Source organism: Microbacterium sp. ARD32 (genome assembly GCF_031844385.1).
Taxonomy (GTDB): domain Bacteria; phylum Actinomycetota; class Actinomycetes; order Actinomycetales; family Microbacteriaceae; genus Microbacterium.
In genome coordinates this window covers 1-54072 of the sequence record NZ_JAUZVD010000003.1, presented here as the reverse complement: position 1 = coordinate 54072, position 54072 = coordinate 1, and the positions used below count along the sequence as shown (strand labels likewise).

The window sequence follows — 54072 nt, the reverse complement described above, 5'->3', positions numbered from 1 at the left end:
ACATCTCGGTCCGGATCCGCTCGCGGCGGACTGGGATGCCGCAGAAGCCGTCCGCCGGGTCAGCGGCGACACCCGCAGCATCCACGTCGCCCTGCTCGACCAGCGCAACGTGGCCGGCTTCGGCAACGAGTACGCGGCCGAGCTGCTGTTCCTGCGCGGCGTCCTGCCCGAGACCCCCGCCGCGGAGGTCGATGTGGAGGCCCTCATCGACCTCGGTGTGCGCACCATCCGCGCCAACCGCGACCGCGTCGACCGCACGTTCACCGGCGACGCGCGCCGCGGCTTCACGGACTGGGTCTACGGCCGCGCGAACCGCCCCTGCCGGCGCTGCGGAACGCTGATCCGCCGCGGCGAGCTCGGCGCGGATCCGACCCGCGAGCGGGTCACGTTCTGGTGCCCGAACTGCCAGCGGTGAGCCGGATCCATCGCTCGGCGGCCGGGCATCCCAGATGGGGAATGAATTCGCACCACCCGTGGTTGTAGCTATATCCGGAAGTCTCCGGACACGGGAGGAAAAGTGGGTAAGAACTACATCGACATCGAGGACGACCGAGGCGAGACGCTACGCTACCGCAAGCACGTCAACGGGCGCGGACTCGTCGCGCACGGCGCGAAGGTGAATCCCCAGGCGCTCATCGAAGCCGGGGCCTATGTCGAACCCGGGGCGAAGATCGGAGCCGGCGCGCGGATCGTGCGCGGCGCCTGGGTCGACTCGGATGCCGTGATCGGCGAGAACGCCTACATCGACGCGCACGCGCACATCGGCCAGGGCGCCGTGATCGGCGACGGCGCGCACGTCGGCGTCCGCACCGACATCGGCGCGGGAGCGCGGATCGCTCGCGGAGCGCGCATCGGCGACGACGAGACGGTCGCCGCCGGGTTGCGGATCGCCACCGACCCGAAGGGTCTCTGGCTGGCCGCCTGACGCACGCGAGGTCAGAGCAGGCGGCGCTCGGATGCCCAGACCGTCAGCTCGTGACGGGAGGACAGCTGCAGCTTGCGCAGCACGGCCGACACGTGCGTCTCGACGGTCTTGATCGAGATGAACAGCGAGCTGGCGACCTCTTTGTAGGCGTAGCCGCGCGCGATCAGGCGCATGACCTCCTGCTCGCGCGCCGAGAGCCGGTCGAGTTCGTCGTCCACGGCGGCGGTCTCGCCGGCCACCGCACCGAACGCGTCGAGCACGAAGCCCGCCAGGCGCGGCGAGAACACCGCATCCCCCTCCGCCACGGCGTGCACCGCCTGCGAGACCTCCCTGCCCGACGAGCCCTTCGTGATGTACCCGCGGGCGCCGGCGCGGATCACCCGCACCACGTCCTCTGCGGCATCCGAGACGCTCAGTGCGAGGAAGCGCGCGGTCGTCGGAGCAGAGCCGCGGATCACGGACTCGCCGCCCGTGGCCTCCGCGCCCGCGCCGCCCGGAAGATGCACATCCAGGAGTACGACGTCCGGCATCGTCTCGCGGATCACGGCGATCGCCGAGGGCACGTCCGCGGCCTCGCCCACGACCTCGACGGTCTCGTCGAGGTCGGCGCGCAGGCCGGAGCGGAAGATCGAGTGGTCGTCGACGATCACCACGCGGATGCTGCCACTCATGCGTCCTCCGATCGCAGTGGCGCCCCCGCGATCCGCAGGTGCACCTCGGTGCCGTTCTCATCACTCCGAACGGTGCCGGATCCTCCGGCCCGCCGCATCCGCCCGATGATCGACTGCCGCACTCCGAGGCGGTCACCCGGCACCTCGTCGAGGTCGAACCCGGCGCCGCGGTCGCGGATGAACACGTCGACACCGCTCGTCGACCCCTCGATGTACACCGAGACCTCACCGCCGGCGTGCCTGGCCGCGTTCAGCATGGCCTCGCGCGCCGCCGCGGCCAGCTCGCCACTCGCCCGCTCGGTCGAGAGCCCGGCGGAGACGACGTCGATGTGCACGGGATAGTCGAGCTCCAGCGCGCCCGCGTAGTCGCGCAGGTCGGTGGGCAGATCGCTGTCGGCGGGAGCATCCCCGTCATAGAGCCAGGCTCGCAGCTCGCGCTCCTGCGCCCGGGCGAGACGGGCGGCCTCGCTGGAAGCGCCCGCGCGGTTCTGGATGAGCGCGAGGGTCTGCAGCACCGAGTCGTGCAGGTGGGCGGCCATCTCGCTGCGCTGCTCCTCGCGGATGCGCCGCACCCGCTCGCCGGAGAGCTCGCGCCAGCGGTGCATCAGCGACGAGGCGAACATCGCCAGAAGGCCGGCGAAAGGCACGAGCAGGTACGCCGGAGCGACCGGGTTTGTCAGCATCCCGACCAGCAGGACCAACATCAGGATGATGGTGATCCCCCGTACTATCGCCGCCTGCCGCGGCCCGCGAGCCGGATCGTGCCTGTCGATCAGGTCGGCCCACAGTGACCCGGCGACCAGCAGCAGCACCAACCCGAACAACGCGCCCAGGTCTGCATACCTCGTGGAGTAGACCCCCATATTCGCCGGCGAAACACTGAACATGCCTCCGCCGCGCAGCGTCAACAGCACGATCAGTTCGAGGATCACCGCGACGACCAGCATCACCCACGCCACCGGCGCCCGCCGGGACGGCGCGGACTCCCCCGGCTCCCACGGCGTGAACACCCAGCACCAGAGATAGAGCAGGACTCCCGCGCCGCCCAGCAGGGTCAGCGCGATGAACATCGCCCGCACCAGCCATATCGACACACCCAGGTGGCGGGCCAGCCCTTCGGCGGTGCCCGAGATCAGGCATTCGCGCACGCGCGTCAGCTCCGGACGCGGCGGCGCGACGGCACGCGGCGGTCGCGCCAGAGGCGTCGACGGATGCTGCGCGGAAGAGGACATGACGCCATCCAACCACCCGGAAGTGGCGATCCCGGGGCTCCGGGGCCAGGATCAGGGGCGAGTCAGGGGATCACCCCATGGCGGCACTCGGTCCGGCATCGACAGGATCGGAGCATGACCTTCCCGACTGCGCCGCCTCCGGCTCCAGAGCGACCCCCGATGCCGCACCGATCCGATCGGTTCTTCGCCTGGGTGTCCGGCCTCGGCGTCGCCCGCTCGGACGGCTGGATCGGTGGCGTCGCGGCCGGTATCGCCTCCCGGCTGCGCATCGATCCGCTCATCGTCCGCGGCATCCTCGTGGTGGCGGCCCTGTTCGGACTGCCGATGATCCTGCTCTACGCCGTGGCCTGGGCGCTTCTCCCCGACCCGGAGGGCCGCATCCACCTGCGCGAGCTGCTGCGCGGACACTTCGAGCCCGCGCAGCTCGGCATCCTCGCCGGGTTCCTGCTCGGGATGCTCTCGGTCACACCCACCGTGGGGCTGTTCCTCGCCGAGAGGATCCTCAACCCGTACTCGTACCAGACGTACGGGGCGAGCCCCTTCGGCGTCTTCCTCTTCATCGTCGGGCTGCTGCTGGTCGGCATCCTGCTCGTCCTGATCGTGCGCGCCGCGCGCCGCACCCCGGGGGGTGACGCGTCTCGAACGGCTTCAGAGGCGCAGACTTCCCCGTTCCCCTCCGCTCCGGTCGGCTATTCGGGTGCCGCCGTCGATGCGGAGATCCGAGAGGAGGATGCCAGCTTCGACCCTGCTTCGGGTGCAGAGGTCGCGTCGCCGGCATCCTCCCTCATCCCTGAGCCCTCCGCCCCTCCTGCGGATGCCGGAGCGCTGGACGCTTGGCGCGCCCAGCACGCCGCCTGGCAGCAGCAGGACCAGGCGTGGCGTCAGCAGCAGCAGGATGCCGAGCGCGCCGCGCGCGATCAGGCCCGCGCCGAGCGACAGGCTGCTGCGGCCGCGTTCGCCGCCGAGGCCGCCGAACGTCGCCGTGTCCGCCGCGCCTCGAATCCGCGGGCCAGCTTCGCCTACGTCGCGACGGTGATCGGCGTGGCGCTGGTCGCGGCGGCGGTGGTCTGGCTGCTGGCCTCGAAACCGGATGCCGTGACCGCCGCACTCGCGCTGCTGAGCTCGGCGCTCGTGCTCGCGTTCGGCATGGTCGTCTCCGGGGTCGCGCGCCGGCGCAGCGGATTCCTGGCGCTCCTCACTGTCGTGGTGCTCGTCGCGGGGCTGATCACGGGCGGGGCGGCCAGCATGGGCGACGTGCGATTCGGGAACACCAACATCTGGAACTCCGATCAGGGTTCGATCCGGCAGCCGTTCGGGCGCACCGACATCTACCTGCAGAATGTGCCGGGCGAGCCGTCCCGCCCCGTCGTGCTTCGCAAGGGCTCCGGCTACACCGAGATCTACGTGAGCGACGGCGTGGAGCTGCGGCTGACGGCGACGCTGGGCGACGGCACCGTGCGGTGGCAGCGCAACGAACTGGATGCCGCCGGCAAGCTGCTCGGTGATGCGAGCGTCGACGGCGTGTTCTCCGGTTCACGTCAGGCGGACGGCAGCACGGTGTTCCGCGAGAGCGTGTCGTCGTCGCTGGATCCTCGCGCCCCGGACGGACAGGCCATGCTGACCGTGCCCGTCACGATCGACCAGGAGTCCGGCCTGATCCTCGTGGTCTACTCCACCCGCCCCGATCAGGAGACGTCCGAATGAGCACTGAATCCACGCTTCCCGTCGAGCAGCTCGACACCGCGGATGCCGCACCCGCGGCATCCGCTCCCCCGCCGCGCACCCGCTGGGCCGCGATCGTGTGGGGACTCTGCTTCGCCGCGATCGCCTGGTTCGGCATCTGGATGCTGAGCGGCGCCGATCGCCGCGACTGCGTGACGGACTGGTTCGCGACGCTGAACCCCGGCACGATCACGGCGTTCGTGCTGCTGGCCGTGGGTGCGCTGGTGCTGATCACCGGGCTCGTCGGACTGCTCCGGCGTGCGCAGCGAGCGCTGGTGCAGCGCGACTGAGGGCCCGCTTCTAAAAGCGTCAACCTTCGAAGATAGAAGTACGATGATGTCACCATGGACATCACCGCGCGGGCGTCGAGCATCGGCGCACTCGCCGACGACACCCGGCGCGCGTTGTACGAGCATGTGGCGTCGCAGCCGGAGCCGGTCAGCCGCGACGCGGCCGCCGAAGCCGTCGGCGTCCCTGCGCACATGGCCCGATTCCATCTCGACCGGCTCGTGGCGGCAGGTCTGCTGCAGACCGAGTTCCGTCGGCTGTCCGGGCGTTCCGGGCCCGGTGCCGGACGGCCGTCCAAGCTGTATCGCCGCGCCGACGGCACCGTCGCGGTCTCACTCCCCCAGCGGCGCTACGGCCTGGTGGGTCACCTGCTGGCCGGCGCCATCGAGCGCGCCGCTCAGGGCGCCGATCTGCAGGGCGCCGAGCGGCAGGGCGCCGATCTGCACCGGTCTGATCTGCAACGGTCCGACCTGTACCGGGCCGACCTGTACCGCGCCGTCGCGGAGGTCGCCCGCGACGAGGGGCGCAGGATCGCGGCATCCGCCCCACCCGACGTTGCGACCGGCGAGCTCGGAAGGCTCTCGGCCGTGCTGGATGCCCAGGGCTTCGAACCCCGCGAATCCGACGGCGCGCTCACACTGGCGAACTGTCCCTTCGACTCGCTGGCCCGCGAGCACACCCAGCTGGTCTGCTCGGCGAACCTGGCTCTGATCGGCGGCATCCTCGAGGGCATGGACTGCCCGCACCTGCGGGCCCACGGCGAGCCGCACGAGGGCCGGTGCTGCGTCGCGATCCGCCCGACCGCCTGAGCGGGGTCGTCCGCGGGGCCGGTCAGGGCCGACGGCATCCGGCTTCCGGCGCACCGGCCGCGGCGCGGTTACGCTGAAATCCATGAAGAACGACCGGCGCCGCCCCGCACGACCCCGCCCCGGCGGGCCGGCAGCGAAGAAGGCGCAGCAGAGATCGGCGCCGCGGAAGGCCACGCCGAAGAAGGCGACGCAGGTCGCGCGTCCGGCCCGCGAGGAGCCGCGCACTCTGCGCCTGGGACTCGTCCCCGGCGCGACGCCGGGCAGGTGGATCGACACCTGGAACGAGCGGATGCCGCACGTCGAGCTCGAACTGGTGCCACTGTCCTTCGCGGACCAGCGTGAGCGGCTGCACGACGTGGACCTCGCCCTGGTGCGGCTGCCGCTGCGACGTCCCGGCGACCTGCACGTGATCCCGCTGTACGACGAGGTGCCGGTCGTCGTGGCGGCGAAGGAGTCGCACCTGATGGCCGCGGACGAGCTCTCCGCCGACGACCTCGCCGGCCAGGTGCTGATCACCCCGGGCGATGACGTGCTCGGCCCACTGGACCTTCCCACCGTCACTCCGACCTTCCCCACGATCGAGACCACCGAGGACGCAGTGGCGACCGTGGCGTCGGGTGTCGGCATCCTGGTCGTGCCGATGTCGCTCGCACGAATGCACAAGCGCAAGGACGCCGACTACCGGCCGCTCACCGCCGGCCCCGTCTCCACGGTCGCGCTGGCGTGGCCGCGGGATGCGACCACGCCCGACGTCGAGACGTTCGTCGGCATCGTGCGCGGCCGCACCGCGAACTCCTCGCGCTGAGCGCCGACACAAGAGCCCGTCTATGTGGCGCAAACGGCCCCTCACCAGAGCGAGACGGGGCGTAACGCGCCACATAGACGGGCCGTGAGAGCGTGTCAGGCGGCATCCGCCAGGTGCGCGGCGGACGTCACCGTGAGGGTGCCTTCGCGGGCATCCACGACCACCCGACCGCCATCGGCGAGCGAACCCGAGACCAGGAGGTCGGCGATGCGGTCGTCCACCTCGTTCTGGATCAGCCGACGCAGCGGGCGCGCGCCGTACTCCGGCTCGTAGCCGTGCTCGCCCAGCCACACGACCGCGGCATCCGTCACCTCGAAGCCGATCTCCCGGCCGGCCAGCCGCCTGGCCGTCGCCTGCAGCATCAGCCGGACGATCTCGCCGAGCTCGGTCTGCGACAGCTTCTGGAAGATGACGATCTCGTCGATCCGGTTCAGCAGCTCAGGCCGCATGGCCTCGCGCAGCCTGCCCATCACGCGCGCCTTCAGGTCCTCCTGCGACGCGAAGCCCGAGGCATCCTGCGAGGCCACGAAACCGAGCGCACCCGACCGCGAGGCCAGGAACTCCGAGCCGATGTTCGAGGTCATCACGACCACCGTGTTGCGGAAGTCCACCGTGCGCCCCTGGCCGTCGGTGAGTCGCCCGTCGTCGAGCACCTGCAGCAGCAGGTTGAACACGTCGGGGTGCGCCTTCTCGATCTCGTCGAACAGCACGATGGAGTACGGGTTGCGCCGCACGCGCTCCGTGAGCTGCCCGGCCTCGTCGTAGCCGACGTATCCCGGAGGCGCGCCGACCAGCCGCGACACGGTGTGCCGCTCGCCGAACTCGCTCATGTCGAAGCGGATCACGGCGGTCTCGTCGTCCAGCAGGCGATCCGCCAGCGCCTTGGCCAGCTCGGTCTTGCCCACCCCGGTCGGGCCGAGGAACAGGAACGAGCCGACCGGCCGGTTCGCATCGCCCATGCCCGTGCGGCTGCGCCGCACAGCACGCGCCACGGCCGCCACTGCGTCGTCCTGACCGATCACCCGGGAGTGCAGGTCGGCCTCGAGTTCGGCGAGCCGCGAGCGCTCCGTCTCGGTGAGGCGGCTGACAGGGATGCCCGTAGCCCGGGAGATCACGTCGGCGATCTGCGCCTCGTCGACCACGGCGTCCGCCGGCTCGCCGGCATCGGCCTCGTCGATCCGCCGCTGCATCTCGGAGATCTCATCGCGCAGGCGCGAGGCCTCCTCGTAGCGCTCGGTCGAGACCGCCACGTTCTTGCGGGACTCCAGTTCGGCCAGCTCCGTCTTCAGAGCCGACGTGTCGGGGACCGGTCCGCGTCGCAGGCGCAGGCGTGCACCGGCCTGGTCGATCAGGTCGATGGCCTTGTCAGGCAGCACCCGATCGGGCAGGTAGCGGGCGCTCAGCTCCACCGCCGCGCGGATCGCGTCGTCGGTGTACGCCACGCTGTGGTGCTCCTGATAGGCGGGACGCAGCCCCTCGAGGATCCGCACGGCATCCTCGATGGCCGGCTCGCCGACCCGCACCGGCTGGAAGCGACGCTCGAGGGCGGCATCCTTCTCGATGCGACGGTACTCCGCGAGCGTGGTCGCACCGACCAGGTGCAGCTCGCCGCGGGCCAGGCGGGGCTTGAGGATGTTCCCGGCGTCCATGCCGCCGCTCTCGCCCGCGCCGCCGGCCCCGACGACCGTGTGCAACTCGTCGACGAACACGATGATCTCGCCCTTGTGCGCGGCGATCTCGTCCATGGCCTTGGTCAGCCGCTCCTCGAAGTCGCCGCGGTACCGGGTGCCCGAGAGCATGGCCGGCAGGTCCAGTGCCACAACGCGCCGGTCCTTCAGCTGCGTCGGCACGTCGCCGGCGACGATGGCGCTGGCCAGCCCCTCGACGATCGCGGTCTTGCCGACTCCGGCCTCGCCGACGAGCACCGGGTTGTTCTTGGTGCGGCGGCTGAGGATCTCGATGGTCTGCTCGATCTCGGGGGCTCGTCCGATCACCGGGTCCAGCACGCCCTCCCGCGCGCGAGCGGTGAGATCGAGGCCGTACCGGTCGAGCATCGGCGTGTCGGATGCCGGGTCGGCGCCGTCCTCGCCCTGCGGCGTCACGCCCGAGGGAACGGGCTCGCCGCGCAGGCTCTGGGTGAGCGCCTCGGCGGTCACCCCCGCTCGCGCGAGGATCTGCCCCGACGGGAAGTCCTGTCCGATCACGAGCGCGAAGAACACGTGCTCCGGCTCGATGTACGTCGAACCCGATGAGCGGGCCACCTGATATGCGTGGAACAGCGCCCGGCTGGCGCTCGAGGTCAGGCTGGCGGCATCCGTGTCGGCGGTCTCACGGGCCTCCGGAAGGCGCGCCTCGACCGCCTGAGCGATGTCCGCGGGATCGGCGCCGATGCGGTCGATCGCGCGCGCGACCCCCTCGTCGTCGACGATGACGCGCAGCACGTGCAGCGCATCCAGCTCGGTCTGACCGCGCTCGAGCGCGAAGCGGCCGGCGCGCTGCAGGATCTGCTGAGTGCGCGCTGTGAGGAACCGGCTGAGGTCGATCGACCGCGTCTGCCGGGCCTGCTCACCCGCGAGATAGCGGGCGAGGAACTCGTCGAACGATCCCGAACCCGCTCCGGTGAAGTCGTTGGGCATGTGCATTCCTCTCGAACTTGAGTGTGCCGTCATCAAGTTTCAAACTTGAGCGCATCACTGTCAAGTTCAACGTGTCGCCTCGTCACCTATTCCCGGCGCCGACGGAATGCGCGGAATAGACTCGTCCGCATGTCCTCGGTGCTGTACGTGTGCGTGCGTCCGGAGCGCAGCGCGGCGGATGCCGAGCACCGCTCCTTCGCGCGCGACCTCGGCCTCCCGCGGCTGCACCGGATCGATCTGCTGCACGCGTCTCTGGAGACCGTCGAGTGGGAGCAGTTCGACGGTTTCGTGATCGGCGGGTCCCCGTTCAACGTCACGGATGACGACAAGGGCGACACCCAGCTGATCGTCGAGCGCGACCTCGAGCGCATCGCCGCGCGCGCCTTGGACGGCCGCACCACCGCGCTGTTCACGTGCTACGGGATCGGCGTGGTGACGCGGATGCTGGGCGGACGGGTCGTGCTGGATCACCCGGAGCGCGTGCAGGCGGCTCGCATCCGGCTGACGGCCGCCGGCGAGACGGATGCCCTGTTCGGCCCGAACGCCCCCGAGATGTCGGTGTTCACGGCGCACAAGGAGTCCGCAGCCGAGACGCCGCCCGGCGCGACGCTGCTGGCCACCAAGGACGACTGCCCGGTGCAGGCGTACCGGGTCGGCGAGCGGCTGTACGCGACGCAGTTCCATCCGGAGGCGTCGCCGCAGGACTTCGCCGACCGCATGGCGGTTTACCGGGCATCCGGCTACTTCGACCCGAGCGAGTACGCCGCGACCGAGCGGATGGTGCTCTCGGCATCCGTCGACGGCGCCGACCTGCTGGCGCGCTTCCCGGCGCTCGTCAGCAGCTGATCAGGTCCCTTCACGCAGCAGCGCGACCTTCTCGTCGAGGTACCCGGCCAGCGGCATGAGCCCGCCCGCCGGTGACCAGCGCACCGCCGGCCGGCCGTCCAGCAGCGCCAGCGGGCCGGAGGCGCCACCGGCATCCACGGCATCCGGGTCCAGCGTCACCCAGCCGACGTGCACGATCTCGCCCTCCGCGAAGCCCCCGCGCCGCGCCATCGCACGACGCTCCGCCCGCGCCCGCGACGACTCCGCGGTGTACCCGCGGCGCACCTCCTCCGCCGCGCGCAGCACCTCGCCCGCCGCGAGCACGGCGTCGTCGGTGAGCAGCAGCACGCCCAGCCGCCAGGCGTCCCCCGCCCGCACGATGCGGTCCGCGCGCCACCTCGAGGTGCGCACCACGCCCAGCGCCTCGCGCGGAGCGCCGATCAGCCGCTCTCGTGCACGGGCCAGCAGCGCCGCGGTCGTGGTCACCCGCCCAGGCTAGCCGGTCGCACGTCGGGCGGCAGCGCTGTCAACCCCCTTCGGCTGCCGAGCGCCGACGGGCATGCTGAGGGCTCCATCGACATGTGAGGAGAGCATCATGCCCCGTGGACGCGGTTCGAACAGCCTGAAGGATCCGGATCTCTACGAGGAGCTTCGAGACGACGGAGCCTCCAAGGAGAAGGCGGCCCGCATCTCCAACGCGGCAGCCCGCGACGGGCGCAGCGAGGTCGGCGAGCGCGGCGGCGAGGCCGAGGACTACGAGGATCGCACGGTCGACGAGCTCAAGTCGCGTGCGAAGGAGCTCGGCATCACCGGCTATTCGGACAAGCGCAAGTCCGAGCTGATCTCGATGCTGCGCAACCACTGAGTCGAGAGGGAGAACAAGATGGCATCCACGAAGAAGCAGAGCACGGCGCAGGCCGGCAAGAAGAAGAACACGACGGAGCTCACCGGCGACCAGAACGCTGAGAGCGGTTTCCACGCCTCCGAGCGGCTCGGACAGAGTCTGCAGCGCGTGCTGGTCGACCTGGTGGAGCTGCAGATCCAGGGCAAGCAGGCGCATTGGAACGTCGTGGGCACCAACTTCCGAGACACGCATCTGCAGCTCGATGAGGTGGTCGAGGCCGCACGGCGGCTCGGCGACACGGTGGCGGAGCGGATGCGGGCCCTGCACGCAGTCCCCGACGGTCGCACCCCCACCGTGGCCAAGACCACGTCGCTGCCGCCCTACCCCGACGGCGAGGTGCTGACCACCGAGACCATCGATCTGGTCACCGAGCGGCTCGACGCCACGGTCGCCACGGTGCGCGACGTGCACGACGCCGTCGACGAGGAGGACCCGACCAGCGCCGACATCCTGCACGTGGTGCTGGAGACCCTGGAGCAGCTCGCGTGGATGGTGAGCGCGGAGAACCGCACGCCGGCGTGAGGCGGGACACGCCGTCACACGCGCCGGAGCATCCGGCGTGTGTGACGGCGCGTGTGACGGCGGGGATTCGCCCCGGCGCCCGCAGGGAAGGCAGAATCGAGGCACGCCTCTCAGGGTGAGAGGGCTCAGCCCAGGAGCATCCATGCCGCACACCGACACCGCGCGCCTTCTCATCGCCTGCGACGACCAGCCCGGCATCGTCGCGGCCGTCGCCGGGGTACTGGCGTCGCACGGAGCGAACATCATCTCGCTCGACCAGCACTCCACCGACGAGCAGGGCGGGCGATTCTTCCAGCGCACGGTCATCCACCTGGACGATCTCGCGGGGAAGCGGCCGGACCTGGAGGCGTCCCTCGCGGAGGTCGCCGGCCGCTTCGGCATGGAGTGGTCGCTGCACGACACCGCCGAGCGCAAGCGCGTGGCGATCTTCGTCTCGAAGTACGACCACTGCCTGCTGGAGCTGCTGTGGCGCACGCAGCGCGGCGAGCTGGACATCGACGTGACCGTGGTCGTCTCCAATCACCCCGATCTGGCCGAGTCCGTGCGCTCGTTCGGCGTGCCGTTCGTGCACATCCCCCGCGGTGACGGGCCGGACGCCAAGGCCGAGATGGAGCAGCGCCAGCTGGAGCTGCTGCAGGGCGAGGTCGACCTCGTGGTGCTGGCGCGCTACATGCAGATCCTCAGCGACGACTTCATCGAGCGCATCGGCGCGCCGGTGATCAACATCCACCACTCGTTCCTGCCCGCCTTCATCGGCGCGAACCCGTACGCCAGGGCGAAGGAGCGCGGCGTCAAGCTGATCGGCGCGACCGCGCACTACGCCACGGCCGACCTGGACGAGGGCCCGATCATCGAGCAGGACGTCACCCGCGTCACGCACGCCGAGTCGGCGGCGGAGCTGCAGCGCCGCGGCGCCGACGTCGAGCGCTACGTGCTGGCGCGGGCCGTGAAGTGGCACGCCGAGGATCGCGTGATCGTGCACGACCGCTCCACCGTCATCCTCTGACAGCCGTGATCCTCTGACAGCGGCGATACCGCTCGGCCGCGTCAGGCGGGAACGCCCGCCAGGAGCTCGGCGAAGACGTCGGATGCCGTGTCCCAGCGCGCGAGCGGCGCCGACTGCCCGAGCCACAGGGACTGCAGCTCGCCGAGTCCGCGCCGGCCGGCGATCGCGCGGAAGCGCCCGGTCAGCCAGTTCTGCACCGGGAACGGGGCGATGGCGCCGGATGCCTCGATCTCGCGCACCGCGCGGTTGGAGACGCCGCGCGACAGTCGCCCGCTCATGGCCCTGGTCAGCACCGAGTCGTCGGCGGCCGTCGACCGGATCGCCGCGCGATGGGCGTCGTTCGCGGCGGACTCCGCCGTGACGAGGAACGACGTGCCCGCCTGCACGCCCGACGCGCCCAGCGCGAACGCCGCCGCGACGCCGCGCCTGTCGCCGATGCCTCCGGCCGCGATGACGGGCACGTCCACGGCATCCACCACCTGCGGCAGCAGCGAGACCAGCCCCACCAGCGACTCCTCGGCGGGCTTGAGGAACGAGACGCGATGACCGGCGGCCTCGGCACCGGTCGCGACGATCGCATCCACGCCGCCATCGGCCAGTGCGACCGCCTCGGCTGTCGTGGTCGCGGTGCCGAGCACGCGGATGCCACGGCGATGCGCCTGCTCGATCAGCGCGGGCGACGGCACTCCGAACACCACGCTGAGCACGGCAGGGGCCGCGTCCCAGATCGCGGCGAGCTGCTCGTCCAGTGCGGGCAGGTAGCGCTCAGGCCGTGCGGGCGGCTCCAGTCCGACCTCGGCGAAGAGCGTCTCCAGTGCCGTCGCGTACGCGTCGTGCTCGGGCCCCGGCTTCACCTCGTCGCCGATGGGCAGCCAGATGTTCAGCGCGAACGGGGCGCTCGTCGCTGCGCGCAGCGCCGCGACCGTCGCACGGATGCGCTCGCCGTCGTAGCCGTACAGGCCGTACGAGCCGAGGCCGCCGGCGTCGCTGACGGCCGCCGTCAGCGCCACCGACGACAGTCCTCCGAAGGGCGCCAGCACGATCGGATGCCGGATGCCGAGCAGCGCGCGCAGATCAGTCATGACTCCGAGGCTACGCCCGACCGGTCACCCGGTCACCCGGCCACCCGGCCGCCCGGCCGCCCGGCCGCCCGGCCATCCGCCGCGCGCCGGCGTCACCCGACTGCCGGAATACTGGGGTAGGTTTCGCATGGAGGCACTTCGTCTCCACTGATCCCAGGTGGAGATCGTGACAGTACTGCAGTTCTCGACGTATGACGCGTCACGCGTGGAGGAGACCTGGAGGCAGTTCGTGCCATCGGCTGCGCTGCAGCAGGTGGATCCGGATGACTTCCGGTTCGACTGGTTCTCGGCCGAGGGCGCGGGTTTCAGTCTGGTGCGGTACGGGCTACGTGCACAGGTGCGTTCCGTGGTCGAGCCGGAGAACCAGCTGCTGGCCTGCAGCGTCGCCGGCCCCGGTGCCGAGGTCTGGTCGGGTCGCAGCCCGATGAAGTGCGGAGCGCCGTGGCTCACCGACGGGGCGCGGATGGAGGCGCGGTGGGATCAGGCACAGGTGTCGGGCCTGATCTTCGACCGGGGCACCGCCGAGGAGCTCGCGCGGCGCATGTGCGGTGACGACACGCTGCGGCTGCGCGTGCTCGGCGGCGCGCCCGATCACCAGGCGGCCCGCGAGCACTGGTCGCGCAGCATCGACTTCATTGCGGCGGCGATGATCGAGAGCGCCGACGACGAGCTGATCCTCGCCGGTGTGCAGCGCCAGGCGCTGTGGCTGCTGCTGACGATGTTCCCCACCACGTTCCGCACCGCGCTCGAGCAGGATCCGCAGTCCCGGGTCGCGCCGCGTCTGGTGCGGAAGGCCCTCGCCTACATCGACGAGAACGCCCACCTGCCGATCACCGTCGACGACATCGCGGCCGCCGTGCACATCTCGACCCGCGGTCTGCAGTACGCGTTCCGGCGCTCGCTGGACACCACGCCCGCTCAGCAGCTCCGCCGTGCCCGCCTCGAGGGCGCCCGGCGCGAACTGCTCGACGGCACTCAAGACACCATCGCCGCGATCGCCCGACGGTGGGGTTTCGCGCACCCGTCGCGCTTCTCGGCCGCCTATCGCGACCAGTACGGCGTGCTGCCCGCGGCGACGGCACGGCGGCGGGAATGATCCGTCTCGACGAAGGTCGATGACCGCCGGCGAACAGTCGTTTCGCGTCTCGCACCCTGCGCCGCGCCGCTGCCCTCACGGTCTCTCCGCGCGGGTTAGATTCCAGATGTCCCGCCTTGGGAAGAACATCGCCCATCGTCAGGAGAAGCCATGCGAATCGTGCATCACCCCCGCCCCTCATCCGGCCTCACGGCCGCTGCTCTGAGCTGAGGTCCGCATGGGAAGCCTGTACTACGGGGACGCCGCCGAGCCCATCCTCATCGAGGATCGCGCTCTCGCCCATCTGAAGGTGGTCGTGGCCACCAAGCTGCGACGCAACGAGAGCTTCACACTGTCGTGGACCCATCCGGACGGCGCCGCACCGGGGCGCAGCACCATCTGGCTGCATCCCTCCATCCCGCTCCGGTTCGTCTTCGAGGAGGCCGAGAGCCCTGCCCTGAGCCGCACCTGGATCGAGGAGCTGGCGCACTCGGCCAACTCGAGCGGCGGCATCGCGCTGATCGACGAGCACGTCGAGATCCCGCCGGAGCAATGACCGGCCGCGCGTTCAGCGCGGCGACAGGTGGGGAATGGGCGACGGCGCCTTGGAGCGATCGGATGCGGCGTTGACGGCCGCGTCGAGCGCGGCGAACAGCTGAGCGAAGTCCGCGAAGCGCGTGCGGCGCGGGCACGGCCGGCGCAGCCACAGCACATCGAGTGTGCCCGTGCTGCCGCGCTCGACATAGGCGATCAGGCAGTCCGCGTCGCCGTGACGCCGTGCGCGGTCGCAGATGCGCCAGCTCTCCCGGCCCAGCGGCGTCAACTCCCAGTCGCCGTGCGGGGCGGGGGCGCTCGGAGGGTCGCTGAGCACGGTGCTCATAGCGGCTTCCCTCCGGTGACCGCCAGCACCGAGCCGGAGGTGTACGACGACTCGTCGGAGGCGAGATAGACGTACGCCCCGGCGAGCTCGGCGGGCTCACCGGGACGCCCCAGCGGAGTGTCCTTCCCGAACCCGGCGATCCTCTCCTGGCTCCACCCGGTCGCCGGGATCAGCGGCGTCCAGATCGGGCCGGGGGCGACGGCGTTGACGCGGATGCCGCGCTCACCGGCCTCCTCGGCGAGCGCCTTGACGAAGGCGACCTGAGCGGCCTTCGTCATCGCGTAGTCGATCAGCCCCGGTGACGGGTGGTACGCCTGGATGGAGGCGGTCACGATGATGGCCGCGCCCGCCTCGAGGTCCGGGTACGCGGCGCGCGCCGTGAACAGCGTGCCGCACAGGTTGGTGTCGAACACGCGGCGCATGTCCTCGGTGCGCAGCTGATCGAAGCCGTCGAGGTCGTGCTGGTAGCCCGCGTTGAGCACCAGGATGTCGAGCCCGCCCAGCTCCTCGCGGGTGCGGCGCACGGCATCCGTCGCGAACTCCTCATCACGAAGGTCGCCGGGGATGCTGATCCCCTTGCGGTCCGCGTCCTCGATCAGCGCCACGACGCTGTCTGCGTCCTTCTGCTCCTCGGGCATGTGCACGATCGCCACGTCCGCGCCCTCGCGGGCGAAGGCGATCGCCACCGCCTTGCCGATGCCGGAGTCACCGCCGGTGATCAGGGCCCTGCGCCGGTCCAGACGGCCGTGGCCGACATAGCTCTCCTCGCCGTGGTCGGGCTCCGGCACCGTGTGCTCGGTCTTGCCGGGCTGATCCTGCTGCTGCGGCGGCATCGGCTCGTCCCTGTGCGCCTCGCGCGGGTCCTTCGTGCTGTCACTCATCGTCGATCCTCTCCGGTACGTGTCCCCCGACACTCGCACGGCGCGCGAGCGCACTCCAGGGGGTTGACACCCGGGCCGCTTCGCCTAGGCACGCGCGAGGGCGATGTCAACGGGGGTTCCACGTCCGCCCGAAGCCCCGCACAGTGGTGTCAGCAGGCGCGCAACGGAAGGAGACGCACCATGAGCGGCATCGACGAGGGCATGCTGCCCGAGCACGTTCAGCCGGGGCAGCAGGACGAGGAGCGCCCGGAGGACGAGCACGCCGAACCGGCGGAGCCCGACGGGCACGACCGACCGGAGGGCGAGGAGCGGCGATCCGGCCAGGCCCGCCGGGATCGCTCCACCGAGCCCGACCCGATCGACGTGGATCAGTCCTCGGAGTGAGCGGTCGTCGGCTCCTCGGGCGCGCTGCTGTCACCGGCATCCGGCGGCTCCGGCACGAGATACAGACCACCCGGGGAGTTCGCGGTGAAGGCGAGAGCCTCGGTCCATCCTCGGTTGATCCCTGGCTGCCGGCTGCCGTAGTACTTGAAGACGAGTGAGCTGCCCGGATGCATCCAGACCGTGGTGCGTCCACCCCCCACACTCACGTCCTCCCGCCAGCTGAACGGGAAGGGCTCCCCACGGCGCAGCTTGGCGGTGATGACGAGCTGCAGGTGCGTGAGCGCCCTGTCCTCGATCTCCGCCTTGACGCCGTTCTCGTAGATGAACTTTCCCATGGCAACCTCCGGTCCGCTGGATATCCGATGACGAATTCCAGGCACGAGGTCTAGGTTAGCGACATGGGACTTCTCTACTATGGCGGAGCGGCCGAGCCGATCGAGATCGAGGACCGTGCGCTCGCGCATCTCAAGGTCGTCATCGCGACCAAGCTCCGGCGCAACGAGAGCTTCACGCTCTCGTGGCGGCATCCCCAGGGAGACGACCCGGGACGCTCCACCATCTGGCTGCACCCCTCCATCCCGCTGCGCTTCGTCTTCGAGACCCCCGAGCCGCCCGAGCTGCGCGGGGACTGGATCAACGCGATGGCGCAGTCCGCGAACTCCAGCGGAGGCATCACGATGGTCGCCGAGGACATGACGCCGAGCGAGTGACGCGCCGGCCCGGCCGGGTGACGCGCCCGCCCGGCCGGGTGACGGGCGTCACTCCGATTCGACGGCGGACACGTTGTGCGGGGCGCCGACCGGCTTGGACTCCGCCGATCCGCGCTGACGCAGGTAGATCGAGAACGCGACCATCGTTCCCACTGCCAGGAACTCCGACTGCCAGTTCTGCAGCGTGCGATCCCAGAAATCGGCTGAGACGACATACTCGCCCCAGCTCGGCGCGGTCATGCCGTGCATCGCGGCCTCCTCGCCCGCGACGATCGTGCCGGCCATCGACTGGACCGTCCACGAGAGCACGAACACCGCGCCCATCACGATCAGCAGCGAGTTGCCGTACACCGCACGCCGCCAGCCCGACGCCTTCGCCCACGCGGGCGCGTCGTCAGGGGCGTGCTCGCCGACCAGCTGATCCGCATCGCTCTCGAGCCCCTCGCTGCCGGGCTTCTTCGACTCCGGCGACCCGCGCTGCACGAGCCACACCGTCGCGGCGATGAACAGGAAGAACTGCAGGAACTCGGACTGCCAGTTCTCGGCCACGTCCACGATGAAGTCGGACGAGAGCACGAAGGCGACGAACCCCGTCGCCGCCTGGCCGTGCTCGGCCAGCTCCTCCAGCTGGCGGAAGTAGCCCGCGACCGACTGGCCTGCGAGCGTGAGCAGGAACAGCAGCAGGAAGAACAGCCCGAGGCCGTTGTCACGCAGTAGCCGTCGCATGGTCATCGCCCTCCGATCACGATCGCCATCATGGCGGCGAGACCGCCGAACGTCACCGTCAGCCAGAGCCAGAACACGATCGTCGGCCCCCGTCCCGCCTGCTTGCCCTTGCGCACATCCTGCACCTGGTCCTCCTCACCGCTGATCCTGAGTGGATCGTGGCCGACGCATCATCGGCCGGCCACCCCCTTGACGACGCCGCCGCGGACTGTCAACCCCCTGCGCGGACGGATCCGACCGTCCGTATGGTCGGGCACCAGAGAACCAGGGAGAGGGAGAGACCAGATCATGGCAATCACGACACAGGTCCGGGTGAAGGACATCATGACGGCGGGTGCCCGCTGCATCGGCGAGAACGACTCGCTGGCGACCGCCGCGCGGCTGATGGCCGATCTCGACATCGGCTCACTGCCGATCTGCGGCGAGAACGGAAAGCTGAAGGGGATGCTGACCGACCGCGACATCGTGGTGAAGGCGATCGCCAACGGCCGGCCGGCCGAGACGACCACCGCCGGCGCACTCGCCGAGGGCACACCCCTGCTGGTCGATGCCGAGGAGGATGTCAGCCGGGTGCTCGAGCTGATGCAGCAGCATCAGGTGCGGCGCATCCCCGTGCTCGACGACCGCGTGCTCGTCGGGATCGTCGCCGAGGCCGACGTGGCGCGCAGCCTGGCCCCCAAGGACACCGGCGAGACCGTCGAGCAGATCACGCGCTGAGCGCGCTGCGAACGTCACGCCGAAACGAGCCAACCGGACACACCGGATCGCGCACACGAGAGGAGATCGACATGCACGGCGACAGGGAGGCCATGCAGAAGGACATGAGCCGGCGACCGGCGGATGCCATCACCACGCACGCCGCGTGGGGGTCGGGGGCCCCGCACCTGCTCGTCTCGAAGGAGGACGTGCGGGAGGTCTTCCCGCTCACCGCCGACGAGACGCGGATCGGGTCGGCGGCGGGCAGCGAGCTGGTGCTGGCGGGGGCCGACCCGCTGCACGCGACCGTCGTCCACGACGACCGCGACGAATACGTGCTCACGATGCACGGCGAGGGCGAGATGAACGCCTGGACTGAGGGCGAGGAACGCAGCGAGACGCTGCGCACCGGGGCGCGGTTCACCGTGGCCGGCTGGACGCTGGTCTTCATGCGCGAGGAGTACGCCGACCACGGCCGGCCGTACGGCGGGCGCGAGGGCGGCGAGCTGTCCGACCAGCCCCCGCAGCCGCAGCGTCCGGACTACACCGCGCAGCGTGAGGGCGAGCAGGACGACGAGCGCGGCTGGGAGGTGCGCAACGGCTGACCGGCCGACCGGTTCTGATCGGCCGACCGGTTCTGATCGGCCGACCGGCTCTGACGGTCAGTCGACCGCCTCGCGCTGCGTGCGGATGAAGTCGCGGTCGCGCACGGTGAGTCGTTCCTCGCGCAGCATGCGCGTGCCGGTGATGATCTCCACCTCCGCGCGGACGATGTCGGGCACGATCTCACCGCCCAGCGCGTCCAGCGCGTGCTTCGCGTCGGCTGACAGCAGCGGCCACCAGGTGTGGATCTCCGGATCGGTCATTTCGGACTCCTCTCGCCGATGCGTCGATGCTCGCATCCGGCCCTTTCCGAGCGCAGGGGGTTGACAGGACAGTCCGCGCGACCCGCGCCCGTGGCGCCCGGCGGGCGTAGCGTGAAGTCATGGCGGAGTTCATCGTGGTCGGCGGCACGGGGCAGATCGGAGCGAAGACGGTCAACCGGCTGCGCGCACGCGGACGGTCGGTGGCGATCGCATCCCCCAGCACCGGAGTCGACCTCGTCACGGGGTCCGGACTGGATGAGGCGCTGGCCGGTGCCGAGGTCGTGATCGACGCGTCCAAGCCGCGCTCCGGCGATCCGGCATCCGTGCGGGAGTTCTTCAGCACCGGCGTCGCCAACCTGCTCGACGCGGAGCGGGAGCATGGCATCCGCCACCATCTCGGTCTGACCATCGTCGGCTCCGAGCGGCCGCACGACGTGCCCTTCTACGCCGCGAAGGTGCACGGCGAGCGCCTGGTGCGGGAGTCGGAGGTGCCGTGGACCCTCGTGCACGCCACGCAGTTCTTCGAGTTCGCTCCGGCGATCGCGACGATGGCGGATGCCGAGGGCGCGGTCACCCTGCCGGAGGCGATGGTGCAGCCGGCCGCGGGCGCCGACGTGGCGGACGTGCTCGTGCAGCTGGCGCTGGCCGCACCGCTGAACGCCGATGCGGAGATCGCCGGGCCCGAGCGGATGCCGCTGGCCGGGTTCGTCACACGCGTGCTGCGAGCTCGGGGCGATCAGCGCGTCGTGCGCGCGGCTCCCGACGGGCGCTACTTCGGCGGCACGCTCGACGCCGAGGCGCTGCTGCCGGGCCCTGAGGCCGTGATCCTGCCGACGCGACTGGACGACTGGCTGCGGACGCAGAACGATCGCGAGCACGAGGGTACAGAAGCCTGATCAGATCGCGCCCGCGATCGCAGCGCTGGGGAACGCTTATCTGGGGACTTCCAATATATCGTCGCCGCCGAGCGCGGAACAGGCACCAACGGCGGCGCCCGGCTGAACTTTCGTCGGGTGCTCAGGCCATCGGCAGACGCGCCGAGACCTCCCAGGCTCCGTCGACAGGGCCCGCGCTGAACTCGCCGCTGGCACCGATCACGCGCTCGGCCATCCGGTTCAGACCCGTTCCGCTGGAAGGCAGATCCCGGCGCGGCGTCTCCGGAAGAGGGCTGCGGATCGTGAGGATCGCGTGGTCGTCGTCGATGCGCAGCCGAACGGCGACTTCCCCCGGCCCCGCGTGCTTGAGGATGTTCGTCACCGATTCGCGGACGATGCGCGCGAACACGATGTCGGCGATGCGGGGGATCCGCTCATCGAGGGGGTCGCCCTCGAGCGAGACGGCGTGGCCCGCGGCGGCGATCTCGGATCGGGCCTCATCGATGGCCTCGAGCAGGTCGCCGGTCGGCACCGACGAGACACGCGGGCCGTCGTCGGCCAGCTCGATCACGAAGCGCAGATCGGCCATGGCCTTGCGCGCGGCCACGCGGATGGCCTCCTGTGACTGCGCGCTCACGCCGGGGTCGTCCAGCATCTGGACGTGCAGTGCCACCACGGTGAGATGGTGGGCGATGCTGTCGTGCAGTTCGCCGGCGATCCACCGGCGCTCGGCCAGCACGGCCTGCCGTTCCTGCTCCGCGCTCTCGGCGAGCCGCAGCTCGAGGGTGCGCCCGCGGGTGGACGCGAGTCGGAGTGCGTAGCCGACGGCACCCGCCACGGCCGCGACGACGAGGTAAATGCCGACGTTGACAGGGATCGTGTGATCTCCGTATGCGACGACAGCCGTGGCGACGAAGAATCCACCCAGGTACGCGAGCACCAGTGTCGTGGATCCCAATCGCATGACCATCCCCACTGCCACAGCGGCAGCGAAGAGGACAGCAGTGTCCTGCCCGACGAATGCGGATGCGGCGAAAACGCCGCAGAGCAGGATGGTGGCGATGGGCGGCCACCAGAGGTAGAAGACGAATACAACGGTTGACGCGATGCTGATCGAAGTCTCGATCAGGTCTGCGCCCGGAGTGGTGATGAGACCGATGACATCCATGCCGGTGACCGCTGCCAGGAAGACAAGCATGGCCACGCGTTCGATGGCGGTCAGTTGCTCACCACGACTGAAGCGGAGAATGCCGGAGGCATCATGCGGAGATTGGCCCATAGGCATGGGTTCAGTATCTCCTATTTGCCCGGTATGATCAGCCGGTGGCACCGAAAAGGCGAGCGAGCTGGGCCCAGAAGGACATGGAATTCACCTCCGAAATGTTTTCTTTTGGCTAGGTACACATAGATCTTCTCGGTTACGGAGGGGAAGCACATCTGACTTAGGGCCAGACCTGCCTGGCCAAAGGTCTAGACCTTCGACCGGTGCTCCAGTACCCCTCACAACCGCTTCGAATGCCGCCGTTAGGCTGATCGCATGCCGCAGATTCGCGTCCTGATCGTCGATGACGACCCCCTCGTGCGCTCTGCGCTGTCGCACTTCGTCTCCCGCGGCGACGACGTCGAGGTGATCGGAGAGGCCGGCAACGGGCTGGAGGCCGTCGCATTCCTCGAGCGCGAACGCCCTGACGTCGTGATGATGGACGTGCAGATGCCGGAGATGAACGGCATCCAGGCCACCGACGCGATCACGCAGCGCTGGCCCGAGGTGCGCATCCTGGCCGTCACCACGCTCGACGGAAGCGACACGGTCCTGCCCATGCTGAGCGCAGGCGCCTCGGGCTACCTGCTCAAGGACTCCAGCGCCGAGAGCATCCTCAGCGGCGTGCGCGAGGTCTACCGCGGGGCGAGCTCGCTGTCGCCCAGGATCGCGTCGCTGCTGGTCAAGCACGTGCGCGAGACCGAACCCGAGACCGGCGCCGCCGCCGCGCTGGAGGCGCTCACCGATCGCGAGGCCGAGGTGCTCGAGCGGCTCGCCCAGGGCATGTCCAACGCCGAGATCGCGCAGTCGCTCATCGTCTCGGAGGGCACCGTGAAGGCGCACCTGGGCCGGATCATGGTGAAGTGGCACGTGCGCGACCGTGTGCAGATCCTGGTCACCGCCGCGCACGCGGGTCTGGTCGACTTCCGCTGATCGGCGCGGTCGCGCCGCGGGGAGGGCGCGCCGTCCGGAATATCATCGAAGGCATGACTGTCAGCGCAGCCGCCCTCGCCCACGCCTCCGATCTCGCCGACTTCGTCGCCGCCGCTCCGTCGAGCTATCACGCCGCCGAAGAGGTCGCCCGGCGTCTGGAGGCGGCCGGCTTCACCCGGCTCGAGGAGACCGAGGAGTGGCCCGCGCAGCCCGGCGGACGATACGTCGTGGTGCGCGACGGCGCCGTGATCGGCTGGGCGGTCCCGGCGGATGCCGCCTCCACCACACCCGTGCACGTACTGGGCGCGCACACCGACTCGCCCGGCTTCAAGCTCAAGCCCAGGCCCACCACCGGATCGCACGGCTGGCTGCAGGCGGCCGTCGAGGTGTACGGCGGCCCGCTGCTGACCTCCTGGCTCGACCGCGAACTGCGGCTGGCGGGCCGGCTCGCCCTGGCCGACGGCCGCGTGGCACTCGCCGCCACCGGTCCCCTGCTGCGTCTGCCGCAGCTGGCCATCCACCTCGACCGCACGGCGAACGAGAGTCTCTCCCTCGACAAGCAGACCGGCACCCAGCCGGTGTGGGGCGTCGGCGATGCGGCATCCGCCGACATCCTCGGCGAGCTCGCCTCGGCCGCCGACGTCGACGCCGCCGACATCCGGGGCTTCGACGTCGTGGTGGCCGATGCAGCTCGCGGCACGGTCTTCGGCAAGGACGACGCGTTCTTCGCCTCGGGACGGCTCGACGACCTCGCGTCGGTGCACGCCGGCGTGGTGGCGCTGATCGAGGCAGCCGCGGCCGCAGATGGCCCGCTGAGCTCTGCGAAGCGGATTCCGATGCTCGCCGCGTTCGATCACGAGGAACTGGGCTCGGGGTCGCGGTCGGGCGCCGCCGGTCCGTTCCTCGAGGACGTGCTGGCGCGGCTGTACGCGTCGCTGGGAGCGGATGCCGAGGACCGGCGCCGCGCATTCGCGGCATCCTGGCACCTGTCCAGCGACGTCGGGCACTCCGTGCACCCCAACTTCGCGCACAAGCACGACCCGGTCGTGCAGCCGCTGCTCGGCTCGGGGCCGATTCTGAAGATCAACGCCAACCAGCGCTATGCGACCGACGCCGTCGGCGCAGCCGCGTGGGCGGACTGGTGCGAGCGAGCCGGCGTCGGCCATCAGGAGTTCGTGTCCAACAACGCGGTGCCCTGCGGGTCGACCATCGGACCGATCACGGCGACACGCCTGGGCATCCGCACCGTGGACATCGGCATCCCGATCCTGTCGATGCACTCCGCGCGCGAGCTGGCCGGCGTCAGCGACCTGCACGAGCTCTCGCGCGTCGCGCGCGCCTTCTTCGCAGGCTGAGCGCTCGCGCGGGCGTTCGCGGGTCGCGCTCGCGCGGCGCGGGACCGGATGCCAGGATGATCACATCCAGAACATCCCGGAGGCACCCATGTCCGCGAGCATCGAAGCCGCAGGTCCCGCGCTGATCGAGCGCACCGGCATCGAGATCATCCCCGAGTCCGAGCGCACCGCCAAGCCGCGCGACCTGTTCTGGCCGTGGTTCGCGGCCAACGTGTCGGTGTTCGGCATGAGCTACGGCTCGTTCGTGCTGGGCTTCGGCATCTCGTTCTGGCAGGCCACCGTCGTCACGGTCATCGGCGTCGTCGTGTCGTTCTTCCTGTGCGGGCTGATCGCCATCGCCGGCAAGCGCGGCTCCACGCCGACCATGGTGCTCTCCCGCTCCGCCTTCGGCGTGCACGGGCAGAAGGTGCCGGGAATCGTCTCGTGGCTCACCTCGATCGGCTGGGAGACCTTCCTCGCGATCATGGCGGTGCTGGCCACGGCGACCGTGATCACGCAGCTCGGCGGCGACGGCGACAGCGTGGCGCTCAAGATCATCGCCATCGTGATCGTCGCGGCGCTGATCGTCGGCGCCTCGGTGCTCGGCTACCACACCATCATGAAGCTGCAGTCGGTGCTCACCTGGGTCACCGGCCTGGTGACGGTGCTGTACATCGCACTCGCGATCCCGCACATCGACTTCGCCGCCGCGCTCTCCCGGCCGGACGGCAGCATCGGCCAGGTGATCGGAGCCCTGGTGATGGTGATGACCGGGTTCGGGCTCGGCTGGATCAACATCGCCGCGGACTGGTCGCGCTACCAGAAGCGCACGGCGTCGGACGGCGCCATCATCTTCTGGAACACGTTCGGCGGCGCGGTCGCGCCGGTCATCCTGGTGATCTTCGGGTTGCTGCTGGCCGGCTCCGACGATGCGCTCTTCATCGCGGTGCAGGATGACCCGATCGGCGCCCTGGCCACCCTGCTGCCGATCTGGGTGCTGGTGCCGTTCCTGATCACGGCCGTGCTCGCCCTGGTCTCCGGCGCCGTGCTCGGCATCTACTCCTCGGGCCTCACGCTGCTGAGCCTGGGCATCCGCATCCCCCGCCCCGCCGCCGCCGGGATCGACGGCGTCATCCTCACGATCGTCACCATCCTGGTGGTGTTCGGCGACACCGGCTTCCTCGGCCCGTTCCAGTCGTTCCTGATCACGCTCGGCGTGCCCCTGGCATCCTGGGCCGGCATCCTGATCGCCGACATCCTGCGCCGCCGGCGCGACTACGACGAGGCCGCACTCTTCGATCCGAGGGGCCGGTACGGGGCATGGGACTGGACCTCCATCGTCACGATGGTGGTCGCCTCGGTGATCGGCTGGGGCTTCGTGGTGAACAACTTCGCAGACGCGGCACCGTGGAACAACTGGCAGGGCTACCTGCTCGGCATCATCGGCGGCAAGGACGGCGACTGGGCGTACGCGAACCTCGGAGTGTTCTTCGCACTGGTGCTGTCGTTCCTGGTCACCTGGTTCGCCCGGGCGGCCAAGATCCGCCGTCAGGAGCAGGGATGAGCCCTTCGACCGGCTCAGGGCCCCGGGAGAGCTGGCTGGTCGTCATCGACCCGCAGAACATCTTCGCCTCCCCCGACTCGGAGTGGGGCTCGCCGTTCTTCGCACACGCGATGACGAACATCCGGCGGCTCGCCGACGCGCACGGCGAGCGCGTGCTCGTCACGCGCTGGATGCCCACCGCCGACCGCTCGACGTCGTGGGGCGAGTACTTCCGGGCATGGCCGTTCGCCGACAGGCCGGCATCCGATCCCCTCTACGATCTGGTTCCGGACGCGGTGGGCCTCTCCCCGCATCCGACGCTGGATCTGCCCACGTTCGGCAAGTGGGGGCCGGAGTTGGAGGCGATCGTCGGACGTGGCGCACAGGTCGTGCTGAGCGGGGTCTCGACCGACTGCTGCGTGGTCTCGACAGCACTGGCGGGTGCGGATGCCGGTGCCAGGATCACCGTCGCCACCGACGCATGCGCCGGCTCGACCACCGAGAACCACGCCGCGGCACTGCACGTGATGGGGCTGTACCCACCGCAGCTCGCACTGCAGACGACCGCGGAGATCCTGGCCTGATTTCATCATTGTGACGCCCGACATGTTGGTGATATCGTCCCGGCATGGGCATTGAAGCGAACGAGCGCGCACTCGAGGACGGCATCGTCACCGACCTGAAGGACCGGATGACGTACGGCTCGTACCTCGAGCTCGACAAGCTGCTGGACGCCCAGCATCCGGTCTCGCAGCCCGAGCACCACGACGAGCTGCTGTTCATCATCCAGCACCAGACCACCGAACTCTGGCTCAAGCTGATCATCCATGAGCTCGGCACCGCCCGCGACCGCCTGGCCGAGGACGATCTGCGCTCCGCGCTCAAGCACGTCGCACGCATCAAGCACATCCAGGACGTCCTGACCCGCCAATGGTCGGTGCTGGCGACCCTCACGCCCACCGAGTACGCGGAGTTCCGCGGCGATCTGGGCAGCTCGTCCGGCTTCCAGTCGGTGCAGTACCGGTGCGTGGAGTTCGCGCTCGGCAACAAGAACGAGCGGATGCTCAGCGTGTTCCGCGACCATCCCGAGAACCTCGCGATGCTGACGCGCGAGTGGGAGCGACCGACGCTGTACGACGAGTTCCTGCGCCTTGCCGCACGCCGCGGCCTGCCGATCCCGGCCGAGGTGCTCGAGCGCGACGTGCGCCAGCCGTACCGCGAGAACGAGGAGCTGGTGCAGGCGATCCGGGAGATCTACGAGCACCCGCACGAGCATTGGGACCTGTACGAGGCCTGCGAGGAGCTGGTCGATGTGGAGGACAACTTCCAGTTCTGGCGCTTCCGCCACCTGCGCACCGTCACCCGCACGATCGGCATGAAGCGGGGCACCGGCGGCTCCACGGGCGTGGACTTCCTGCAGCGCGCACTGTCGCTGACGTTCTTCCCCGAGCTGTACAGCGTGCGCACGGAGATCGGCCGGGAATGACCGCCTTCCGTCGGGTCGACGACGGTGTCGTCACGGGCCGCTTCACCGACCATCACGTGCACCTGCAGCTGGTCGACCACACGCTGCTCGCGGATTCCCGGCTCGGTCGAGTGGTGGATCTCGGCGGGAATCCCTCGGTGCTGCGCGAGCTAGAGATTCACAACTCCGGAGATCTGCGTGATCTTCGGCGCTCCTGCGCGGATTCTGGTCCGGAAGCCGGAGTTTCTCCGGAGTTGCGAACGGTGGCCGTCGAGTACGCGGGGGCGTTCCTGACGGCGCCCGGCGGCTATCCGTCGGACCGTTCCTGGGCGCCGGCCGGCTCGGTGCGGGAGATCCCGGATGCTGCCGCCGCGACCGCCGCCGTGGCAGCGCTCGCCGCCCTCGGGGCATCCTGCATCAAGGTCGTCGCGCACAGCGACGCGGGTCCGGTCCTGGACGATGACAGCTTCCGCGCCACCGTGGCAGCCGCGAGATCCCGTGGCCTGCCCGTCGTGGCACACGCGGAGGGCCCCGGCCAGGCGCAGCGTGCCGTGCGCCTGGGCGCGAACCGCCTGGCGCACGCCCCGTTCACGGAGCGCCTCGCCGATGACGAGATCGTCGAGCAGGCGGCATCCGCCGAATGGATCTCGACGCTCGCGATCCACGACCGGCAGCACCGCGGCATCGCGATCGACAATGTGCGCCGCTTCGCCGATGCGGGCGGCACGGTGCTGTACGGCACCGACATGGGCAACGGCCCGACGCCGGTCGATCTGAACCCCGCGGAGGTCGACGCCCTGCGCGAGGCCGGGATCGACGGCATCCGACTGCTGCACGCGCTCACACCCACCGGCGACGACGACCTCTTCCTGCCCGGCGGCGACCCCGCCGACGCCCGCCCGCTCACCCACCTGGAGCCATGACATGACCGAAGCCACCGCCACCGAGTCGATCGACGACGAGCACCGCCGCATCGCCGGCATCAGCTCGCCCGACCTGCTCAGCGAGGCACGCCGACTCGACGACGCCGACCCGCTGGCGCACCACCTGGCCGCGTTCGCCGACGCCCCCGGCGTGACCGCGTACCTGGACGGGAACTCCCTCGGCCGGCCGCTGCGCGACCTGCCCGAGAAGGTGTCCGCGTTCATCCGCGAGGACTGGGGAACCCGGCTGATCCGCTCCTGGGACGAGCAGTGGATGCAGCTGCCGATGCAGCTGGGCGATCGCATCGCCGAGGTCGCGCTCGGCGCCGCGGCCGGCCAGACGGTGGTGGCGGACTCCACCAGCGTGCTGCTGTACAAGCTCATGCGCGCGGCCGTCGCCGGGCAGCCGGGGCGCGACGAGATCGTGATCGAGGCGGGCAACTTCCCCACCGACCGGTTCATCGCCGCCGGTGTCGCGCAGGAGACCGGCGCGACGCTGCGCTGGATCGAGCCGGATGCCGTGGCAGGCGTCGCCGTGGCGGATGTCGCCGCGGTGGTGTCCGAGCGCACGGCGCTGGTGGTGCTCAGCCATGTGGACTACCGGTCGGGAGCGCTGGCGGACATGCCGGCGATCACGTCGGTGGTGCACGACGCGGGCGCGCTGATGCTGTGGGATCTGTGCCACTCGGTGGGCGTGGTGCCGATGCAGCTGGACGCGTGGGGTGTCGACCTGGCCGTCGGCTGCACCTACAAGTATCTGAACGGGGGCCCTGGCTCCCCCGCGTTCGCATATCTGCGCACCGAGCATCAGGGCACGCTCACGCAGCCGATCCACGGCTGGTGGGGTGCGGCGGACATCTTCGCGATGGGTCCGGAGTACGCCCCGGTCGGCGGCATCCGTCAGCTGCTCAGCGGCACCCCGCCGGTGATGTCGATGCTGGCCATGCAGGGGATGCTCGACCTGATCGCCGCGGAGGGGATCACGGCCGTGCGCGCCAAGTCGGTGTCCCTGACAGATTTCGCCGTGCGCGCGTACGACGAACTGCTCGCGCCGCTGGGCGTGCGGCTGCTGTCGACCCGGGATGCCGCGCATCGCGGCGGCCACATCACGATCGGGCACGACTCGTTCCAGGAGGTCACGAAGAAGCTGTGGGGCGACGGCGTCATCCCCGACTTCCGCTTCCCCGACGGCATCCGTCTGGGCCTGTCGCCGCTCAGCACCTCTCACCAGGAGACTCTGCGCGGCATCGTCGCGGTGCGCGACGCCCTGACATGACCGCCCCCGCCCCCGCGAACCTCCCGCCGAAACCCCTCTCTGCTGCCGAGACCCCTCCTGAATTGCGCAAATCTGGAGGGGTTTCGACGAACAGGAGGGGTCTCGACGAAGGCGGTCCGGTACTCGACGATGTCGAGGCGCGGCCGGGCAGCACCATGTCGCTGCTGCGGACCGTGATCGGACTGTATCTGCGCCCGGTCGGAGGCACGATCAGCTCCAGCGCACTGGTGGGGCTGGCCGAGGATCTCGGCATCCCCGCGGCACGAGCGCGCACGGCGATCACGCGGCTGAAGAAGCACGGGCTGCTGCTGCCGGGGGCCGGTGGCGCGCTGGCGCTCAATCCCGCCGCCGTGCCGATGCTGGAGCGCGGCGACCGCCGCATCTTCGCCGTGCGCACGATGCGGGCGGGAGAGGAATGGATGCTGGTGTCGGCGACCATCCCCGAGACCCGGCGCGACCTGCGCCACCAGCTGCGGCGCCGGCTGCAGTTCCTGGGCGCGGGCGCGGTGTCAGCGGGGCTGTGGATCCTGCCCGGCCACCTCGATGCCGAGGTGGAGGAACTGCTCGACGAGCTCGGCGCACGCCGCTTCGCCACCCTGTTCCGCACCTCCGACCCCAGGCCCGCCGTGCCGCTCGCCGAAGCGGCGGAGACATGGTGGGACCTGGCGGCGCTGCGCGCCGAGCACGAACGATTTCTGGCATCGGTCGATGCGCTCGACCTCTCCGCGCCGTTCGCCGCCTATGTGCGGCTGCTGGACAGCTGGCGCGTGCTGCCGTACGTCGATCCGGGTCTGCCGGCCGCGCTGCTGCCGGACGACTGGCCGGGCGCCCGCAGTGTGCAGACGTTCGAGCGCCTGTCCATGGCGCTGGCGTCCGACGCGATGGCGCACGTACGCGCCGCGGTCGGCTGAGCCGCCCCGGCCCCGCCCGGGTCGTCAGCCGAGTTCGCCCACGAAGGATGCCACGTGCTCGCGCAGACGCAGCATCCGCAGGTCACGCGCGAGTTCGCGGTCGTAGCCCTCGTAGGCCAGCGGCGGCAGCTTGCGCACGTTGGCGGAGCAGCCGAAGTTCGCGCAGATCAGCGTGCCGATCGTGTCGCCGTTGCGGCCGGCAGCCCCTGCCTTGCGGGCCGAGAAGAACTGCACGTCATTGCGGAGCGTGACGTCGTCGCACCACGCGCACTGCGCCCGGCGCACCGTGCGCTGCTCGGTGCGCTGCAGCAGGATGCCGACGTTGCCGTCGTCGATCTCGGCGATGACATATGCCCGCTTGGGCATCTTCGGGTCGAACCAGCCGAGATAGTCGAGCTTCTCGAAGTCGATCTCGTCGAAGTCGGGCGGCAGGTTCAGGGAGGAGACCTCCTTGCGGGAGGCGTTGCGGAAGGAGGCGCGGATGGCGCGCTCGTCGATGGGACGCATGAGGAAGTGCTTTCTGGTTCAGGACCGCCGGTGTCGGCGGGAGATGAGAGTGGGGCTCGGATGCCGGGTACGACGCTTCTCCGGTGACGGGAGTTCCGCCGCCGGATCGCTCTCAGCCTCTGCCGTCGGCGCGTGACGCGCCGACGATCACCTCTCGCGCCACGAAGGCGCCCTCTGCTGATACAGAACATGCGAACAGCACGTCAGCAAGTGTACGCCGCCTGCGCTCCCGCTACTCTGGACGCAAAGAGGGGGACTCCATGGCGACGAGGCCGGGCGCAGGGATGCCGCTGCGCGACTACCGCATCCACCGGTATGTGAATGCGTTCTGTCCGCGCTGCCATGAGGAGCAGCCGGACCAGCCGCTCAGCGAGGTGCGCCGCCTGTCGGGCTGGCTCGCCGACCGCGACGGCACGGTGTGGCTGGAGCGCGGATGCCCCGAGCACGGCCTCATCTCGACGATGTACGACGAGAGCGCCGAGATCCTGCGGTATCTGGAGCAGTGGACCGCGCCGACGAAGGTGCACACGCCCGACACGGCGGGCAACTTCAAGCCGGTGCCGCAGGCGTACGAGGACGGCCTGCCCGAGATGCAGACCCAGCACACCTGCATCCTGCTGGAGGACATCACCGACCACTGCAACCTGCGCTGCCCCACCTGCTTCGCGGAGTCGAGCCCCGCGGCATCCGCCGTCGCACCGCTGGCCGAGGTGCTCGCCTCCGTCGACGCCAAGCTGGCCCGCGAGAACGACCGCATCGACGTGCTGATGCTCTCCGGCGGCGAGCCGACGCTGTACCCGTGGCTGGAGCAGCTGATCGAGCATCTCGTGGCCCGTCCCATCGTGCGCATCCTGCTGAACTCGAACGGGCTGCGCATCGCCAACGACGACGAGTTCGTCGCCTTCCTGAGCAAGCACCGCGAGCGCGTCGAGATCTACCTGCAGTACGACGGCGAGGAGGCGTCGTCGGTCGCGTTCCACCGCGGCGCCGACATCCGCCGGTTCAAGGAGCGCGCGCTGGAGCGGCTGTCGGATGCCGGGGTCTTCACCACCCTGACCATGACCGCCGCACTCGGCGTGAACGACCACGAGATCGGCAACGTCATCCGGCGAGCGCAGGCGACGCCGTACGTGGGCGGCGTGACGATCCAGCCGGTGTTCGGATCGGGCCGCAACTCGGGGATCGACCCGAACGAGCGCCTCACGCACACCGGGGTGCTCGCCCGGATCGGCCCGCAGACCGACGACGAGATCACCTGGCGCGATCTGACCGCGCTGCCCTGCAGCCACCCGCACTGCTGCTCGGTGGGCTACTTCCTGAAGGACGACTCCGGCGACTGGAAGTCGCTGGTGGGGCTGATCGGGCACGAGCGGCTGAAGGAGTTCCTCGACCTCAACCCCGACCTGATCGCCAATCGCATCGCCGACTCGAACATGAACAAGGCGATCCGCGAGGTGGTGAAGAACTCGCTGCTGGATCTGCTCAGCGAGCAGTCGTCGCTGTCGCATCCCTCGATGGGCGACATCTGGCGCGACATCTGCGTGAACTGCGATCTGGGCGTCGGCACGCTGGCGACGCTCGCCGCGTCGAAGCTGCCGGGTCAGCACAAGCGGATGCGGGCGATGCTGGCCGACCGGGTGCTGCGCATCACGGTCAAGCCGTTCATGGACATCAACACCATGATCGAGGAGCGGCTGACGCAGTGCTGCGTGCACGTGGCGACCGTGAACGAGCAGACGAACGCGCATCAGTGCGCACCGTTCTGCGCTCTGCAGGCGTGGGCGCCGCTGAGCCGCACCCGCATCTCCACGGCGCTGGGCCGACCGGAATCGACGACGACCGAGGTGCGCGAGACCGGCGCGCGCACTCGACTGCCGGTCCTCTCCCCCGGTCATTGAGCGAGCGACGGGAGACGAGATGGCCACACCACCGCTCAACCAGTACGACGCCTCGGTCGGCGATCCGGCCCCGTCGTTCGATCCGCTGCGGCTGTGCGTGTTCACCACGATCGCGCTGATCTCGTGCATCCTGGGGCCCATCGCAGTGCTCGCTTTCACCCTGATCGCGATCGCCGGCTACGCGAAGGCGCGGCGCGGCGGCCTGCTGCGCTCGCGCTGCAAGCTCGGCGACACCCGCGTGGTGCTCGCGTATCTGACGGTGATCGCCGTGGCCGCCGCCGTCGGCATCCCGTTCTGGGTGATGCTCTGGATGCGGATGCTGGGCGGCTGACGTGTTCCCGACGCTGAGCGACCTGCTCCCGTGGCTTCCGCCACTGGACACCCACTCGACGTTCGTCGCGCTGGGACTGCTGGCCGCCGGGGGCGTCTTCCTGATCGAGAAGCGCCGTCGCGGCGTGACCGACCATCGCATCGCCTACCTGGTGCTGGGCGCGCTGATCGGCGCGGCCGTGCTGTCGCGGCTGGGAACGTGGGCGCAGCATCTGGATCCCTCGCAGAACCTCAGCCTGCTCGAGCAGTTCACGCGCGGCAACGCCTCGATGCTGTCGGCGCTGGTCGGCGCGTGGCTGGGCGTGCACATCGCCAAGCTGATCTGCCGTTACCCGGCCCGCAGCGGCGACCTGTTCGCCCCGGCGGTGGCGCTCGCGATGGCGATCGGGCGGATCGGATGCCTGCTCACCGAGCAGCCGGGCACGCCGACCGGCGCGTCGTGGGGAGTCGTGCTGGATGCGGATGCCGCGGCCCGCACCGGCTCGCCGGCGGGCGTGCCCCTGCATCCCAGCTTCGCCTACGAGATCGTCTTCCACCTGGCGGCGTTCGCCGTGCTGTGGTTCTGGCTGCGGCACCGCCCGATCGCGGCCGGCGAGACGCTCACGCTGTACATCGCGGCGTACGCCGTGTTCCGCTTCGCTGTCGAGTTCGTGCGCGGCAACGAGGTGGCGTGGATGGGGCTCACCCGTCCGCAGCTGTTCCTGCTGGTGACGATCCCGCTGCTGGCGGGCAGGATGGTCTGGATGCTGAGAACCGGACGCTTCCGCGCCGACGGCGGCGCGGTGACCGAGAGGAGTGTGCGAGATGAGCAGCACGCCTGATGACCCCGTGGACCCGAGCGAGCCGACCGGAGCGCCTGCTCCGCAGCCGGCGGATCCGCCGGTGAACCCGTACGCGAACCCGTACGCAGCGGCGCCCGGCCAGCCGCAGCCTGGTTGGCAGCAGCCGGGCCAGAGCCAGCCCTACCCCGGCCAGGGGCAGCCCTACCCCAGCCAAGGCCAGCCGTATCCCGGAAGCCATCCCGCACCGGGCTGGCAGCAGCATCCGGGCTTCCCCGCGCGCAAAGGGCTGAGCTTCGGCGCCCGCCTGGGTCTGGGCGTCGCGATCGGCGTCGTAGCGCATGTGGTCTGCCTGGTGCTGCTGTTCGCCATCGCCGCGCAGTTCGGGCTCTTCGCCGGGCTGACACCGTTCATCCTCCTCGCCGTGGCGTCGGTCGTCGGGATGTTCTTCCGCGTCACCCGCCCCTGGGCCACCGGCGTGCTCATCATCGCCGCGGCTGCGTGGCTGATCGTGCTGGGGCCCTGCATCGCCCTGATCTACTCGATCGGCTGAGGTCCACTCGGCCGGAGTGTGTCGGCGCGTGTCGGCGCCGATCGACCTGCGCGGCATGCGGTCGTAGCCTCGGAGCATCCGATCCTGAGGAGACCGCCGTGACCAGCCCGCAGACCCGTCTTTCGCCCGTCCAGGTGCGTGAGCGTGCGGCGTGCATGTGCGGCCACGGGTACGCGTGCTCGTCGTTCGCGCCGGGTCACGCCCTGCACCTGATCCAGGCGCGTCTCGCCTCGGCGACGCCGCGCGGCTGGGTGGATGCCCTGGTCGACTCGGCGGATGCCGGCACCGGCGAGCTCACGCTGCGCACGCTGGACGGCGAGATCATCACGGTCTGGAACGCGGGCGGAGCTGCGTTGGAGGCCGCCGCCGGATCACCCGTGGCGCTGCATCGCGACTACGCCGTGCTCGCGATCGGCACCACGCAGTACAACGTCGCGCTCTAGCCCTTCGACAGGCTCAGGAGCCCCTCGACGGGCTCAGGAACCCACGTGGACGCCGGTCAGCTCGCCATCTTCATCATCGAATCCCGCATCGTGGTGCACGCGTCCATGCAGGCCCTGCACGCCTGAGCGCACATCCGGCACACGTCACTGTGCTCGGCGTGCGCCATGCACTCCTCCATGCAGTACTGGCACATGGCGATGCAGGCGTCGAGCATCGACATCATCACGGCCGGGGTCATCCCCTGCATCCGCATCATCGAGCGCATCATGGTGCCGCACATGTCGGCGCAGTTCATGCACGCCGGTGCGCAGTCCATCAGCTGCGTCGAACAGACCGTGCACGCCTGCTCGCAGGCCGAGCAGGCGTCCATGCAGGCCTGCATGGCAGCCATGTCCATCATCTCCATGCCGGGCATCTTCATCTCGTCGGACATCATGTCCATCATCATCGAGTCCATCTCGCCGCACCTCTCCTCTGCCGTCGGGCGGGCATACCGTCCGCCTGACGCCACGCTACGCCCAGGTCCGCGCGCTGAACAGAGCACGTGCGCGCCCCTTCTTGATACGCTCAGTCACCGACGATCGAGAGGACGCCGTGGAGCTGCGCGACATCGAGCTGTTCCTCACCCTGGCCGAGGAGCTGCACTTCGGACGCACCGCCGAGCGTCTTCATGTGTCGGTGTCGCGCGTCAGCCAGGCGATCCGCTCGCAGGAGATCGAGATCGGAGCGCCGCTGTTCCGCCGCACCAGCCGCAAGGTCGAGCTGACACCCGTCGGTGAGCTGCTGCGGGCGGGCCTGCGGCCGGCGTACGACGGCATCCGCCGCTCCATCTCCGATGCGAGAGACCTGGCCGGGCACTCGGCGGACATCCTGACCATCGGGACCATGGGCGCGCAGCGCGTGGAGCTCGACCCGATCCTGGAGGCGTACCGCTCGGCGCATCCGTTCAGCGAGCTGCGGTTCCGCGAGGTGTTCTTCAGCGATCCGTTCGGCGGCCTGCGCCGGCACGAGGTCGATCTGGTGACGGCCTGGCTGCCCATCGCGGAACCCGACCTCGCCGTGGGATGCGTGCTGCGTGAGGAGCCGCTCAGGCTGCTGGTCTCCGACCAGCATCCGCTGGCCTCCCGCAGCTCGGTGTCGCTCGAGGACCTCGCCGACTGGGCTCTGCCCGCCACGGCCACCACCGCGCCGGAGTCGTGGCTCAGCGCGGTCGCGCCGTTGCGCACGCCATCCGGTCGCCCGGTTCCGCGGCGGCACGAGGTCGCCACGTACCCCGAGATCCTCGCCGTGGTCGCCTCCGGCGACGTGGTCTCCACGGTGCCCGACGAGGGCAGACGGTACTACTCGTGGCCGGGCGTGACCTACCTGCCGATCCACGATGCCGAGCCGGTGCGATGGGCGCTGATCCGGCGGCGCGAGCGCATGACCCCGGTGATGCGCGCCTTCCTGGACCTCGCCGCCCGCGCCCGCACGTGAGGAGGCGGCGCCCGGTCGCCCCCGGCGCCCGCCGAGCGCTGTAGGGTCGGGCTGTGCCGCCGTTCACCGCGTTGCAGCGACGGGTCGTCGTCGCGGCGATCCTCGCCTCTTTCGTGACCTTCCTCGACGGGACCGTCGTCACCGTCGCGCTTCCCGCGATCAGCCGCGAGCTGGGCGGCGGCATCGTGACGCAGCAGTGGGTGGTGGATGCCTATCTGATCACGCTCAGCGCGCTGATCCTGCTCGCCGGCTCCGTCTCGGACGCGTACGGCCGCGTGACCGTGATGCGGATCGGCCTGATCGCGTTCGGTGCGGCATCCGTCGCCGTCGCCGCCGCGCCGGACCCGCTGATCCTGATCATCGCCCGCGCGGCGCAGGGCGCCGCCGGCGCACTGCTCGTGCCCAGCTCACTGGCGATGATCACCGCGACGATGCGGGGCGAGCTGCAGTCGCGCGCGATCGGGGTGTGGACGGCGTTCACGACCGGCGCGCAGCTGGTCGGCCCGCTCATGGGCGGTCTGTTCGTCGATCTGATCTCGTGGCGGTTCGTGTTCCTGATCAACGTGCTTCCCATCACCGCGAATCTGATCCTCCTCGGCCGGCTGCGCCTGCCCGACCGGCACCGCAGCGTCCGCGTCGACTGGGCCAGCGGCATCATCTGCGCGATCGGGCTGGGGGCACTGGTGTTCGCGCTGATCGAGCAGGAGCGGCTGGGATGGGGTGCGCCCGCGATCTGGATGCCCGGCGCGGCCGGCATCGCGCTGCTGGTCGTCTTCCTGCTGCGCCAGCGGGGATCGGATGCCGCGCTCATGCCGCTGGCGCTGTTCCGCGTGCGCAACTTCGGCTGGGGGAACCTCGCCACGCTGTTCGTCTACGCGGCGCTGTCACTGAACGGCTTCGTCATCGGGGTCTACCTGCAGCAGGGCCCCGGCCTCAGCGCCACCGCAGCGGGGCTGGCGAGCCTGCCGATCACGGTGCTGATGATCATGCTGTCTTCGCGCGCGGGGGCCTGGGCGGGACGGTTCGGTCCCCGGCCGTTCATGACGTTCGGTCCGCTGCTGATGGCGCTCGGCGCACTGCTGCTGCTGACCGTGGACGCCGAGTTCGACTACTGGTGGCAGGTGCTGCCAGCCATGCTCGTGCTGGGCCTCGGGCTGTCGCTGACCGTCGCTCCGCTCACCGCCGCGATCCTCGGTGCCATCGACGAGGAGCGCAGCGGCATCGCCTCAGCCGTCAACAACGCGGTCTCGCGTGTGGCCGGGCTGCTCGTGGTCGCGCTGCTGTCCACGATCGTCGGGGGCGCGCTCGACCTGGACGGCTTCCACAGCGCCGCGTTCGCCACGGCCGCGCTCTTCGCGATCGGCGGGGCGGTGTCGTGGATCGGCATCCGCCGGAATCCGTCCGAACACCCGGCCGAAGAGCCGGCCGAAGCCTGACCAGGGTCAGGTCCAGGCGTCGATTGCCGCCCGCACCTGCGGGAACGCCGACTCATCGAACGCGATGATCCGGGCATCCGACACCTTCGTCGGGGTATCGAGGATCGTGTCCACGGCGACCCGGATCGCATCCTCCCGCGGCCAGCCGTACACGCCGGCGCTGATCAGCGGGAAGGCGATGCTGCGCGCGCCCAGCGCATCGGCGACCTCGAGCGAGCACCGATAGCAGGAGACCAGCAGCTCCCTGTCGCGCTGCCCGGCGTTCCAATTCGGTCCGACCGTGTGCACCACCCACCGGGCGGGCAGATCGCCACCGGTCGTCCAGCCGGCGTCACCGGTGACGAGTCCGTGCGGAAAGCGGGCGATGCAGTCCTGCAGGATCTTCGGCCCGCCGGCGCGGTGAATCGCCCCGTCGACGCCGCCGCCACCGCGCATCGCGTTGTTGGCGGCGTTCACGATCGCGTCGACCTGCTGCGTGGTGATGTCGCCGAGGACGGCGGTGAGGGTGGGCATGCGACCAGTCTGCTCCGGCCGGCTGGCCGGCGGAACCCGCGCTCGCGTGGCGCTCCCGGCTCAGCGGATGCTGTGGTCGTGCACGGCCGTGCTGAGGTGCGTGCCGTTCAGCTCGAGGTACAGCTGCCGTTCGGTGACCGACACGGTCATGGTGTTCCGGCGCGCCAGTGCCGACGCGGCATCGTCGAGGAAGCCGGCGTCGAAGCTGTGCAGCACGATGGCATCCGCCTCGTGGATCGTCTTGCCCGCCCAGTTCGCGATCACCTTCACGGGGTCGCGGTAGGTGTAGATCGCGGTGCGGTCGGCCAGCTTGCTGCCGTAGTGCAGACGGGCGGCATCCGGCGCTCCGACCTCGACCCAGGCCGTCACACGGTCCGTGAGGTCGCGCACCAGCACCGCCGGCTCGTCGGTCGCCGCGACGCCCTCGGTGAAGGCGATGCCCTCCTCGTACTCCAGGCAGTACGCCAGCAGCCGGGTGAGCATGTAGGCGTCGGTCTCGGACGGATGCCGCGCGACGCGCAGCGTGAACTCGTCGTAGACGCCACGGTCCACATCCGCCAGGTGGACATCGAAGATGTGGATCGTGGAACCGGTCGCCATGAGATCCGAGCTTACGCGCGCCGGCGATCACCGGGACGGGCGGCGCCCCACGTCCTCGGAGATCGCGCCCGAGGCAGCCGCGACCGCCAGCCCCAGCTATCGAAGCGCCACCCGCTCTCGGCGATCGCGTCGATGTGCGGCGTCGCGTTGACGACGGATCCGTACGCGCCGATCGCCTGCGCACCGTGATCATCGGTGAGGATCATCACGATGTTGGGGCGGCGGCATCCATCAGACGCTCTCCGTCACCGACGAGTCGTACGTCGTCTCGTCGAGGCCGCTCTGCGTGGGGTCGTAATCGACCTCCCCGACGTCGTACATCGTCGTCATCCAGTGGTAGAAGTTGTCACCCCGCTCCCGCAGGGCACCGTACAGACGCCGCATCATGCGATCCCGGATGCCGCGCATCTCCGGGTGATCGCAGACGTTGAGCAACTCGTCGGGGTCGTTCCACAGGTCGTACAGCTCGTTGACCGAGTCCGGGTTCACGACGAGCTTGTAGCGCTCGTCACGGAGCATCCGCTGCGGATACGGGAAGTGATGCCCGTGGAACTCGCAGATGATGTCGTCTTCCCACTCGGGCTGCTCACCCTCGACGAGCGGCACGAGGCTGCGCGAGTCGACCGCGGGCGACGGGTCGACGCCGGCGAGATCCAGGATCGTCGCGGTGCAGTCCAGCAGGCTGACGAACTCGGTGCGCACCTGGCCGGCCACACCCCCGGGGATCCGCAGCAGGCCCGGAGTGCGGTAGATGTCCTCGTACATCGCCGGCCCCTTGTCGTGCAGCCGGTGCGCGCCGGTGAACTCGCCGTGATCGCAGGTGAAGAACACCGCGGTCTCGTCCACCAGCCCGAGACGCTCGAGCGCCTCCATGACCCGACCGATCTGCTGGTCGATGAGGGCGACGTACCCCCAGTAGACGGCGATGAGCTTGCGCGTCACCTCGATCGGCATGGTGTCGAACGTCCAGTGTGCGCTGTAGTTGCGCTGCACGGGCGGCTTGCCCTCGAAGGTCTCGGCGATCGACTTGGGGAGCTCGATCGTGTCGGGATCGAACATGTCGAAGTACTCGTCGGGAACGATGTACGGCAGATGCGGGCCGAAGAAGTTCAGCTCCAGGAAGAACGGCGTGCCGTCGTGCTCGACCTCGGCGGCGTACCGCTCGAGCAGCTCGATCGTGCGCGTGGCGAGGTAGTGCTCGAAGGTCGCCTCGACCGGCTGGTGGAGCCGGGCAGCCAGCAGGTTGCCCGGCCCACCGTTGGGCAGCGTGCCGCGTATGCGATCGCTGATCGCATACGGCGGCAAGCCGTGTTCGCTCAGGTAGCCGAGATAGTCCTCGTTCTCGATCGGGTTGTGCCACCCGGGAAGGTCCGGACCGTCGAACCCGAAGTCCGCGGCCTTCTTCTCGGTTCCGGCGTGCCACTTTCCGACCAGTCCGGTGTTGTACCCCTTCTCGCGGAGCGCCTGAACGAAGGTGAACGCACCGTCTTCGAGGTCCTCCAGGTAGCCGACGTTGCGCTCGTGGTTGGCGAGCACGCGGTGCCGGAACGGCGCCTGGCCGGTCAGCAGGCTCGCACGAGCGGGGGTGCAGATCGCCGTCGGCGTGTACCAGCGGTCGAATCGCGTACCGGTACGGGCCAGCTCATCGAGCACCGGCGTCACCGCGAGGGCGTTGCCGTACGCCCCGAGTGTGTCCACCCGGTGCTGGTCCGTCATGAGGAAGAGGATGTTTCTCGGTGCCATGGTGCTTACTCGCCTGCCTGCAGGAAGAGGTCTCCGGTGTAGAACTCGCTGGGCTCCACGGCATCCTCGAGCTTGCCCGCCTCGACGAAGTAGTCGACCATCCCCGCGAACCAGGTGTCGACCGTGCCGTCCTCGGTGAGCTTGTCGAGCTCGTCGAGCGAGAGGATCTGCACGTTGCCGGCATCCGCCTCGACCTGCGCCGGGTCGAGCGCCGAGAATTCGGCGGTCAGCTGGATGGCCTCGTCGGGGTCCTCAGCGCGAAGATCGATCGCCTCGCGCAGCGCCTTCAGGACGCGGTCCACCTTCTCCGGCTCATCCGCCACGACGTCGTTGCCCGCGACGAACGCGGTCGGGAACGCGACGGTGTCCTCGAAGTCGCTGTTCTCGGCGAGCTCGACGAGGTTCGGAACCTGCTTCTTGACCGTCGCGAGCGCCGGGTACCAGAAGCCGGCGCCGTCGACCTGCTTCGACGAGAGCGCGGCGACGATCGCAGCGGGCTCCATCGGCACGGCGTCGATGTCGTCCTTCGTCATGCCGGCTTCCTTGAGTGCCAGCGTGAGGATCATGTCGCCGGACGTGCCCTCGGGGAATGCGACGGTCTTGCCGCGGAGGTCCTCGACGGAGTCGATCCCCTCCTGCCCGACGACGCGGTCGGCCTGGCCGAGCGTGTTGAGCGCGACGATCTTCGCCTGCCCGGATGCCGGCAGCCACACGGCGCCAGGGCCGATGTAGCCGAAGTCGAGATCGCCGGTGCCGAGCGCCTGGATCTGCAGCGGTCCGTTCGTGAAGTTCTGCGGGGTCACGTTCAGGCCGTACTTCTCCCAGAGCCCGTGCTCCTCGGCGATGGCCAGCAGGCTGGTGCCGTTGAAGTCCGGGATGTAGCCGAAGTTCACGTCGATGACGTCGTCGTACTGGCTGTCGGCGGGCTGGCCCGACGACTCCTCACCGCCTCCGGCGCAGCCGGTGAGCACGAGCGCGACGGCGGCGCCGACCGCGGCGGCTCCGAGCAGCTTGCGTGAGATGTGCATATGGGGGTTTCCCTTCTTCGGGTCGAGCGTCTCAGTGCGACGCGGGTCCGGCGGCATTGCCGGAGGCCTGGTGGTAGACGGAGTGCCAGACCCGGTTGCGCAACTGCGCGAACTCCGGGCTCAGGCGCGCATCCTCGGTGCGCGGGTAGGGCAGGTCGACGTCGATGACGTCGTAGATGCGCCCGGGACGGGCGGCCATCACGATGACGCGATTAGCGAGGAATACTGCCTCGTCGACGTCGTGCGTGATGAACATGACGGTCCTCTTCTCACGGCTCCACGCGTCGAGCAGCTGCTCCTGGAGCTTGACGCGGGTGAGGGCGTCGAGTGCTCCGAAGGGCTCGTCCATGAGCAGGATGGAGGGGTTCACCGCGTAGGCGCGTGCGATCGCGCATCGCTGCTTCATGCCTCCGGAGAGCATCTTGGGGAGCGCATCGGCGAACTGCTCGAGCCCGACCATGCGGATGAAGTGCTCGGCGCGCGCGCGCCGCTCCGCCTTCGGGACGCCGGCGACCTTCAGCCCGAACTCCACGTTCCTGCGGACGGTGAGCCAGGGGAACAGCGCGTACTGCTGGAAGATCACGCCCCGCTCGGGTCCCGGCCCCGACACCTCGCGGCCGTCGACCAGCGCCTCGCCGGCGGTCGGCTCCTCGAGGCCGGCGAGGATGTTCATGAGCGTGGACTTGCCGCATCCGGACGGTCCGACGACCGTGACGAACTCGTTGTCGGAGATGTCGAGGTTCACGTGCTCGAGGGCGACGAACTCCTCGTCCTTCAGCTGGAACGTCTTGCGGATGCCGCGGACCGAGATCTTCGCGGCGGTCATGGTGTCGGTCATCGTCGTTCCTGCCATCCGGTGAGCTTGGCCTCGGCCAACAGGAGGAGTCGGTCCATCACCAGGCCGAGGATTCCGATGATGACGATGCTGACGAAGATGGTGGCCAGGTCGTAGTAGATCTGCGCCTGCTGCATCCGGTAGCCGAGTCCCGCCTGCGCGGCGAGCAGCTCGGCGGCGACCAGGGTCGCCCAGGCCGATCCGAGGCCGACCCGCATGCCGACGAGGATGAACGGAGTGGATGCCGGCACGACGACGCGCGCGAAGATCGTGCCGTCCTTCGCGCCGAGCACGCGCGCGGCGTTGATCAGCGTCCTGTCGACGCTGACCACGCCCTGGTAGGTGGAGATGACGCAGGCCAGGAACGCGGCGAGGAAGATGACGAAGACCTTCGGCAGCTCTCCGATGCCCATCAGCACGAGCACGAGCGGCAGGAGCGCCAGCGGCGGGATGGTGCGGAAGAACTGGATCCACGGCTCGGCGATCCCTCGCGCGATGGTGTACCAGCCCATCAGGAATCCGACCGGCACGGCGACTGCGGTGCCCAGCAGGAACCCGCTCAGCACGCGCGCCAGGCTGGCCAGGACATCCTCCTGCAGGATGCCGGCCTCCCACATCATGATCGCCTTCTGCACGACCTCGGGCGGGGTGGGCAGCTGCAGCCCGCTCAGGGCGAGCACCCACCAGATCGCGATGCCGCCGACGATCGACACGGCGTTCAGGATCATCAGCCAGGTGCGCTTCGACATTCGGCGCCGGCGGACCTTGCCCGCGGGGCGCGGGTTCTCGGCTGGGGTCTCCTCGGCGAGCGCGGCGCCGCTCGCCGACGACGGCAGGGCCTTCTCACGCGAGGGAGTGGACGGGGTCTCGACGCCGTTCATGATCGGGCTCCTTCGCTGACATCGGTTCCGGGCAGGGTCACAGGACGCTCCTTTGCGGCGGGGTGGCGCGGACGGATGCCGTCGGGTCGGGGTAGCCCGCCAGCAGGGGTGATTGATGGAAGATCGCGGCGATCGCGCCGAGCGCGCCGTCGCTGTCGCGCAGCTGGGCGGCGCGGACGATCTGGGGCTGGTCGGAGGGGATCGAGTACAGCTCGTACCGCAGCGTGGCAGCGGCCTGCTCGACGATGACCGGGGCGACATGCACGATCTCGCCGCCGATCACGACCTCACGGGGGTTCAGGGTCATCGCCGCGGCGCCGAGGACGCGGCCGATCGTGGATCCGACCTCGCGCAGCACGGCGTCGACCGCCGGATCGCCCTTCGCCACTGCGAGCGCGAGGTCGTCGAGCGATTCCGTCTCGGCGCCGGCATCGCGGCACGCCTGCAGGATCGCGGGTGCCGAGGCGACCGTCTCGAGGCATCCGCGCTTGCCGCACCGGCAGGCCAGACCGCGGGGGTGGGCCGTGACGTGCCCGAGCTCCCCGGCGAAGCCGAGGGATCCTGTGACGAGGCGTCCCGACACGACCAGGCCGCCGCCGACGCCGTCCGAGAGACGCAGGTAGATCAGGTTGTCCACGGCGTCTGGGCGTGCGATCGCCTCCGCCAGTGCCGCCAGCCGCGTGTTGTTGTCGACCATCACGGGAGCGCCGAAGCGATCCGCGAAGGCGCGGTCGACTCCGTCGGGTGCCAGCTGCCTTTTCCAGCTGATCGCGGGCACGCCGGCGAGCGCGGCCGTGTAGGGCCCCGGCACGCCGATGCCCACGGCCTGGAGGGCGCCGAAGTGCACCCCGGTCTCCGCGCTGAGCCGGTCGATGAGGTCGAAGGCTGCGGCGATCCGGTCCGGCCACGGCGTGTCATTCTCGTAGCGCTGCGCTCCCTGCGCGATGACCTCGTGCGAGGCATCCGCCACGGCGACGTGCACCCGGCGGTGGCCGAAGTCGACACCGAGGAACTGGCCCGAATCGGGGTCGAGCGCCAGCCGCTCAGCGGGACGTCCGCTGCCGGCGCGGATCGCCGCGTCGGTGTCGGCGACGATGATCGCACCGCGGTTGAGCAGCTGCGCCGTGATCTCGGAGAGGGTGGTGCGCGAGAGTCCGACGCGCTTCGCGAGCTCGCCTCTGCTGAGAGCTCCGTGCGCGCGCAGCGCGGTGAGAACGCGCTCCTCGTGAGTGCGTCGCACCAGTGCGTGGACCCCGGTCGTCGATGACATGCGTGCAACTCTCGCAACCCCGAATTTTTCCGTCAACAGTCCGGCAGAAAGATTCGAGGATTTCCCCGGGCTGTGACCAGAACGTTGTCTTCCGTCACGCAGGAGGGGTGCCCGCCTCACGGCGGACGCCCCATGCGGGATGCTCCGGGCTAGTCCTCGGTCGACGCTCAGCCCTCGGCATAGCCCCAGCGCAGGCCGAGCACGCCCGGCCCGAAGCCGTGTCGCGACGTGTGCGCGATCCCGCCGATCAGCCGCACCGGCGACGACGACACCTCGGCGCCGCCGTCCGACTCGGTGTACTCCTCGCACCAGTCGGGCTCGCAGTCCCGGGGGAACCGCACGAAGATCATCGTCTCCTTGGCGGGACGCGCCGTCGCGTGCCAGGCGGTGCGCCGGCGCGGATAGCCCGGCGGCGGCGCCTCGCTGAACTCGAACAGCACCGTCTCCCCCGCCTCCACGGGGCGGTCGAAGGTGAACACGATCCCGGAGACGCGACCGTCGGGATGGCGATACTGCCTGTCCAGGCGCGCGCCGATGACATCGGTGATCAGCAGCATCGCGTCGGTGGGCTCTTCATCCACGTCGATCAGAGACAGGTCCGACAGCGTGCCGCTGGTGACCTGCACCAGGCACCGGTAGGTGGTCCGCTCGACGGTGCCGTCCGCGCCGACGACGACATCCATGTGCGTGGAGATGTCGCGAAGGCTGTTCTGTTGGGCGGCGCGCAGCGCTGCGAACGTCTCCCCGATCTCGCGCCGTTCCCGCTCATCGTCGAACGGCATGCGCGGCATGGGCAGTGCACCCATCCGCACCATGCGCGGAACCAGCCGCGACAGCTCGCCGGCGGGCACCTCGAGCAGGCGCTCGAGCGCATCCACGGCGCTCAGCGACGCGGCGCCCTCCGGATGCCGTTCACCCGATCGCCAGTAGCTGAGCATCGCGATCGAGACCGGGTTCCCGCTGTCGCGCAGGCGAAGGTGCAGCTGAGACAGCGATACCCCCCGCCGAGCGATCGCGCTGCGCAGCGCGTCCGCGAAATCCGGTCGCCGAACACTGTCATCCCCAGTCATCACAGTCTCCCCCGAGTCGTGTGAAACCCCATCCCGTACGCTTCAGCATACGTCGGGTCGAACCCCCTCACGCGTCCCGGCACAAGGCCGCCGTGCTGGGGCACGTCGGTTCCTCCCCTCGCGGAGGGCGGCTCTGGAGACGCCGCCCTCCGCGTCAGGAGGGGCGGGCGCCGGGCCGCTGTGCAGCACACACGAGGCGACGTGCCACAGGCGAGACGGTGCGCGCAACCCGCTGCCGGGCGGCGACGCAGGGAGCTACGTTCGAAGCGACCGGATCCGTGCAGGATCCGGACTCACCGACGGTGAGGATCCGTGACGACAAGAGGGGACGACACGATGTCCCGCAATGTGAGGCTGGTGCGCTGCGCACCCGAGGACGTCTTCGAGGTGCTGGCCGACGGCTGGCTGTACCCGTCGTGGGTGGTCGGCGCGTCGCGCATGCGCGCAGTCGACGCGGACTGGCCACGGGCAGGGGCGCGACTGCATCACTCGTTCGGAGTGTGGCCGATGCTCCTCGACGACAGGACAGTGATCGAGGAGCACCATCCGCCGCACGCCATGGTGATGCGGGCACGGGGCTGGCCGGTCGGCGAGGCCCGCGTGACGCTGCAGGTCAGGCGCCATGGCCAGGACGCGCTCGTGCGGATCCAGGAGGAGGCCATCGCCGGCCCGGCGCGATGGGTGCCGCGACCGGTGATGGACGCGCTGCTGCACTGGCGCAACGCCGAGACGCTGCACCGCCTCGCCTACCTCGCGGAGGGGCGTGCAGCTCGTCGCGCGGCCGCAGCGGCATCCGCTCCCGCCGACGCGGAGGTGCCCGGACCGTGAACGGAATCCGTGGCGACGCCGGGCTGGATGCGATCGTCGTCGGCGCCGGACCGAACGGTCTCGCCGCCGCCGTGACGCTCGCACGCTCGGGCCTGCGCGTGCGGGTCTACGAGCGTGCCGATCAGCCGGGCGGCGGGGTCAGCACCCGCGAGCTCACGCTGCCCGGCTTCCAGCACGACGTCTGCTCCGCGGTGCATCCGATGGCGTTCGAGTCCCGGTTCTTCCGCGAGTTCATGCTGCGCGAACGTGTGGAGTTCGTCACCCCGGAGGTCTCGTTCGCGCAGCCGCTCGAACACGGGCGGGCGGCAGTCGCCCATCGGGATCTCGCGCGCACGCGCGACAACCTGGGCGTGGACGGCCCGGCCTACGAGCGGCTGATGCGTCCGCTCGTGGAGCACTCGACCCGGATCGCCGACTTCACCGGCTCGACGCTGCTGCGCATCCCCCGGCATCCGCTCACCGCCGCCGCGTTCGGGCTGCGCGCGCTCGAGCAGGGCACGCCGGCCTGGAATCTGCGCTTCCGGGAGGATGCCGCGCCCGCACTGCTCACCGGCGTCGCAGCGCACAGCATCCTCGCTCAGCCGAGCATCGCCGGCGCCGGCGCCGCCCTCGCGCTGATCACGTACGCGCACGCGGGTGGCTGGCCGATCCCGGTGGGCGGCAGTCAGTCGATCACGGATGCCCTGCTCGCCGACCTGCGCGCTCACGGCGGCGAGGTCGTGCTCGACCACGAGGTGGCCTCGCTGGCCGAACTGCCGTCATCGACGGTCACTCTGCTGGATGTCACGCCGAAGGCGCTGATCCGGATGACGGGCGACGCCATGCCCGGCCGCTATCGACGTGCGCTGGAGGCGTTCCGGTACGGCGACGGCGTGGCCAAGGTCGACTTCGCGCTGAACGCTCCGGTGCCGTGGACGAATCCCGACCTGCGCCGGGCCGGCACCGTGCACGTCGGCGGGACGCGTGCCGAGATGGCGGATGCCGAGAACCAGGTGCATCGCGGTCGGCATCCCGAGCGCCCCTACGTGCTGGTGTCTCAGCCGTCGCTGTTCGACGCGAGCCGTGCGCCGGCCGGGATGCACGCCCTCTGGACCTACACGCACGTGCCGGCCGGGAGCTCCCTCGACCGGCAGGAGGCGATCGTCAGGCAGATCGAGCGCTTCGCGCCCGGATTCCGCGACACGATCGTCGCCGCCTCTTCGCGCAGCGCTCTCGAGGTCGAGGCGCACAACCCGAACTATCCCGGCGGGGACATCGCCGCCGGGTCGCCCGACCTGTGGCAGCTGCTGCGGCGCCCCGTGCTCAGCCCCGACCCATGGCGCACCCCGATGCGCGGTGTGTACCTCGCCTCGGCATCCGCCTCTCCGGGGCCGGGCGTGACCGGGATGCCCGGCTGGCTCGCCGCGCTCAGCGCGCTGCGGCACGAGTTCGGGACGCGGATGCTGCCGGACCTGTCACCGCGCGGCTAACGGCGTGGGCGGAAGGGCCCGCGCTGACGGCGGAGGCGCCGGACGCCCGCGTGCGCGCACATCATACGCGCGGGCGGGCCGCGCGTCACCGCTCTGTCGGTGCGCGCCGCCGCGATGTGTACTCGTCGCATGACACGCAGAGATGAACACCGGCAGCAGGACAGCCCCGAACCCGGCGACGGTCGCGTCGACGGGGATCCGGAACCGGCGAACGAGGCGCTCCCCGACGGCCAGTTCCACGACCAGGACATGCCCACAGCCGACGGCGAGGTCGTCGACGGTGGCGATCCGCCCGACGAGGGCGGGTCTGCCGGCGAGGGTGGTGCCTGATCCCGAGCCGGCTCAGGGGTTCGCGGATGCGGTGGATCAGGCCGTCATCGCTGCTTGAATGCGCCGGTCGAGATCATCGAGCTCGGCGAGCAGCTCGGACGCGACCCAGACACGATCGCGCTTGCGCCCGGTGATCTCCTCGATGAACCCGGCTTCGGCGAGCTGATCGATCGCCAGGTACGCCGCGGGCGTCGACGATCCGGATCGCCGTTCGATCTCGGCGGCGGTCATGACCGGGTGGTCGTAGAACAACGGAATCAGCGCTGATGCCGCAGAGCCCTTCCGGGGCTTCAGCTCATCCGTCCACTCGTCCGGGAGAGCCTTGATGCGGGCGATGGAATGGCGCGAACAGATCGCTGCGGACCGCGCCGACCGCGCGAACAGGTCGATCAGCGGCGCAGGCTCGCCCTTCCGGTACTCGCCGAGGGCGGCGAAGTAGTCGTCGCGCTTTGCGAGCAGGCCACTGGCAAGGGGGACGACAGCGTTGCGGGTCACGCCTCGCCGACGGAACACGGCCGACACCAAGGCGCGACCGATGCGACCGTTGCCGTCGGTGAACGCGTGGATCGACTCGAACTGAGCATGACCGATCGCAGCCTGCGTCATCACGGGCACGTCATCGCGATTGAGATAGATGATCAGGTCGTCGATCAGCGCTGTCACTCTCTCCGGAGCCGGCGGGATGTGCAGGGCGTCTCGGGGGGAGTAGTCGCTGCCACCGATCCAGTTCTGCATGTCGCGCAGCCGACCGGCGTAGGCCGCTTCCATCGGATCGTCATGCATCAGTGCGCGGTGCGCCACCAGCAGATCGTCGAGCTCGAAGCGTCCCCGCTCTCCGACGACGGTGACCAGGCTGTGCAGCGCGGTGCTCGCCGCCACCATGCTCGTCGCGGAGGTATTCGAGCGGTTGCCGACCAGGGCCTTGGCGTAGTCCACCGCGTCAGCGGTGATGCGCTCGATCTTCGATGACGCGACAGACTCGGTGCGCATCATGAAGCGGCTTATCGCCGCCGAGTGCCCTTCGGCATCGGTGTCCGCCTGTGTCACGGCGAGCAGAGCCTCCTCCGAGGCGACTGTCGTCGTGATGGGCGGCAGATAGTCCCGCTCCGCGATCATCGGAGGGACCGTCGCCTCGACGGAACTGAGCGTCCGATCCGCCCGGGTCCCCCCGCGCACCTGCTGACGCCATGGCAGCAGCTCGACATCGTGGACGGGCCACGGGATGCCGATCTGCTCGGGGGAAGCCATAGCTTGATTGTCTCACAAGTTATTATAGTTTGCGACGCTAACCTTAATTAGTGACAGCACTATTCCAGGCGGGGCTGCTAGCCGTGAAGCAGGAGCTGCATCCGGTGACCGACACCTCCGATCAGTGGCCGACCATTGCTCTGGGGACTTTGCACCAGCGCCGGGTAGATCTGATCCAGCACCGTCGCCGACTGAATCAGGTCGAGCTTCGACTGCGCGGCAGTGTCCCCGAAGATGAGTTACAGCTCCCTCAGCTGCGTCGCTCGGTCAGGCACGCGCTCAGTGAAGCGTTAGCACGGTGTTATCACGGGATGGTTCTCAGACATGAAGAAACCCCCGCGATCCCAGTGTTTCCAAGGGATTGCGGGGGTTTCAGTCTGGCGGTGACGGTGGGATTTTGTAATCCTAAGAGAAAAGCGCGAAAACACGCGACTTTCCGAGCTATCGGCCAAACCGCATCAACACAATCATCAACACAAATCGCCACATGGCAAAACAGCGGGCCTCGTCGCTCGCTAACGTTCGTAGGCTACATCAATGCTGTTCATGCCGCCAGCGGTCACAGGATCGAGTCTGCGCGAGTTTCACGACGGGTTCGCATCGTTGCGTCACCCCTGAAGTCAACGGTCCAGATCGCGAGCCAGCGTCGTTGTCCATCGAGAAGTCTCATCGCCCATCGTCAGGTATTTGCTCAACGGCTTTGCGAGGTAGAACGCCAGCGCTCCAGTAAGCACCTTGTCAGCCACGGAGACAGCAAGGTTGGTCAGCCCGACCACTACCCACAGGTTCGCACCCGTTGTGCTGAGCGACTGAAAGAAGCCGTCGAAACCTCTACCCGGCTCGCCACCGAAATACAGAACAGTAATCGGCACGGCTAGGGCAGAAGTCATTAACGCCACGAGCACGCTGAGTCCTAAGAAGCGCGGCAGTGTGTCAGCAAGACTCCAACGCCGTGCGCCATAACCCCATAGGATTCCTGCGCTTATCATCGTGGTTGCGAACAGGGCATCACCGACATTGCCCTTAGTCAGTTCAATGATCGCGAAGATAGCTCCGACCAGAGCGGCCCACCGCGGGCCGAGCAAGATAGCTACGGCGGCGGTCCCGATCATGTCGAAGAAGAAAATGTCTCCGAACAAGGGGTTCAGGAACTTACCGGTGGCATTGAGCAAGACTCCCCCACCGACAACGGCCAGGAGGACCGCTAGTGCTGGTCGATGAGCAACAGGGCTGACTTGCGGGGTCACAGAGGCGTGCTCGACTGAAGGTGTTCTGTTGGCTACTTGCTCAGTCCGCAACGCCATTGCGGCCACGCAACGCTCGCGCCATCGTTTGCTCTCGTCGGCGTCCAACCCGAGCGCTTGAACGATCTCACCAACGAGGACCGGATTGACCCGTTGGCGGCCAAGACGGAACGCATCAGAGACCGTCGTGTGAGCGATCTGTGAAGTTCCGGGCCTCGCTCCTGCTGCTTCACGCTGCTGGCTGATGATGAGGGCTATCGACCTGTAGGACAGTCCCGACAGTTCGCGGAGTTCACGAAGGTCACGGACGAACTCGTCCAGAGACTCCGTGCGCGCCTTGGCGAGTTCCGCTTCCTTCACTGTCCCGATGATAGCGAGGATGCGGGCGTTCACTGGGATCGGGCCGTGTAGCCCAGCCGTGTACGGAACTATACGGATTGCCGTTCAGGGCCGTTGCCCGTTCGTCAGCCACCGGTAGTAGGGCTGGCGGGAGAGCTTGAGCACCCGACACGTCACCGTCACAGGGATCCCTGCGTCGGCGAGCTCGCTCACGAGCGGGTAGAGCCTTTTCCCGGCAGGTTCGCCTGCGACAGATACGCCGCCGCGCGGCGGAGGACCTCGTTCTCCTGCTCGAGCAGACGGTTCCGCTTCTTCAGCTCACGGATCTCCGCCGCCTCGGTCCGCGACTGGCCGGGCTTCGAACCTTCATCGATGTCAGCGCGACGCATCCACTTCTGCAGCGTCATCGGGTGAACACCGAAGTCTTTCGCGATCTGCTCGATCGTCACTCCGGGCTCACGGTTCCGCGCGACGCGCACAACGTCGTCACGGAACTCGGACGGGTAGGGCTTGGGCACAGCAACATCCTTCCAGGCCCACCCCACGGGCAAGCCAGATCAGATGTCACCTACCCGTGCAGCAGTCCCTTGACACCCGAGAAAGCTGTGGTCTGGCCGTACTTGTATCGTCAGTATCGGGTAGATCGACGGATCCTTGCTCCCCTTACTGGTATGTGTATGTAAAGAGGCGTTATAGCTATAACCATTCCCCACGGGAATCTCCTTTCTATGATCTACCCGATACTGACGATACAAATATGGATCTACCGTACTTTTTTGGGATTAGACGGCGATACTAGCCCCGATACAGCCCCGATACAGCCCCGATACAGTACCTGCTTTTCGTGTCTGAAGTCAGTCTTTGTCAACAGAATTACCTATCGGGAATCACAAGCGATCTACTCAAGTGAGTCAGTGACTGCTTTTATGTCACCAGCGGTCACCAGAGCGATTCTGAGCGAGCTTCCGACCGTGGACGGGTGAACGTGTCACTGCGCGAGGCTTGAGCGGAGAACGGCACTGGCAGCCGCGTCGTGTACGGATCTGTACGGACTGCTAGCGTCGGCCAGGATCAGGCACTCCTGTGTATTGTCGCTGCCGTAGCCTGACCGCATGGGCAAAGGCAGTAGGAGCAAGAAGCAACGGCAGGCTGGAGTCAGTGGCAATCCGGCTAAGAGGGCGCTGGCGGCTAGCTCTGCCTCGCTCTCTGGCACTGGGTCACGTAGCGAGTCGATGCCGTTCTACCTGATGGACGCTGTGCCCAACTACGACAGCCCTCGGAAGTCCGCACTCGCGGAATCTGAACGCCTCCATGCTTTGGCACCCATCTTGGAGGCGCGATCCGCTGAACCTCGACTTGATCACTGCTGAAGGACTTCTCCAAGCCGCAAGCGTGAAGAACGGTTGGTAACAGATCCCACCGCGAGTGGTCACCACAACTTGGGGTTATCGAACGGTCATTACACGCAATCTAACTGAAGGACCGGTAGGAGCATTGACCAATAGAGAACAGCGTCGTCAAGAACGTCAACGCCTTAAGGAGAAACGCCTCAATCACCGAGACAGCAACAGGCAGCTTAAACGCGCGAGGCGAATTGAGCTTAGGGATATAACGAGGAGTACGTACGAACAACGCTGGCCCTACGTTGTCAGTGGCATCTTCTTCGCTCTTGGCTTTGTTCCCCTCCTGGGTTGGATAACCGTAGCTGGTTTTGTGCTCTTTCCCCTGCCCTGGATGGCGCTCATGGCGATCACTGACTACCGCATCCGCCCCTACGTCCTTGCCCTATTGTTCACCGTTGTCAACGCGGTCGTGGCGTTGGTTGCTCAGATCTATTACCTCCTGCATGTGTAGGAAGACCGAAGGGTGCGTCGGGGAAGTTTTCTTCGCCCGTCTGCTGGTGACCGCGGCTCAACGAAGGAGGTTTAGCCATGTGGCATAGCCGTAGGCAGAGTAAAGCCGCCCTAGCTCGGGCGAAGGAAAGGTGGAGGGAGGAGGAGACTGAGCAGAGACGAGTAATGGCCGAGGAGGCGCACCAAGCGCACCTGCAGAGGAAGCTGAGGCGCATCGACGCAGAAGATGTACTACTTGGGGAGTGGTGTCACTTGATCACCAACCGCTTGTTTGAGGGCCGGTCAGCTATCAACGGTCACTGTTCACGAGGGGGTAAGAGGTGATGAGGGGTCGCTCCAAGAAGCACGGGCAGGAGTCGCCAACCCCGATGACTCCTGAGGAGAAGTTGAATCAGCGATGGCTCAAGATGTCGGATGCCGAGCGTGCTGCGTATCGGCGCGAGCAGCATGAAGCGGAACTCAGGAGGATCAATCGCGCGGTCGATGCCTACCTTCGCGAGCATGATGCTCGCAAGCAAGCCGCATTCGAGGCGGCGAGGGAACGCGAGGCTTGGGCCGATGATTCCAACCCTGAGGTGAACCTTGAAGCAATCCTGGCGCGGGGGCGAGAGTTCGACCGGGATGAAGCGCCCCCGCTACACGGCACCTTGCGCCGCGATCCCCATCGAGAAGCGAAGGAGATGGCGCGCATCGAGGCGCGACAAGCTGCACAAAAGGCCTCCTGGGCAGAGCGTGCTGACCGCAATGCTGCGGAGCACGATGCAGCCCGGTTAGCTCGCGAGGCACAGAAGACAGAGCGACTTGCCGCGCAGGAAGCAAAGCGCGGTCAGATGAAGCAAGCCCGCAGGCAGGCGGCATCAGTGTTCGCATACGCCTTGTGGTACGCGGAGTCCCTGAAGGACCCCGACACGGAAGCGACCCTCGGACAACTTCTGTCACGACAGTCCGACACGTTCTAAAGCGAAGAGCCCCCCGACGAGTCGGGGGCTCAAGCGAGAGGGAGTCCTAGTATTTCGTCCCGTTCGCTTCGTTGTAAGCGGCGATGGCCGCCTTCGGAACCGCGCCGCGCTCGCTCTTCACGAGGTCACGGATCTTCGCCGGCTGTTCCTTAGCCCAAGCCCGAATCTCCTTGGCCGGCACGGCCTCCCGCTTCACGGTGCTAGTCGGGTTGTTCCCGGACACCGCAACCTTGATGAAGGGATCGAGAGCGTTATAGAACTTCTCGCGGTTGT

At 69.1% G+C, this 54072-nt stretch carries 63 protein-coding genes (1 of these 63 only partly in view); 36 read left to right on the top strand and 27 right to left on the bottom strand.

Going from position 1 to position 54072, the window contains the following annotated elements; genetic code table 11:
• Together Q9R19_RS11825 and Q9R19_RS11820 are read left to right on the top strand one after the other, a co-directional pair.
• Window positions 1-415, top strand: partial view of a DNA-formamidopyrimidine glycosylase family protein gene (locus tag Q9R19_RS11825; RefSeq protein ID WP_311256607.1) — the 3' portion only. The gene continues 359 nt to the left of window position 1, outside the view; only the last 415 of its 774 coding nucleotides appear in the window; its start codon lies beyond the left edge, outside the window; its stop codon occupies window positions 413-415.
• 102 nt (window positions 416-517) lie between these two features.
• Window positions 518-925: a transferase gene (locus Q9R19_RS11820; RefSeq protein ID WP_311256606.1), complete on the top strand. Its 408-nt coding sequence runs from the start codon at window positions 518-520 to the stop codon at window positions 923-925.
• An 11-nt stretch (window positions 926-936) separates the two neighbouring features.
• On the opposite strand, the gene Q9R19_RS11815 is transcribed toward Q9R19_RS11820, so the two are convergent.
• Together Q9R19_RS11815 and Q9R19_RS11810 are read right to left on the bottom strand one after the other, a co-directional pair.
• Window positions 937-1596 carry a response regulator transcription factor gene (locus tag Q9R19_RS11815; protein ID WP_311256605.1) on the bottom strand — a complete coding sequence of 220 codons (660 nt, stop codon included), beginning with the start codon at window positions 1594-1596 and terminating at the stop codon, window positions 937-939.
• Window positions 1593-2828, bottom strand: a complete 1236-nt coding sequence (locus tag Q9R19_RS11810) for a PspC domain-containing protein (protein ID WP_311256604.1) — start codon at window positions 2826-2828, stop codon at window positions 1593-1595. Before Q9R19_RS11810 ends, Q9R19_RS11815 begins: the two co-directional genes overlap by 4 nt.
• A gap of 159 nt (window positions 2829-2987) precedes the next feature.
• Between Q9R19_RS11810 and Q9R19_RS11805 the strand changes: the two genes are divergently transcribed.
• The 4 genes from Q9R19_RS11805 to Q9R19_RS11790 all read left to right on the top strand — a co-directional run bounded on the left by Q9R19_RS11805 (window position 2988) and on the right by Q9R19_RS11790 (window position 6452).
• Window positions 2988-4532 (top strand): PspC domain-containing protein, encoded by a 1545-nt coding sequence (locus Q9R19_RS11805; RefSeq protein ID WP_311256603.1) that lies wholly within the window; start codon window positions 2988-2990, stop codon window positions 4530-4532.
• On the top strand, window positions 4529-4840 hold the full coding sequence (locus tag Q9R19_RS11800) for a hypothetical protein (RefSeq protein WP_311256602.1): 312 nt from the start codon (window positions 4529-4531) through the stop codon (window positions 4838-4840). Before Q9R19_RS11805 ends, Q9R19_RS11800 begins: the two co-directional genes overlap by 4 nt.
• A gap of 54 nt (window positions 4841-4894) precedes the next feature.
• On the top strand, window positions 4895-5647 hold the full coding sequence (locus Q9R19_RS11795; RefSeq protein WP_311256601.1) for a helix-turn-helix domain-containing protein: 753 nt from the start codon (window positions 4895-4897) through the stop codon (window positions 5645-5647).
• 82 nt (window positions 5648-5729) lie between these two features.
• Entirely contained in the window at window positions 5730-6452 is a 723-nt protein-coding gene (locus Q9R19_RS11790; protein WP_311256600.1) for a LysR family substrate-binding domain-containing protein, read from the top strand.
• Window positions 6453-6547: 95 nt separating this feature from the next.
• On the opposite strand, the gene Q9R19_RS11785 is transcribed toward Q9R19_RS11790, so the two are convergent.
• On the bottom strand, window positions 6548-9088 hold the full coding sequence (locus tag Q9R19_RS11785) for an ATP-dependent Clp protease ATP-binding subunit (protein WP_311256599.1): 2541 nt from the start codon (window positions 9086-9088) through the stop codon (window positions 6548-6550).
• A 129-nt stretch (window positions 9089-9217) separates the two neighbouring features.
• Here Q9R19_RS11785 and Q9R19_RS11780 point away from each other — a divergent pair, with 129 nt between their 5' ends.
• Window positions 9218-9934, top strand: coding sequence for a glutamine amidotransferase-related protein (locus tag Q9R19_RS11780; RefSeq protein WP_311256598.1), 717 nt, complete (start codon window positions 9218-9220; stop codon window positions 9932-9934).
• Here the strand turns inward: Q9R19_RS11780 and Q9R19_RS11775 are convergent, their stop codons facing one another.
• Window positions 9935-10399, bottom strand: a complete 465-nt coding sequence (locus Q9R19_RS11775) for a glutaminase (protein WP_311256597.1) — start codon at window positions 10397-10399, stop codon at window positions 9935-9937.
• Window positions 10400-10508: 109 nt separating this feature from the next.
• On the opposite strand from Q9R19_RS11775, the gene Q9R19_RS11770 reads away from it, so the two are divergent.
• The 3 genes from Q9R19_RS11770 to purU all read left to right on the top strand — a co-directional run bounded on the left by Q9R19_RS11770 (window position 10509) and on the right by purU (window position 12345).
• The gene (locus Q9R19_RS11770; RefSeq protein WP_311256596.1) at window positions 10509-10778 is read left to right on the top strand and encodes a Rho termination factor N-terminal domain-containing protein; all 270 of its coding nucleotides are present in this window, start codon (window positions 10509-10511) and stop codon (window positions 10776-10778) included.
• 18 nt (window positions 10779-10796) lie between these two features.
• A complete protein-coding gene (locus tag Q9R19_RS11765; RefSeq protein ID WP_311256595.1) occupies window positions 10797-11339 on the top strand; it encodes a DNA starvation/stationary phase protection protein in 543 nt (180 codons plus the stop codon).
• A gap of 142 nt (window positions 11340-11481) precedes the next feature.
• A complete protein-coding gene (gene purU, locus Q9R19_RS11760; RefSeq protein ID WP_311256594.1) occupies window positions 11482-12345 on the top strand; it encodes a formyltetrahydrofolate deformylase in 864 nt (287 codons plus the stop codon).
• Between the two features lie 41 nt (window positions 12346-12386).
• Here purU and Q9R19_RS11755 read toward each other — a convergent pair whose 3' ends face one another.
• Window positions 12387-13427: a nitronate monooxygenase gene (locus Q9R19_RS11755; RefSeq protein WP_311256593.1), complete on the bottom strand. Its 1041-nt coding sequence runs from the start codon at window positions 13425-13427 to the stop codon at window positions 12387-12389.
• Window positions 13428-13593: 166 nt separating this feature from the next.
• Here Q9R19_RS11755 and Q9R19_RS11750 point away from each other — a divergent pair, with 166 nt between their 5' ends.
• Both Q9R19_RS11750 and Q9R19_RS11745 read left to right on the top strand, forming a co-directional pair.
• A complete protein-coding gene (locus tag Q9R19_RS11750) occupies window positions 13594-14523 on the top strand; it encodes an AraC family transcriptional regulator (protein WP_311256592.1) in 930 nt (309 codons plus the stop codon).
• 217 nt (window positions 14524-14740) lie between these two features.
• Window positions 14741-15058: a hypothetical protein gene (locus tag Q9R19_RS11745; RefSeq protein ID WP_311256591.1), complete on the top strand. Its 318-nt coding sequence runs from the start codon at window positions 14741-14743 to the stop codon at window positions 15056-15058.
• Between the two features lie 12 nt (window positions 15059-15070).
• Here Q9R19_RS11745 and Q9R19_RS11740 read toward each other — a convergent pair whose 3' ends face one another.
• Window positions 15071-15382, bottom strand: a complete 312-nt coding sequence (locus tag Q9R19_RS11740; protein WP_311256590.1) for a hypothetical protein — start codon at window positions 15380-15382, stop codon at window positions 15071-15073.
• Window positions 15379-16263, bottom strand: a complete 885-nt coding sequence (locus tag Q9R19_RS11735) for an SDR family oxidoreductase (RefSeq protein ID WP_311256589.1) — start codon at window positions 16261-16263, stop codon at window positions 15379-15381. The genes Q9R19_RS11740 and Q9R19_RS11735 overlap by 4 nt, the downstream gene beginning before the upstream one ends.
• A 180-nt stretch (window positions 16264-16443) precedes the next feature.
• Here Q9R19_RS11735 and Q9R19_RS11730 point away from each other — a divergent pair, with 180 nt between their 5' ends.
• Complete coding sequence (locus Q9R19_RS11730; protein ID WP_311256588.1) at window positions 16444-16647, top strand: hypothetical protein; 204 nt, start codon at window positions 16444-16446, stop codon at window positions 16645-16647.
• On the opposite strand, the gene Q9R19_RS11725 is transcribed toward Q9R19_RS11730, so the two are convergent.
• Window positions 16632-16982 (bottom strand): ATP-dependent DNA ligase, encoded by a 351-nt coding sequence (locus Q9R19_RS11725; protein ID WP_311256587.1) that lies wholly within the window; start codon window positions 16980-16982, stop codon window positions 16632-16634. The genes Q9R19_RS11730 and Q9R19_RS11725 overlap by 16 nt on opposite strands.
• Window positions 16983-17045: 63 nt before the next feature.
• Between Q9R19_RS11725 and Q9R19_RS11720 the strand changes: the two genes are divergently transcribed.
• Window positions 17046-17357 (top strand): hypothetical protein, encoded by a 312-nt coding sequence (locus Q9R19_RS11720; protein ID WP_311256586.1) that lies wholly within the window; start codon window positions 17046-17048, stop codon window positions 17355-17357.
• A 48-nt stretch (window positions 17358-17405) separates the two neighbouring features.
• Here the strand turns inward: Q9R19_RS11720 and Q9R19_RS11715 are convergent, their stop codons facing one another.
• Together Q9R19_RS11715 and Q9R19_RS11710 are read right to left on the bottom strand one after the other, a co-directional pair.
• The gene (locus Q9R19_RS11715) at window positions 17406-18089 is read right to left on the bottom strand and encodes a DUF6766 family protein (protein ID WP_311256585.1); all 684 of its coding nucleotides are present in this window, start codon (window positions 18087-18089) and stop codon (window positions 17406-17408) included.
• Window positions 18086-18208 carry a hypothetical protein gene (locus tag Q9R19_RS11710; protein ID WP_311256584.1) on the bottom strand — a complete coding sequence of 41 codons (123 nt, stop codon included), beginning with the start codon at window positions 18206-18208 and terminating at the stop codon, window positions 18086-18088. Before Q9R19_RS11710 ends, Q9R19_RS11715 begins: the two co-directional genes overlap by 4 nt.
• 163 nt (window positions 18209-18371) lie before the next feature.
• Between Q9R19_RS11710 and Q9R19_RS11705 the strand changes: the two genes are divergently transcribed.
• Window positions 18372-18800 carry a CBS domain-containing protein gene (locus Q9R19_RS11705; protein WP_311256583.1) on the top strand — a complete coding sequence of 143 codons (429 nt, stop codon included), beginning with the start codon at window positions 18372-18374 and terminating at the stop codon, window positions 18798-18800.
• Between the two features lie 71 nt (window positions 18801-18871).
• Window positions 18872-19384, top strand: coding sequence for a hypothetical protein (locus Q9R19_RS11700; protein ID WP_311256582.1), 513 nt, complete (start codon window positions 18872-18874; stop codon window positions 19382-19384).
• Window positions 19385-19441: 57 nt separating this feature from the next.
• On the opposite strand, the gene Q9R19_RS11695 is transcribed toward Q9R19_RS11700, so the two are convergent.
• Window positions 19442-19645 (bottom strand): hypothetical protein, encoded by a 204-nt coding sequence (locus tag Q9R19_RS11695; protein ID WP_311256581.1) that lies wholly within the window; start codon window positions 19643-19645, stop codon window positions 19442-19444.
• Window positions 19646-19764: 119 nt separating this feature from the next.
• On the opposite strand from Q9R19_RS11695, the gene Q9R19_RS11690 reads away from it, so the two are divergent.
• Entirely contained in the window at window positions 19765-20541 is a 777-nt protein-coding gene (locus Q9R19_RS11690) for an NAD(P)H-binding protein (protein ID WP_311256580.1), read from the top strand.
• Window positions 20542-20662: 121 nt separating this feature from the next.
• On the opposite strand, the gene Q9R19_RS11685 is transcribed toward Q9R19_RS11690, so the two are convergent.
• The gene (locus Q9R19_RS11685) at window positions 20663-21718 is read right to left on the bottom strand and encodes a histidine kinase (protein WP_311256844.1); all 1056 of its coding nucleotides are present in this window, start codon (window positions 21716-21718) and stop codon (window positions 20663-20665) included.
• A gap of 339 nt (window positions 21719-22057) precedes the next feature.
• Between Q9R19_RS11685 and Q9R19_RS11680 the strand changes: the two genes are divergently transcribed.
• From Q9R19_RS11680 to Q9R19_RS11645, 8 genes are all read left to right on the top strand, one after another.
• On the top strand, window positions 22058-22714 hold the full coding sequence (locus Q9R19_RS11680) for a response regulator transcription factor (RefSeq protein WP_311256579.1): 657 nt from the start codon (window positions 22058-22060) through the stop codon (window positions 22712-22714).
• Window positions 22715-22767: 53 nt separating this feature from the next.
• Window positions 22768-24069: a M18 family aminopeptidase gene (locus tag Q9R19_RS11675; protein WP_311256578.1), complete on the top strand. Its 1302-nt coding sequence runs from the start codon at window positions 22768-22770 to the stop codon at window positions 24067-24069.
• Between the two features lie 88 nt (window positions 24070-24157).
• Entirely contained in the window at window positions 24158-25612 is a 1455-nt protein-coding gene (locus Q9R19_RS11670) for a cytosine permease (RefSeq protein WP_311256577.1), read from the top strand.
• Window positions 25609-26175: a cysteine hydrolase gene (locus Q9R19_RS11665; RefSeq protein ID WP_311256576.1), complete on the top strand. Its 567-nt coding sequence runs from the start codon at window positions 25609-25611 to the stop codon at window positions 26173-26175. Before Q9R19_RS11670 ends, Q9R19_RS11665 begins: the two co-directional genes overlap by 4 nt.
• Window positions 26176-26219: 44 nt before the next feature.
• Window positions 26220-27077, top strand: coding sequence for a tryptophan 2,3-dioxygenase family protein (locus tag Q9R19_RS11660; protein ID WP_311256575.1), 858 nt, complete (start codon window positions 26220-26222; stop codon window positions 27075-27077).
• Window positions 27074-27979 carry a hydrolase gene (locus tag Q9R19_RS11655; protein WP_311256574.1) on the top strand — a complete coding sequence of 302 codons (906 nt, stop codon included), beginning with the start codon at window positions 27074-27076 and terminating at the stop codon, window positions 27977-27979. Before Q9R19_RS11660 ends, Q9R19_RS11655 begins: the two co-directional genes overlap by 4 nt.
• Window position 27980: 1 nt before the next feature.
• Window positions 27981-29255 (top strand): aminotransferase class V-fold PLP-dependent enzyme, encoded by a 1275-nt coding sequence (locus Q9R19_RS11650; RefSeq protein WP_311256573.1) that lies wholly within the window; start codon window positions 27981-27983, stop codon window positions 29253-29255.
• Window positions 29256-29410: 155 nt separating this feature from the next.
• Window positions 29411-30166 (top strand): PaaX family transcriptional regulator C-terminal domain-containing protein, encoded by a 756-nt coding sequence (locus Q9R19_RS11645; RefSeq protein WP_311256572.1) that lies wholly within the window; start codon window positions 29411-29413, stop codon window positions 30164-30166.
• A gap of 24 nt (window positions 30167-30190) precedes the next feature.
• Here Q9R19_RS11645 and Q9R19_RS11640 read toward each other — a convergent pair whose 3' ends face one another.
• Window positions 30191-30673 carry an FBP domain-containing protein gene (locus Q9R19_RS11640; protein ID WP_311256571.1) on the bottom strand — a complete coding sequence of 161 codons (483 nt, stop codon included), beginning with the start codon at window positions 30671-30673 and terminating at the stop codon, window positions 30191-30193.
• 260 nt (window positions 30674-30933) lie between these two features.
• Between Q9R19_RS11640 and Q9R19_RS11635 the strand changes: the two genes are divergently transcribed.
• The 5 genes from Q9R19_RS11635 to Q9R19_RS11615 all read left to right on the top strand — a co-directional run bounded on the left by Q9R19_RS11635 (window position 30934) and on the right by Q9R19_RS11615 (window position 34676).
• Window positions 30934-32571, top strand: a complete 1638-nt coding sequence (locus tag Q9R19_RS11635) for a radical SAM protein (RefSeq protein WP_311256570.1) — start codon at window positions 30934-30936, stop codon at window positions 32569-32571.
• Window positions 32572-32590: 19 nt separating this feature from the next.
• Complete coding sequence (locus Q9R19_RS11630) at window positions 32591-32902, top strand: hypothetical protein (RefSeq protein WP_311256569.1); 312 nt, start codon at window positions 32591-32593, stop codon at window positions 32900-32902.
• Window position 32903: 1 nt separating this feature from the next.
• The gene (locus tag Q9R19_RS11625; RefSeq protein WP_311256568.1) at window positions 32904-33722 is read left to right on the top strand and encodes a prolipoprotein diacylglyceryl transferase family protein; all 819 of its coding nucleotides are present in this window, start codon (window positions 32904-32906) and stop codon (window positions 33720-33722) included.
• Entirely contained in the window at window positions 33706-34233 is a 528-nt protein-coding gene (locus tag Q9R19_RS11620) for a hypothetical protein (RefSeq protein WP_311256567.1), read from the top strand. Before Q9R19_RS11625 ends, Q9R19_RS11620 begins: the two co-directional genes overlap by 17 nt.
• Window positions 34234-34331: 98 nt before the next feature.
• A complete protein-coding gene (locus tag Q9R19_RS11615) occupies window positions 34332-34676 on the top strand; it encodes a hypothetical protein (protein WP_311256566.1) in 345 nt (114 codons plus the stop codon).
• Between the two features lie 56 nt (window positions 34677-34732).
• Here the strand turns inward: Q9R19_RS11615 and Q9R19_RS11610 are convergent, their stop codons facing one another.
• Complete coding sequence (locus tag Q9R19_RS11610) at window positions 34733-35092, bottom strand: four-helix bundle copper-binding protein (protein ID WP_311256565.1); 360 nt, start codon at window positions 35090-35092, stop codon at window positions 34733-34735.
• A 179-nt stretch (window positions 35093-35271) separates the two neighbouring features.
• Between Q9R19_RS11610 and Q9R19_RS11605 the strand changes: the two genes are divergently transcribed.
• Window positions 35272-36153: a LysR substrate-binding domain-containing protein gene (locus Q9R19_RS11605; RefSeq protein WP_311256564.1), complete on the top strand. Its 882-nt coding sequence runs from the start codon at window positions 35272-35274 to the stop codon at window positions 36151-36153.
• 53 nt (window positions 36154-36206) lie between these two features.
• Window positions 36207-37589 carry an MFS transporter gene (locus tag Q9R19_RS11600; RefSeq protein ID WP_311256563.1) on the top strand — a complete coding sequence of 461 codons (1383 nt, stop codon included), beginning with the start codon at window positions 36207-36209 and terminating at the stop codon, window positions 37587-37589.
• Between the two features lie 6 nt (window positions 37590-37595).
• Here Q9R19_RS11600 and Q9R19_RS11595 read toward each other — a convergent pair whose 3' ends face one another.
• From Q9R19_RS11595 to Q9R19_RS11555, 9 genes are all read right to left on the bottom strand, one after another.
• Window positions 37596-38102 (bottom strand): O-acetyl-ADP-ribose deacetylase, encoded by a 507-nt coding sequence (locus Q9R19_RS11595; protein WP_311256562.1) that lies wholly within the window; start codon window positions 38100-38102, stop codon window positions 37596-37598.
• A 60-nt stretch (window positions 38103-38162) separates the two neighbouring features.
• Window positions 38163-38702 carry a YaeQ family protein gene (locus Q9R19_RS11590; protein WP_311256561.1) on the bottom strand — a complete coding sequence of 180 codons (540 nt, stop codon included), beginning with the start codon at window positions 38700-38702 and terminating at the stop codon, window positions 38163-38165.
• 11 nt (window positions 38703-38713) lie between these two features.
• Window positions 38714-38908: a hypothetical protein gene (locus Q9R19_RS11585; RefSeq protein ID WP_311256560.1), complete on the bottom strand. Its 195-nt coding sequence runs from the start codon at window positions 38906-38908 to the stop codon at window positions 38714-38716.
• A gap of 25 nt (window positions 38909-38933) precedes the next feature.
• The gene (locus Q9R19_RS11580) at window positions 38934-40445 is read right to left on the bottom strand and encodes a sulfatase-like hydrolase/transferase (RefSeq protein WP_311256559.1); all 1512 of its coding nucleotides are present in this window, start codon (window positions 40443-40445) and stop codon (window positions 38934-38936) included.
• 5 nt (window positions 40446-40450) lie between these two features.
• On the bottom strand, window positions 40451-41473 hold the full coding sequence (locus Q9R19_RS11575) for an aliphatic sulfonate ABC transporter substrate-binding protein (protein ID WP_311256558.1): 1023 nt from the start codon (window positions 41471-41473) through the stop codon (window positions 40451-40453).
• Between the two features lie 31 nt (window positions 41474-41504).
• Window positions 41505-42311, bottom strand: coding sequence for an ABC transporter ATP-binding protein (locus tag Q9R19_RS11570; protein ID WP_311256557.1), 807 nt, complete (start codon window positions 42309-42311; stop codon window positions 41505-41507).
• The gene (locus tag Q9R19_RS11565) at window positions 42308-43189 is read right to left on the bottom strand and encodes an ABC transporter permease (protein WP_311256556.1); all 882 of its coding nucleotides are present in this window, start codon (window positions 43187-43189) and stop codon (window positions 42308-42310) included. Before Q9R19_RS11565 ends, Q9R19_RS11570 begins: the two co-directional genes overlap by 4 nt.
• A 37-nt stretch (window positions 43190-43226) precedes the next feature.
• Complete coding sequence (locus Q9R19_RS11560; RefSeq protein WP_311256555.1) at window positions 43227-44459, bottom strand: ROK family transcriptional regulator; 1233 nt, start codon at window positions 44457-44459, stop codon at window positions 43227-43229.
• Window positions 44460-44626: 167 nt separating this feature from the next.
• Window positions 44627-45529: a hypothetical protein gene (locus Q9R19_RS11555; RefSeq protein WP_311256554.1), complete on the bottom strand. Its 903-nt coding sequence runs from the start codon at window positions 45527-45529 to the stop codon at window positions 44627-44629.
• A 336-nt stretch (window positions 45530-45865) separates the two neighbouring features.
• Between Q9R19_RS11555 and Q9R19_RS11550 the strand changes: the two genes are divergently transcribed.
• The 3 genes from Q9R19_RS11550 to Q9R19_RS11540 all read left to right on the top strand — a co-directional run bounded on the left by Q9R19_RS11550 (window position 45866) and on the right by Q9R19_RS11540 (window position 48156).
• Window positions 45866-46357 (top strand): SRPBCC family protein, encoded by a 492-nt coding sequence (locus Q9R19_RS11550; RefSeq protein WP_311256553.1) that lies wholly within the window; start codon window positions 45866-45868, stop codon window positions 46355-46357.
• Complete coding sequence (locus Q9R19_RS11545; RefSeq protein ID WP_311256552.1) at window positions 46354-47826, top strand: NAD(P)/FAD-dependent oxidoreductase; 1473 nt, start codon at window positions 46354-46356, stop codon at window positions 47824-47826. Before Q9R19_RS11550 ends, Q9R19_RS11545 begins: the two co-directional genes overlap by 4 nt.
• Window positions 47827-47955: 129 nt before the next feature.
• A complete protein-coding gene (locus tag Q9R19_RS11540) occupies window positions 47956-48156 on the top strand; it encodes a hypothetical protein (protein ID WP_311256551.1) in 201 nt (66 codons plus the stop codon).
• Window positions 48157-48192: 36 nt separating this feature from the next.
• On the opposite strand, the gene Q9R19_RS11535 is transcribed toward Q9R19_RS11540, so the two are convergent.
• From Q9R19_RS11535 to Q9R19_RS11525, 3 genes are all read right to left on the bottom strand, one after another.
• A complete protein-coding gene (locus Q9R19_RS11535) occupies window positions 48193-49404 on the bottom strand; it encodes a Fic family protein (RefSeq protein ID WP_311256550.1) in 1212 nt (403 codons plus the stop codon).
• A 620-nt stretch (window positions 49405-50024) separates the two neighbouring features.
• Window positions 50025-51008, bottom strand: a complete 984-nt coding sequence (locus Q9R19_RS11530) for a hypothetical protein (protein ID WP_311256549.1) — start codon at window positions 51006-51008, stop codon at window positions 50025-50027.
• A gap of 188 nt (window positions 51009-51196) precedes the next feature.
• Window positions 51197-51505, bottom strand: coding sequence for a transposase (locus Q9R19_RS11525; protein ID WP_311256548.1), 309 nt, complete (start codon window positions 51503-51505; stop codon window positions 51197-51199).
• A gap of 1703 nt (window positions 51506-53208) precedes the next feature.
• On the opposite strand from Q9R19_RS11525, the gene Q9R19_RS11520 reads away from it, so the two are divergent.
• Complete coding sequence (locus tag Q9R19_RS11520; protein WP_311256547.1) at window positions 53209-53799, top strand: hypothetical protein; 591 nt, start codon at window positions 53209-53211, stop codon at window positions 53797-53799.
• Window positions 53800-53845: 46 nt separating this feature from the next.
• Here Q9R19_RS11520 and Q9R19_RS11515 read toward each other — a convergent pair.
• The coding region (locus Q9R19_RS11515; RefSeq protein WP_311256546.1) for a hypothetical protein at window positions 53846-54072 on the bottom strand (227 nt) is incomplete at its 5' end.

Bases quoted from the DNA above. Each gene is read 5' to 3' on its own strand.
- Q9R19_RS11730 (WP_311256588.1), top strand. From the start codon at position 16,444: ATGAGCGGCATCGACGAGGGCATGCTGCCCGAGCACGTTCAGCCGGGG.
- Q9R19_RS11535 (WP_311256550.1), bottom strand. From the start codon at position 49,404: ATGGCTTCCCCCGAGCAGATCGGCATCCCGTGGCCCGTCCACGATGTC.
- Q9R19_RS11805 (WP_311256603.1), top strand. From the start codon at position 2,988: ATGCCGCACCGATCCGATCGGTTCTTCGCCTGGGTGTCCGGCCTCGGC.
- Q9R19_RS11555 (WP_311256554.1), bottom strand. From the start codon at position 45,529: ATGACTGGGGATGACAGTGTTCGGCGACCGGATTTCGCGGACGCGCTG.
- Q9R19_RS11755 (WP_311256593.1), bottom strand. From the start codon at position 13,427: ATGACTGATCTGCGCGCGCTGCTCGGCATCCGGCATCCGATCGTGCTG.
- Q9R19_RS11815 (WP_311256605.1), bottom strand. From the start codon at position 1,596: ATGAGTGGCAGCATCCGCGTGGTGATCGTCGACGACCACTCGATCTTC.
- Q9R19_RS11620 (WP_311256567.1), top strand. From the start codon at position 33,706: ATGAGCAGCACGCCTGATGACCCCGTGGACCCGAGCGAGCCGACCGGA.
- Q9R19_RS11670 (WP_311256577.1), top strand. From the start codon at position 24,158: ATGTCCGCGAGCATCGAAGCCGCAGGTCCCGCGCTGATCGAGCGCACC.
- Q9R19_RS11575 (WP_311256558.1), bottom strand. From the start codon at position 41,473: ATGCACATCTCACGCAAGCTGCTCGGAGCCGCCGCGGTCGGCGCCGCC.
- Q9R19_RS11690 (WP_311256580.1), top strand. From the start codon at position 19,765: ATGGCGGAGTTCATCGTGGTCGGCGGCACGGGGCAGATCGGAGCGAAG.
- Q9R19_RS11630 (WP_311256569.1), top strand. From the start codon at position 32,591: ATGGCCACACCACCGCTCAACCAGTACGACGCCTCGGTCGGCGATCCG.
- Q9R19_RS11655 (WP_311256574.1), top strand. From the start codon at position 27,074: ATGACCGCCTTCCGTCGGGTCGACGACGGTGTCGTCACGGGCCGCTTC.
- Q9R19_RS11595 (WP_311256562.1), bottom strand. From the start codon at position 38,102: ATGCCCACCCTCACCGCCGTCCTCGGCGACATCACCACGCAGCAGGTC.
- Q9R19_RS11650 (WP_311256573.1), top strand. From the start codon at position 27,981: ATGACCGAAGCCACCGCCACCGAGTCGATCGACGACGAGCACCGCCGC.
- Q9R19_RS11665 (WP_311256576.1), top strand. From the start codon at position 25,609: ATGAGCCCTTCGACCGGCTCAGGGCCCCGGGAGAGCTGGCTGGTCGTC.
- Q9R19_RS11795 (WP_311256601.1), top strand. From the start codon at position 4,895: ATGGACATCACCGCGCGGGCGTCGAGCATCGGCGCACTCGCCGACGAC.
- Q9R19_RS11660 (WP_311256575.1), top strand. From the start codon at position 26,220: ATGGGCATTGAAGCGAACGAGCGCGCACTCGAGGACGGCATCGTCACC.
- Q9R19_RS11565 (WP_311256556.1), bottom strand. From the start codon at position 43,189: ATGAACGGCGTCGAGACCCCGTCCACTCCCTCGCGTGAGAAGGCCCTG.
- Q9R19_RS11785 (WP_311256599.1), bottom strand. From the start codon at position 9,088: ATGCCCAACGACTTCACCGGAGCGGGTTCGGGATCGTTCGACGAGTTC.
- Q9R19_RS11800 (WP_311256602.1), top strand. From the start codon at position 4,529: ATGAGCACTGAATCCACGCTTCCCGTCGAGCAGCTCGACACCGCGGAT.
- Q9R19_RS11585 (WP_311256560.1), bottom strand. From the start codon at position 38,908: ATGATCCTCACCGATGATCACGGTGCGCAGGCGATCGGCGCGTACGGA.
- Q9R19_RS11725 (WP_311256587.1), bottom strand. From the start codon at position 16,982: ATGGGAAAGTTCATCTACGAGAACGGCGTCAAGGCGGAGATCGAGGAC.
- Q9R19_RS11520 (WP_311256547.1), top strand. From the start codon at position 53,209: ATGACTCCTGAGGAGAAGTTGAATCAGCGATGGCTCAAGATGTCGGAT.
- Q9R19_RS11680 (WP_311256579.1), top strand. From the start codon at position 22,058: ATGCCGCAGATTCGCGTCCTGATCGTCGATGACGACCCCCTCGTGCGC.
- Q9R19_RS11715 (WP_311256585.1), bottom strand. From the start codon at position 18,089: ATGACCATGCGACGGCTACTGCGTGACAACGGCCTCGGGCTGTTCTTC.
- Q9R19_RS11770 (WP_311256596.1), top strand. From the start codon at position 10,509: ATGCCCCGTGGACGCGGTTCGAACAGCCTGAAGGATCCGGATCTCTAC.
- Q9R19_RS11640 (WP_311256571.1), bottom strand. From the start codon at position 30,673: ATGCGTCCCATCGACGAGCGCGCCATCCGCGCCTCCTTCCGCAACGCC.
- Q9R19_RS11610 (WP_311256565.1), bottom strand. From the start codon at position 35,092: ATGCCCGGCATGGAGATGATGGACATGGCTGCCATGCAGGCCTGCATG.
- Q9R19_RS11590 (WP_311256561.1), bottom strand. From the start codon at position 38,702: ATGGCGACCGGTTCCACGATCCACATCTTCGATGTCCACCTGGCGGAT.
- purU (WP_311256594.1), top strand. From the start codon at position 11,482: ATGCCGCACACCGACACCGCGCGCCTTCTCATCGCCTGCGACGACCAG.
- Q9R19_RS11720 (WP_311256586.1), top strand. From the start codon at position 17,046: ATGGGACTTCTCTACTATGGCGGAGCGGCCGAGCCGATCGAGATCGAG.
- Q9R19_RS11695 (WP_311256581.1), bottom strand. From the start codon at position 19,645: ATGACCGATCCGGAGATCCACACCTGGTGGCCGCTGCTGTCAGCCGAC.
- Q9R19_RS11735 (WP_311256589.1), bottom strand. From the start codon at position 16,263: ATGAGTGACAGCACGAAGGACCCGCGCGAGGCGCACAGGGACGAGCCG.
- Q9R19_RS11765 (WP_311256595.1), top strand. From the start codon at position 10,797: ATGGCATCCACGAAGAAGCAGAGCACGGCGCAGGCCGGCAAGAAGAAG.
- Q9R19_RS11740 (WP_311256590.1), bottom strand. From the start codon at position 15,382: ATGAGCACCGTGCTCAGCGACCCTCCGAGCGCCCCCGCCCCGCACGGC.
- Q9R19_RS11570 (WP_311256557.1), bottom strand. From the start codon at position 42,311: ATGACCGACACCATGACCGCCGCGAAGATCTCGGTCCGCGGCATCCGC.
- Q9R19_RS11685 (WP_311256844.1), bottom strand. From the start codon at position 21,718: ATGCTTGTCTTCCTGGCAGCGGTCACCGGCATGGATGTCATCGGTCTC.
- Q9R19_RS11580 (WP_311256559.1), bottom strand. From the start codon at position 40,445: ATGGCACCGAGAAACATCCTCTTCCTCATGACGGACCAGCACCGGGTG.
- Q9R19_RS11745 (WP_311256591.1), top strand. From the start codon at position 14,741: ATGGGAAGCCTGTACTACGGGGACGCCGCCGAGCCCATCCTCATCGAG.
- Q9R19_RS11675 (WP_311256578.1), top strand. From the start codon at position 22,768: ATGACTGTCAGCGCAGCCGCCCTCGCCCACGCCTCCGATCTCGCCGAC.
- Q9R19_RS11780 (WP_311256598.1), top strand. From the start codon at position 9,218: ATGTCCTCGGTGCTGTACGTGTGCGTGCGTCCGGAGCGCAGCGCGGCG.
- Q9R19_RS11790 (WP_311256600.1), top strand. From the start codon at position 5,730: ATGAAGAACGACCGGCGCCGCCCCGCACGACCCCGCCCCGGCGGGCCG.
- Q9R19_RS11645 (WP_311256572.1), top strand. From the start codon at position 29,411: ATGTCGCTGCTGCGGACCGTGATCGGACTGTATCTGCGCCCGGTCGGA.
- Q9R19_RS11550 (WP_311256553.1), top strand. From the start codon at position 45,866: ATGTCCCGCAATGTGAGGCTGGTGCGCTGCGCACCCGAGGACGTCTTC.
- Q9R19_RS11700 (WP_311256582.1), top strand. From the start codon at position 18,872: ATGCACGGCGACAGGGAGGCCATGCAGAAGGACATGAGCCGGCGACCG.
- Q9R19_RS11560 (WP_311256555.1), bottom strand. From the start codon at position 44,459: ATGTCATCGACGACCGGGGTCCACGCACTGGTGCGACGCACTCACGAG.
- Q9R19_RS11810 (WP_311256604.1), bottom strand. From the start codon at position 2,828: ATGTCCTCTTCCGCGCAGCATCCGTCGACGCCTCTGGCGCGACCGCCG.
- Q9R19_RS11635 (WP_311256570.1), top strand. From the start codon at position 30,934: ATGGCGACGAGGCCGGGCGCAGGGATGCCGCTGCGCGACTACCGCATC.
- Q9R19_RS11705 (WP_311256583.1), top strand. From the start codon at position 18,372: ATGGCAATCACGACACAGGTCCGGGTGAAGGACATCATGACGGCGGGT.
- Q9R19_RS11540 (WP_311256551.1), top strand. From the start codon at position 47,956: ATGACACGCAGAGATGAACACCGGCAGCAGGACAGCCCCGAACCCGGC.